The sequence below is a fragment of the Gluconacetobacter tumulicola genome (assembly GCF_014174215.1).
In the GTDB taxonomy this organism is placed as follows: Bacteria; Pseudomonadota; Alphaproteobacteria; order Acetobacterales; family Acetobacteraceae; genus Gluconacetobacter; species Gluconacetobacter tumulicola.
Genome location: NZ_JABEQL010000006.1, coordinates 115,343 through 173,013, shown reverse-complemented (window position 1 = coordinate 173,013; position 57,671 = coordinate 115,343). Strand labels below are relative to the sequence as shown.

Here is a 57,671-nt window from a genome sequence, read left to right as displayed (position 1 = left end):
CGTCGGGCAGGAAGTGCATCTCGATCTTCAGCACGCCGTCGCCCTGGCAGGCCTCGCACCGCCCGCCCTTGACGTTGAACGAGAACCGGCCGGGCTTGTAGCCCCGCGCCTTGCTCTCCGGCAGTTCGGCGAACCAGTCGCGGATCGGCGCGAACAGGTCGGTATAGGTCGCGGGGTTCGAACGCGGCGTGCGGCCGATCGGCGACTGGTCGATGTCGATGATCTTGTCCAGTTGCTCCAGCCCGGCGATCCGGCGATAGGGCGCCGGATTCTGCCCCGACCCCATCAATTGCCGCGACAGCGCCTTGTACAGCGTGTCGATCACCAGCGTCGACTTGCCCCCGCCCGACACACCGGTCACGCAGGTAAAGGTGCCCAGCGGAAAGCGCGCGGTCACATCGTGCAGATTATTGCCGCTGGCCCCTTCCAGTACCAGCATCCGCTTGGGGTCCACCGGGCGGCGCTTCTCCGGCACCGCGATCTGTTTGCGGCCCGACAGATAATCCCCCGTCAGGCTCGCCGGATCGGCCGCCACCTGCGCGGGCGTGCCGATGGCCACCACATGGCCGCCATTGACCCCCGCCCCCGGCCCCATATCGATCAGCCAGTCGGCCGAGCGGATCGCATCCTCGTCATGCTCCACGACGATCAGCGTATTCCCCAGCCGCTTCAGCCGCTGCAACGTGCCCAACAGCCGCTCATTGTCGCGCTGGTGCAGCCCGATCGAGGGCTCGTCCAGAACATACAGCACGCCCGTCAGGCCCGACCCGATCTGGCTGGCCAGCCGTATCCGCTGGCTTTCTCCCCCCGACAGGGTGGCCGACCCGCGCGACAGCGTCAGATAATCCAGGCCCACATCGTCCAGGAAGCGCAGCCGGTCCAGGATCTCGCGCAGGATGCGGCGCGCGATTTCGGCGCGCTGCGGCGTCAGCGTCGCCTCCACGGTGCCGAACCATTCCAGCGCCCGGCGGATCGGCAGGTCGGAAGCCTGGGCGATGGTGCGGTTCGCCACCCGCACCGACAGCGCCTCCGGCCGCAGCCGCGCGCCATGGCAGACATGGCACGGCTTGTCGGACTGGTAGCGCGACAGTTCCTCGCGCACCCACACGCTGTCGGTCTCGGCCATGCGGCGGCGCAGATTGGCCTCCACCCCCTCGAACCGCTTGGTCAGGCTGTAGCTCTTGCGGCCGTCGCGGTACTGGAAAGTCACCTCATCCGCCCCCCCTTCCATGATCACCGCGCGTACTCCTGCCGGCAGGTCACGCCACGGCGTGTCCATCTTCACGCCGTAATGGGCGGCCAGGCTTTCCAGAGTCTGCTGGTAATAGGGGGTCTGCGTATTGCGCCACGGCGCAATGGCCCCTGCCGCCAGCGACAGCGATTCGTCCGGCACGATCAGATGCGGGTCGAAGAAGGTCTCGGTCCCGATCCCGTCACAGGCCGGGCACGCCCCCTGCGGCGCATTGAACGAGAACAGCCGGGGCTCGATCTCCTCCAGCGTAAAGCCGCTGACCGGACAGGCAAACCGCGAGGAAAACACCACATGCGGCGGCGCCTCCGCCCCGTCGCGCACCACTTCCTCGGCATAGACCAGCCCGTCGGAGAGCCCCAGCGCGGTCTCGAAACTGTCGGCCAGCCGGGATTCCACGCCCGACCGCACCACCACGCGATCCACCACCGCCTCGACCGTATGGCGCAGCTTGCGGTTCAGGTCCGGCACATCGGCGATCTCATACAGTTCGCCGTCCACCTTCACCCGCGCAAAGCCCTTGCGCTGCAATTCCGCCAGTTCCTTGCGGCACTCGCCCTTGCGGTCCCGCACCACGGGCGCCAGCAGCATCAGCCGGGTCCCTTCGGGCATCGCCATCACCCGATCGACCATCTGGCTGACGGTCTGCGCCTCGATCGGCAGGCCGGTGGCCGGCGAATAGGGCACCCCCGCCCGCGCCCACAGCAGGCGCATGTAATCATGGATCTCGGTAATCGTGCCGACGGTCGAGCGCGGATTTTTCGAGGTCGTCTTCTGCTCGATGGAAATCGCGGGCGACAGGCCCTCGATCGCGTCCACGTCCGGCTTGCCCATCAGCTCCAGGAACTGCCGCGCATAGGCCGACAGGCTCTCGACATAGCGCCGCTGGCCCTCGGCATAGATGGTATCGAACGCCAGCGACGATTTGCCCGAGCCCGACAGGCCGGTCACCACCGTCAGCGCGTCGCGCGGAATCTCGACATCGACATTCTTCAGGTTATGCGCCCGCGCGCCGCGCACCCGGATGGCCGGCGCATCGCGCATCCCGATCGATTCTGTCGGCTCGGCCGCGACCGGGCCGGATCGATTCGCCATGATGTCCGCTCTCCGTTCTGCTCCGGCGCGCGCCGGGCTGATTCGTTCATACTCTGTTCTGCCGCGTTCCATCGCCGCCGCCAAGATCCGTCCATTTGAAAAAGCAGCCTCGACATACCCACGCGAAAAGGGCGCGGTACATGCCGGTATCATCGGGCGCCCATCTGGGTTAGGATCGCACCTGAGTCCCGTCCCCCACCGCACCGGTCCGGGTGGACGGTTTTTTTTGATGGGGCGGCGCCCGAATGCGCGGCCCCGGACCGGACAGCGGCAGGGCAGCACTATGGCGGGTAGCGTCAACAAGGTCATCCTCGTGGGCAATCTGGGGAAGGACCCGGAAGTCAGGAACAGCCAGAACGGCGCCAAGATCGTGTCGCTGACTCTGGCCACCAGCGACACCTGGAACGACAAGGCATCGGGCGAGCGGCGCGAGAAGACCGAATGGCACCGCGTCGTGATCTTCAACGAACGCATTGCCGACGTGGCCGAGCGTTTCCTGCGCAAGGGCCGCAAGGTCTATCTGGAAGGCTCGCTCCAGACCCGCAAATGGACCGACCAGTCCGGGCAGGAACGCTACACGACCGAAGTGGTGGTGGACCGTTTCCGTGGCGACCTGGTCCTGCTGGACAGCAACCGCGGCGGCGAATCCGGCGATGATGCCGGCGGCGGCTATAGCGGCGGTGGTTACGGTGGCGGTGGAGGTGGCGGCGGATACGGAGCCCCCTCCGCTCCCCGCCAGATCGGCGGCGCGCGCGGCGGCGCAGGCGGCCATAGCGCCCCTGCCGCACCGGCAGGCGGCGGCTGGGATGCGCCCCATGGCGGCGGCAGCGACCTGGACGACGAAATTCCGTTCTAAGGCGGCCTTCCTCCCGGCCCCGGCCCCTGTCGGCCCGGGCCGGGGCGCGGTTTTTTCCCGGCCGGCAGTCTATGCTAGGGTGGATGCCTCCACCGGCGCCGGACCCGGACCAGTTCCCGCCATTCGGCGCGCCCGGCGCGAGAGAGATGGCACTGACATGACGGATATGCCTTGACCGAGATTCCCGACTCGCCGCAGCCGCCGGCCCCCTCCGACATCGTTCCGGTAACCGTCGAGGAGGAAATGCGCTCCTCCTACCTCGCCTATGCGATGTCGGTCATCGTCAGCCGCGCCCTGCCGGACGTGCGGGACGGGCTGAAGCCGGTGCATCGGCGCATCCTCTATTCGATGCGCGAAAGCGGGTTCACGCACGACAAGCCCTATCGCAAATCGGCCCGCGCGGTCGGTGACGTGATGGGTAAATACCATCCCCACGGCGATTCCTCGATCTACGACGCCATGGTCCGCATGGCGCAATCCTGGTCGATGCGCGTGAAGCTGATCGACGGCCAGGGCAATTTCGGCTCGGTCGACGGCGATTCCCCAGCGGCGATGCGCTATACCGAAGCGCGCCTGGCCAAGGCCTCGTCCTTCCTGCTGGACGATATCGACCGCGACACCGTCGATTTCCAGCCGAACTACGATGAAAGCGAGCAGGAACCCAAGATCCTGCCCGCCGCCTTCCCCAACCTGCTGATCAACGGTGCCTCCGGCATCGCGGTCGGCATGGCGACCAATATCCCGACCCACAATCCGGGCGAGATCATCGACGCCACGCTGGCCCTGATCGCCCAGCCGGACCTGACGCTCGAAGACCTGATGAAGATCGTGCCGGGGCCGGATTTCCCGACCGGTGGCATCATCCTGGGCCGCGCGGGCATCCGCAGCGCGTTCGAGACCGGGCGCGGCTCCGTCATCATCCGCGCCCGCGCCGAGATCGAGGACCTGCACCGCGACCGCCACGCGATCATCATCACCGAGATCCCGTACCAGGTGAACAAATCGACCCTGCAGGAGCGCATCGCCGACCTGGTGCGCGCCAAGCAGATCGAAGGCATTTCCGACATCCGCGACGAAAGCGACCGGTCGGGCATGCGCATCGTCATTGAGGTCAAGCGCGACGCCACGCCGGAAGTGGTGCTGAACCAGCTCTACCGCTTCACCCAGCTCCAGACCTCGTTCGGGGTCAACATGCTGGCGCTGGATAACGGCCAGCCCCGTCTGATGGGGCTGAAGGACGTGCTGGACGCCTTCATCACCTTCCGCGAGGAGGTGATCCTGCGCCGCGCGCGCTACGACCTGATGAAGGCGCGCGACCGCGCCCATCTGCTGGTGGGCCTGGTGATCGCGGTGGCGAATATCGACGCCGTGATCGCGCTGATCCGTGCCGCCCCCGACGCCGCCAGCGCCCGCGAAGCGCTGATGACCACGGCATGGGACGCCGCCGATGTCGAACCGCTGCTGGCGCTGATCCTCGACGAAGGCAACGTCATCGTCGACGGCAAGGTCCACCTGACCGAGGCCCAGGCCCGCGGCATCCTGGAACTGCGCCTGCAACGCCTGACCGGGCTGGAGCGCGAGAAGATCCAGCAGGAACTCTCCGAGGTCGCGGAGAAGATCAACGAACTCCTGGCCATCATCGCCAGCCGCCCCCGCCGCATGGAAGTGATGCGCGAGGAACTGGTGGCGATCCGCGCCGAACTGGCCACCCCGCGCCTGACCGAGATCGCCGATTATGCCGGCGACCAGACGGACGAAAGCCTGATCGAACCCGGCCAGATGGTGGTAACGATCACGCGCGAGGGCTTCATCAAGCGCACGCCGCTGGAAATCTTCCGCGCGCAGAATCGCGGCGGGCGCGGCCGCACCGCCGCCGGCCGACGCGGCGACGACATCGTGGTGCGCTCGTTCAACGCCCACACCCATCAATGGGTGCTGTTCTTCTCGTCGGGCGGCAAGGCCTATCGCGAGAAGGTCTGGCGCCTGCCCGAGGCCAGCCCGACGGCCAAGGGAAGGGCGCTGATCAATCTGCTGCCCGACCTGGGCGGCGATTCGATCACCGCCGTCCTGCCCCTGCCGCAGGACGAGACATTGTGGGAGAACCTGCACTTGGTCTTCGCCACCGCGTCCGGCACGGTGCGCCGCAACCGGCTGAGCGATTTCCGCAATATCCGCGCCTCCGGCCTGATCGCGATGAAGCTGGACGAGGGCGACCGGCTGATCGGCGTCGCGACCTGCCGCGAAGGGCAGGATGTGTTCCTGGCCACGCGCAAGGCCCGCTGCATCCGCTTCCAGATCACCGACGACACGCTGCGCGTCTTTGCCGGGCGTGACAGTTCGGGCGTGCGCGGCATCCGCCTGGGCGAAGGGGACGAGGTCAACAGCCTGTGCGTCCTGAACCATGTCGAGGCGACGGTCGAGGAACGCGCATCGTATCTGCGCATGGCCAATGCCCGCCGCCGGGCCGAACTCGCAGCCAGCCAGGGCGGCGACGAGGCCGAGGATGTCGCGGCCGACGCCTCTGCCGACTCCTCCGATGAAGAGGCGCTGCCCGCCGACTCGGTGATCGACCCGGAACGGTTCGCCGAACTGGAACTGGCCGAGGAAATCCTGCTGATCGTCAGCAACGCGGGCTTCGGACGCCGCTCGTCGGCTTACGATTACCGCGTGACCGGTCGCGGCGGCCAGGGCATCTCCAACATGAACTTCACATCCGGCAAGCGCGGGAACGAGGTCGTCGCCACCCTGCCGGTCATCGGCGGGACCGACGTGATGCTGGTCACCGATGCCGGCCGCCTGATCCGCGTGCCGGTCGACCAGATCCGCGTCATGTCGCGGCAGGCCAGCGGCGTGACGCTGTTCAGGCTGGATGCGACCGAACACGTCATCAGCGTCTTCCCCGTCATGGAAGACGATGACGACGAGGGCAATGACGGGGACAACGCCACGGACGAAGACGCCGCTCCGCAGGAGGCCCCCGATGCCTGATGGCGGGCCGCGCACGGGATTCTACCCCGGCACGTTCGACCCGGTGACCACCGGTCACCTGGATATCGTCGAGCGTGCGGCGCGGCTGGTGGACCGGCTGATCATCGGGGTGGCGGAAAATTCCGGCAAGCAGCCATTGATGCCGCTGGACGAACGCATCACCTGCGCCGTCGAGGAAACCCGATCCATCGCCGAACGGACCGGAGCCCTGATCCAGGTCATCGGCTTCAGCAACCTGCTGGTCGAGGAGGCGCGCCGTCATGGCGCCACCGTGATCGTGCGGGGGCTGCGCGTGGTCACCGATTTCGATTACGAGGTCCAGATGTTCGGCATGAACCATCATCTGGCCCCGGATATCGAGACGGTGTTCCTGATGGCTACCGAACGCAGCCAATATATTTCTTCGCGGCTGGTGAAGGAGGTCGCACGCCTGGGCGGCGACATCACCAGCTTCGTCCCCCCCTTCACCCGCCAGCGCATCATGGCGCGGCTGGGGGGATAACGCCGGTCGCACGGCATCCATGCCGCGCGACACGCAAGCAAACTGGAATACGAACGATGTCTGACACCGCACCGAAGGCCGACCTGATCGACGTGGAACTGAAGACCGGCCATGTGATCATCCAGCTCCGCCCCGACCTGGCGCCGCTGGCTGCCGAGCGGATTCGCACGCTGGCCGCCGAAGGCTTCTACGACAACACGCCCTTCCACCGCGTCATCCACGGCTTCATGGCGCAGGGCGGCGACCCGACGGGCACCGGCACCAGCGGCAGTCACCTGCCCGACCTGAAGGCCGAATTCACGCGCGCCGCGAAGTTCGAGCGCGGGACCGTCGGCATGGCCCGCACCATGAATCCCGACAGCGCGAACAGCCAGTTCTTCATCATGTTCGAGCCCTCGCCGCATCTGGACGGCCAGTACACCATCGTCGGCCAGGTGGTCGAAGGCATGGAACATATCGACCAGATCAAGCGCGGCGCCGGCCAGAGCGGCGTGGTGCAGGACCCGGATCGCATCATTTCCATGCGCCCCGTCGCGGCCTGATCGACAAACCGCGCCACGTCACCGCCTTTGACGGTTGACTTGACCGGCTGAAGCCGGTACCCGGGGCCGCACCGCTACGCGGTCCCGGTGAGCCGGTAGCTCAGTCGGTAGAGCATTCGACTTTTAATCGAATGGTCGTGGGTTCGAGTCCCACCCGGCTCACCAATTCCAGGGGCCAGCTCGGCTTCTCAGCCGATTTCCTCATAAGTCGTCACGAAAAAGTTGGACAGTCCCGCCGGACCGAAGGTCGTCGTCAGCGCCACATCCGTCGCATCCCGACCCCTGGCCATCACAATCCGGCCGATCCGGGGCATATTATGCCGCGCGTCGAAGGTGAACCACTGGCCTTCCAGCCAGACTTCGAACCACGCCGAGAAATCCATCGGATAATCGACCGGCGGAATCCCGATATCGCCCAGATAGCCGGTGCAGTAGCGCGCGGGGATATTCATGCAGCGGCAGAGCGTCACCGCCAGATGGGCATAGTCGCGGCACACGCCCACCCCCTCCTGATAGGCCTCATAGGCCGTGCGGGTCGGGCGCGCCTGCTGGTAATCGAAGCGGATATGCTGGTGCACGAACGAGACGATGGCCTGCACCCGCCCCCACCCCGGCGTCAGATGGCCGAACATCGACCAGGCGATGGAGGACAGAAGATCGGTCTCGCAATACCGGCTGCCCATCAGGAACACCAGGCAATCCGCCGGCAGGTCCGCCACGGGCACCTCCGGCGCCCCGGGCATCCACCGATCGGGCAGGCCGCTATCGGCAATGACGAAGGACAGGCTGGTCCGCAAGGTACCGATGGGCGCCACCAGCCGGGTGCAGCGATTGCCGAATCCGTCCAGATAGCGCTGCGTCGGCACGGGTGGATCGAAGACCGGGGTCTGGGGCGTCATCAGGTCCGGCTCGCGATCCGGATGGACCTCAAGCATCAGCACCATGGGGGTCGGGGCCTGGACCGTCAGGGCGATGTCATAACCGGCACGAATCAGCACGCCGTTTTCCCTTCCTCGCCGTCCCCATCACCCCGCCCGTACCGGTTCACGCTGTCAAGTCAGTGCGGCTCGACCGCATGCGCCCGCTTGTAGATCACGATCGGCAGCTGGCGCGCCAGGATCGTGACGACAGCCGGCACCGACAGGCCCGTCTGTTCCGCGAAAAGCTCCAGATCGCGTTGCGCAATCAATGTGCGCAGCATGTCTTCGGTCATCGGGCCGGCCGTGTCATCGGCCTTCCAGCGCGCAACGATATCGCCATAGCCCGCGGCTGCCGCGCGCTCGGCAAAGCCGTTCGGCCCGTATTCGCGCTTCACGCCATCCAGATATTCATGAACCGCACTGACCAGCCCCGAATGATCGTAACGGGCACCGGTCAGGAAATCGCCAAGCGTCGTGGCGGAGTCGGTAATGGACATAGGGCCTCTCCATTCTCGAAACGTTGTGGCCTGACATCAGCAACGCTTCAAAAACCGTAATGTTTCGCCCTCCCGAATGATTGAGGCCGGAACCCGATCCTCAAACGGAAAAACCGGGGCCTTTCGGCCCCGGTTTCCCGCGGATGAGACGACACAGAGGAAATGGCCTTAGTGGCCGAGTTCTGAATAACACTCATTCATGTTTGATATCAATCCATCTCACGGCAAAGTGAGACAAGGGCGACAATCCAGTCGCGGACATGAAAAAGGCGGCCGTTTCAGGCCGCCTTTCCATCATCGCCGAAGCTGGCTCGCCTCAGAAATTGTCGTCGCCGCCGCCACCCCAGTCGCCGCCGAAACCGCCATCGCCGCCGCCACCGGCATCGAAGCCCGGATCGACATCGGTCCCAGCACCACCAAAGGGATCACCCCCCGGCGCAGCCCCGTAATTATTGTTGATGACCGTCTCGCCACCCATTCCGCCCCCACCGAAGCCCCCGCCGTCGTGATGGCCGCTGAACAGGTCGGTCAGGGCGTTGCCCACCATCATGCCACCCGCGACACCAGCCGCCGTCGTCAGGGCCGACCCAAGGAAACCGCTTCCACGCGCCGGAAACATCCCCGGCTGCATGCCCATCGGATAGCCCTGCTGCGGCTGGGGCGGCGGCGGAGCCGCCTGCTGCCCCCAACCCGGCGGAGGCGCCGCCTGCGCCCGCTGTCCACCACCGAACAGCCCGCCAAACAGACCCCCGCCGCCACCCGCGGGACGCTGCTGCTGCGCCTCCAGGGCCTGCTGCGCCTGCTGAAGCTGCCACTGCAATTGCTGGATACGATTCTGCGCCGCCACCAGCGCCGCTTCCTGCACCACCGCCATCTGGGTCACGCGATAGCGGGCCTCGGGATATTGCTGGAACATCTGGCCGATATACTGGTCGGCCTCCGGGTCGATCGGCGGCAGGTTGGGCGTCGTCGCAGGTACGCTGCCGAAGCCCCCCTGCGGTGCGCCCCCCACACGGGCGACGAACTTCGTGATCAGGTCGCGTTCTTCGGTATTCATCTTTCCGTCCTGTCTCCGACAAGAGTGCCAAACCTAGATGTGGCCCGCGTGCATGGATTTCGCAACCCCGGCCCGTCACGCCACGCGCCGCCTTTCGATCCGCGCGTCATACCTGTATGGTGCGCCCCCTGTGCGTGCCGGATGGCATGCGTTTTCCATCGCTTACCCGGAGCATCCCTGTCCATGGTCCCGGCCTCCGCGCCTCGCCCCCGTGCCCCTGCCGCGCGTCCCCTGTCCTTCCAGGACCTGATCCTGACACTGCATCGATTTTGGTCCGCACAGGGCTGCGCCATCCTGCAACCGTACGATACCGAAGTCGGGGCCGGCACGCTCTCGCCGCACACCACCCTGCGCGCGCTGGGCAAACGGCCGTGGAAAGCAGCCTACGTCCAGCCCTGCCGCCGGCCCTCCGATGGGCGTTACGGGGAAAATCCGAACCGGCTGCAACATTACTACCAGTACCAGGTCCTGCTGAAGCCGACGCCCGAGGAAAGCCAGAAACTACTGCTGGACAGCTACCGCGCCATCGGCATCGACCCGCTGGAACATGATATCCGCTTCGTCGAGGACGATTGGGAAAACCCCACGATCGGCGCCTGGGGGCTGGGCTGGGAAGTCTGGTGCGACGGCATGGAGGTGACTCAGTTCACCTATTTCCAGCAGGTCGGCGGCATTCCCACCGTGCTTCCCTCCACCGAACTGACCTACGGGCTGGAGCGGCTGGCGATGTACGTCCAGGGGGTCGAAAATGTCTACGACCTCGACTTCAACGGCCAGGGCCTGACCTATGGCGACGTCTTCCTGCGCGCCGAGCAGGATTATTCGCGCCATAATTTCGAATTGGCCGACACCGAAATGCTGCATCGCCATTTCATCGATGCCGAACGCGAGGCCACTTCCCTGGCCGAAGCCGGTATCGCCCAGCCCGCCTACGATCAGTGCCTGAAGGCCAGCCACCTGTTCAACCTGCTGGATGCGCGCGGCGTGATCAGCGTCAGCGAACGCGCATCCTATATCGGCCGCGTGCGGGCCCTGGCCCGTCGCTGCTGCGACGCATGGCTGGCCGGCGAGGAATAAGTCATGCCCGAACTTCTGCTCGAACTGTTTTCCGAGGAAATTCCCGCCCGCATGCAGGCCCGCGGGGCGGACGACCTGCTGCGCCTGGTCACCGAGGCCCTGGCGCCGCTGAACCCGCGCAACGCCACCGCCTTCGCCGGCCCCCGCCGCATCGCCCTGACCCTGACGCTGGACGGCACCGTACCCGGCACCACCATCGCCGAACGCGGCCCGCGCGAAGGCGCGCCCGAAAAGGCGCTGGCCGGCTTCACCCGCAAGCATGGCGTCACCCAGGACGATCTGGTGCTGGAGAATGGCTTCTGGGTGCTGAACCGCACCGTCCCGCCGGTCGAGGCGGCGACCCGCATCGCCGAGATCCTGCCGCCCCTGCTGCGCCGCTTCCCCTGGCCCAAATCCATGCGCTGGGGCGACGGCAGCGCCTTCACCTGGGTCCGGCCGCTTCGCCGCATCCTGTGCCTGTTGGATGGCGAGGTGGTCTATGTCACCCTGGCCAAGGACGAGGATGACGGTCACGGCCTGCACGCCGACCGGCTGACCGAGGGCCACCGCTTCACCGCGCCCGGCGCCTTCGCCGTGACCGGCGCGGCCGACTGGCGCGAAGGCCTGCGCGCCCGGCAGGTTCTGGTAGACGCAGCCGAGCGCCGCGCCCTGATCGAGGACGGCACCGCCCGCCTCGCTGCCGAGGAAGGGCTGCGCATCGTCGCCGACCCGGGCCTGGTGGACGAGGTCGCGGGCCTGACCGAGTGGCCCGTGCCGTTCCTCGGCCGGATCGACGAAACCTTCATGGATCTGCCGCCGGAGGTCATGCAGGTATCGATGCGCGTCAACCAGCGCTATTTCGCCCTGGTCCGCGATGACGGCTCGGCCGCGCCGCGCTTCGCCTTCGTCGCCAATCTGCAACCCGAGGATGGCGGCGCGCTGACCATCGCGGGCAATGAACGCGTGCTGCGCGCCCGCTTCGCCGACGCCCGTCATTTCTGGGACCTGGACCGCGCCCGCCCCCTCGCCAGCCGGATCGGGGCGCTGGATGCCATCATCTTTCACGCCGCCCTCGGCAGCCAGGGCGAACGCGTGCAGCGCATCGTCCGTCTGGCCGGCCTGTTGGCGCCGATGGTCGGCGCCCCGATCGCCGAGGCCGAACGCGCTGCCTTGCTGGCCAAGGCCGACCTGACCACCGGCATGGTGGGCGAGTTCCCCGAGCTTCAGGGCGTGATGGGATCGTATTACGCCCGCCATGATGGCGAGCCCGCCAGCGTCGCCACGGCCATCGCCGAACATTACATGCCACGCGGCCAGACCGACGGCGTGCCGACGGCCCCGGTCTCGATCGCGGTGGCACTGGCCGATAAGATCGACAGCCTGACCGCCTTCTTCGCGGCGGGCGAAAAACCCGGCGGATCGGGCGATCCCTACGCGCTGCGCCGTGCCGCCCTGGGCATCATCCGCATCATCCGCGAAAACGCGCTACGGCTGGATCTTGTCCGGCTGTTCGTGCTGGCGGCCGAGACCCTGCCCGAGACCCTGCGCGACGCGCCGGACCTGGCACTGCTGCCCGGCTTCGTGGCCGAGCGGCTCCGGGTCCAGTTGCGCGCCGAAGGTGCCCGCCATGATATCCTGGCCGCGATTTCCAGCGGAAACGAGGACAGCGACATCACCCGCCTGCTGACCCGCACCGACGTACTGGCCGCCATGCTGGCTACTGATGACGGGCAAAACCTGCTGGCGGCGACCAAGCGCGCCGCCAACATCCTGCGGATCGAAGACCGCAAGGACGGCCCGCATGACGGCACGCCCGACCCGACGCTGTACGAGCAGCCCGAGGAACGCGACCTGGCCAACATGCTGCTGGAGGTCACCCCCGCAGTCGAGGCCGCAATCTCCAATGAGCGCTATACCGACGCCATGCGCGAAGCCGCCCGCCTGCGGCCGGCCCTGGACCGATTCTTCGAAGCGGTCACGGTCAACGCTGACCGCGCCGATCTGCGCCTGAACCGGCTGCGCCTGCTGGCCGAACTCCGGCGCATGATGGTGCTGATCGCGGATTTCAGCCAGATCGAAGGCTGAGTCCATCCCCACCCGGCCGCCGCGCCGGGTGCGGCGCTTCAAGAAACACCAGCCGTGCCGGCCTCCCCTCCCGCACCAGCAGAACGGCATTCTGCCTAAAGCGCCGAGCGATCACCCGTCCGCGTGCCAGCGGCAGACGCACGGCGAACAGCGGCTCAGCCCACTGTCCCAGCCGCCCCTCACCTTCCCGGATTTCGCATCCCGCCAGACATGCGGCCAGTGCCCGCATTCGCCGCAGGTTCCAGCCATCCGGCCGGCGGCGACCACCCGGATTGGCGGCGCTGACGAATACCACGTCACCGCGCCGCCACCATGCGGGCAGCGTCGGATCGTCCCGCACCGGGCGCTGTCCGACCCGCACAGATATCCCGCCCGCACGATACAGGCTCCGCCGATATGCAAGCGCGGTCGCGGCATCGACCGGCCGCAGACCGGTCACGACCTGTCCCCGGCCTCGCCAAAATGGTCGTTGCGGTGCACCCAGGCCGACATCAGCAGGCCGAAACCGAACATCACCGTCAACATGGCCGACCCACCATAGGAAATCAGCGGCAACGGCACGCCACCAACGGGGATCGTCCCCATCACCATCGACAGGTTGACCGCACAATACAGGAAGAAATTGGTCGCGATCCCCAACCCCAGCAACCGTCCGAACTGGTTGCGGCTGCGCATGGCAATCAGCATGCCGCCGATCACCATCAGCATCAGCAGCCCGATCACCGCAATCCCGCCGACATAGCCCCATTCCTCGGCGATCATGGTGAAGATGAAGTCGGTCTGCTTTTCAGGCAGGAAGTTCAGCTGGCCCTGCGTGCCGTGCAGATAGCCCTGCCCCCACATACCCCCCGAACCGAGCGCAATCTTCGACTGGATGATATTATAACCCGCCCCAAGCGGATCGCTTTCCGGATTCAGGAAGGTAGTAATGCGCGCCTTCTGGTAATCATGCAGATGGCTGTAGGCAAACTTGCCCAGAAAGGGCAGCGGCAACAGCAGCAGCGCGATCTGCCACAGCCGCATCCCCGCGCCGAAGAAGATGGTGGCACCCACCACGCCAATGATGACGGCCGTGCCCAGATTGGGCTCCTTCAGCACCAGCCCCACCGGCAGCAGCACCATGGCGGCGGGCGGCAGCAGATAGAGCGGATTGACCATGCGCCGGTAGCTGACACGATGGAACCAGGTCGCCAGCACCAGCACCAGCGCGATCTTGGCCAGTTCGGACGGCTGAAGCTGCACGCCACCGACGATCAGCCATCGCTCCGCCCCCTTGCCGACATGCCCCATGCGCAGCACGGCGACCAACAGCACCAGCGACAGGCCATAAAGCGGCCACGCCAGACGCGTCAGCACACGCGGACTCATCAGCGCCACGCAGACCATCATCACCAGACCGATGGCGAAGCGGATGGTCTGCGGCCCCGCAAACGGATGGGATGACCCGCCGGCGGCGGAATAAAGCGCGCCATACCCCACCATGGCCAACGCGCAGATCAGCAGCACATACAGCCAATTGACCTGCCACAGCTTGGCCAGGATACGGAAATTGGGCTCGGCGCGCAGAAGGCGTTTCTGGAAATTCATGCTCTCGGTCCCGCGTCATCGCCCGCAACGCCACACGGACGGCGGCCACAGATGCGCGTCCCACCCGCCCTTGTCCAGAGTCTGACTGAACATGTGCGCGCGGTGCGATCCGAACGCGCTCCCGTAGGGACAGCTATTCGAAGTCCTCGACCTCCGCCACCACCTGGCCCGGCGGCTCCTTGCGGTTCGCCGGGTCGCGGGTCAGCGTATCGGTCATGATATCGCGGGCCAGCGGGGCGGCAACCGCAGCCCCCGCATTGCCATGTTCCACCACCACCGCCGCTGCATAGCGCGGTGCGTCATAGGGCGCGAAGCAGATGAACAGCGCATGGGGCCGGTATTCCCACGGCAGCGAAGACGAATCGAAATGCCCGCTCTCGCGCAACGCGCGCGAAACATGCCGCACCTGGGCCGAACCGGTCTTGCCGGCCATCTGCACTCCCGGAATATCCAGCTTGGCCTTGGGCGCGGTACCATGTTCCTCGTTGACCACGGCATACATCCCGGCCCGCAACTGAGCCAGGAAGGGCTCCGGCATGTCCAATGCCGGCCAGTGGCCACCATCGGTGCCGTCGGTCTGCCGGCCCGAAATCGCCCGAACCAGATGCGGCTGCACTGCCCGCCCACTGGCGATCCGCGAGACATAGGTGGCAAGCTGCAGCGGCGTCACCTGCACGAACCCCTGACCGATGCCGCTGACGATCGTGTCTCCGCCATTCCAGTGCTGGCCATGCGCCCGCCGCCATTCCGGCGTAGGGATCAGGCCCGCCCGGGTATGCTGCAGTTCAATATCCAGGTTCGTGCCCAGCCCGAAACTGTGGGAGGCGGCCGCAATGGCATCCATGCCGGTCCGCCGCGCCACTTCGTAGAAGAACACGTCGCAGGAGAATTTCAGCCCTTCCTTGAGGGTCAGCGCGCCATGACCATAGCGGGACCAGCAGTGGAACCGCGTCCCGCCCACATCCAGATAACCTGGACAGAAAATCCGATCGGTCGGCGACAGGGTGCCGGCCTTCAGCGCCGCCATCGCCACCGCCGGCTTGAAGGTCGAGCCCGGCGGATAGACACCAGCCACCGCCTTGTTGATCAGGGGCGTGCGCGGATCGGTGGCCCATTCCTGCCACTGCGCCTGACTGACCCCGCTGTCGAATAGCGACGGGTCGAAGGACGGGTTGCTGACCATGGCCAGCACCTCGCCATTACGGCAATCCATCACCACCGCGCTGGCCGACTGGTCGGCAATCCGCCCCAGCACCGCCTGCTGCAGGCCCGAATCGATGGTCAGGGTGATTTCGTCGCCCGGCTGCCCCTCGTCGCGCGACAATTCGGACATCAGGCGACCGACCGCGTTGACCTCGACCTCCACCGCGCCGACCTGGCCGCGCAGTAGCCCATCCTGGGTCTGCTCGATACCGGCGCGTCCCACCCGCATTCCGGGCAGTGCCAGCGTCTGATCCTGCGCCACATCCTTGTCGCCGGGCGGTGCGACATAGCCCACCACGTGCGCCATCAGCGGCCCGAACGGATAATTCCGCGTGGTCCCGACATCGATCAGCACCCCGGGCAGCGAGGGCGCATTGAGTTCGATCCGCGCCATGTCGTCCCAGGACAGGAAATCATGCAGCATGACGGGAATAAAACGCCGCTTGTGCCGGATCTCGCGCTCGATACGCGCCCGATCCCGCGCCTCGATCGGCACCAGCGCGGAAAAACGATCCAGGGTGCCCGGTATGTCGCTGGTTTCCTCGGGCAGCAGCAGGGCACGCCAGTTCACCTTGTTCGAGGCCACGGCGATCCCAAACCGGTCGACCACCCGCCCGCGTGGCGAGGCGATCAGGCGGCGGCTGACGCGATTATTCTCAGCCATACGGGCGAAGTGATCGCCCTCCACCACCTGCAACCCGTACAGCCGATGGCCCAGCAGGCCGAATGCCGCCATCTGGGCTCCCAGCACAACCAGCGCACGCCGGGTAAAGACCCCACGCGAGGGCGTATCGGCATCGGGCCGCGACATCAGGCGCTGCAAGGTTTTGCGACGCCGAACCATCAATCCATCCAGGCCGGGACGAAATCGAAAACCGCCATCAGGCTCGATCCGGATTGGCGATAGAACGCCCCAGAGTGCTGAAGACTACGCACAGAAGCGGAAACACACCGACCCCGAGCACCCACTGGAACGCGAAGGCAATCATGGGCACAAGGTGCAGCGACAGCGCGGAAATCAGTCCCCATTGCAGCGCCGTCGCGGCCAGCGACACGCCGTCGAACACCAGCCACAGAACGAGAATGTGAGCCCGCGAGAAGCCGTAGCGGCCAGAAAGTGCCACCCCATGGACGAGCAGTACCACCAGAAGCATCACACCCGGCGGCCCGAACCCGAGCAGATCGACCAGCATCCCAAGCAGGAACACGATCGGCGACGACATCGATGCCGGCCGGAACACCGACCAGAAGAAAACGGACGACAGCAGAATGCCCGGCAACAACTCTGCCTGCCCGGGCAGGCCGAACGGCGCGGAAAGCAGCAGGACAGCCATACCGGTCAGCGCGGCGGGCAGGCCACGCCGCGATAGCATGTCCAGCCGCCGCCACAGACTGGGCCGAGGCTGAATGCCCGGTTGGAACTCTGGAGCCTGGTCGGGCGTCATCCATGCACACTCTCATCCATGGCCCAGTGGGGAGGAAAATGGGAGCGAGAAGGAATCGGCCGGGCGCCGCACCGGAATCCGCCCCGGCGCATCGGGAGGGACGACAGCGGAGCGCCCATAATCGAAGACCCGTACGATGTCGAGATGCCCCAGTGACGCAAAGGGGATGACGACCGGCTGACCGGGGCGAACATAATGGATCTGCCCGACAGGCAGGCCCGCGGGCATTGTATCGATCTCGCCATTGGTGACGACGCGCTCTCCCTCGACCGGGGGATTGTCCTGGGAATAGTAGATAAGGCGAGGTGTACCCGAATTATCGCCGGCCATTATAGCGGCCCCGTGGCTGACTTCCAGTCTGACCGGTATGCGGCTCGACGCATCGGTGAGCAGCAGGACACGCACCGACCGGCTACCGATCTCGGTCACGCGTCCGACCAGGCCCGAACCGTCGAGCACGATCTCATCCTTATGGATTCCCGCATCGACATTGGCCGCCACAAGCACGCTGCGGGCATACAGACCACTAGTATCACGGACGACCCGGCCCGTGACGAAAGACGGCGAGGGATCGGGCATCCAGTGCAAATTAGCCTTGAGGGCCGCGTTTTCATCCGCCAGCGCGGCCGCGACATCATACCAATGGCGCAGATTGGCGTTTTCCGCGCGCAGGCGCTGGTTTTCGATCTCGATCCGACCCATGTCGCGCATGCGGCCCAGCAGGTCGCGCGCCTGTTCCTGCGGCCAGACAACCAGCCCGTACGCGGGCGCCAGAATATCGGCCAACCCCATCCGCACCCGTTCCGTCAGACTGCGATCCGCCTGTCCAAGCAGGATGATCCCCAGCGCGGCAACGATCAGAATCGGAAGGACCAGCCGCTCCAGCGCCTGACGCAAGGTGATGGAAAGCGGAATCATGACGGGTTCGCCGGGTATCGTGCATACCCACGCCAGTCACACCCGCCATTATGCCGGACGTCCATCGCCTCGGCCCCCCGCGTTCCGCTCGTCGTCAGTACATACTGGTCAGCACATTCTTCAAACGTTTCATCTCTTCCAGGGCGCGTCCAGTCCCCAGCGCCACGCAGGACAGCGCATCCTCACCGACCGTGACCGGCAGGCCGGTGGCCCGGCGCAGCACGTCGTCGAGACGATAGAGCAGCGCACCACCACCGGTCAGGACGATGCCTTTGTCCACGATGTCCGCCGACAGTTCGGGCGGTGTGTTTTCCAGCGCCGTCGTCACCGCATCGACAATCTGGCTGACAGGCTCTGCCAGGCTCTCGGCGATCTGCGCCTGCGACACCACAACCTCGCGCGGAACGCCATTGATCAGGTCGCGCCCCTTGACCTCGCGCCAGCCACCGTCATCGTCAGGATCGTCAGGAGGCAGGGCCGAACCCAGTTCGATCTTGATGCGCTCGGCCGAGCTTTCGCCGATCAGCAGGTTATGGTTGCGCCGGATGTAAGAAATAATGGCCTCATCCATCTTGTCGCCGCCGACACGGGCCGATCGGGCGTAGACGATTCCACCCAGCGAGATCACGGCAACTTCGGTCGTGCCGCCGCCGATATCGACGATCATGCTGCCCGAGGGTTCGGTCACCGGCAGCCCGGCACCGATCGCCGCGGCCATCGGTTCCTCGATCAGGAACACCTTGCGCGCGCCCGCGCTCTCCGCGCTCTCCTGAATCGCCCGGCGCTCGACGGCCGTGGAGCCGGAGGGGACGCAGACGATGATCAACGGGCTGGCGAACATCCGCCGGTTATGCACCTTGCGGATGAAATGCTTGATCATTTCCTCCGCCACCTCGAAATCGGCGATCACGCCGTCGCGCAGGGGCCGGATCGCCGTGATGTTGCCGGGCGTGCGCCCGACCATCTGCTTGGCTTCCTCGCCGACCGCCAGCACCTGCTTCTTGCCGCGCACATCGGCGATGGCAACCACCGATGGTTCGTTCAGGACAACGCCGCGTCCCTTGACATAGACAAGGGTATTGGCCGTGCCGAGGTCGATGGCCATATCGGCCGACAATAGACCCAGCAGACGAGCAAACATCCAGAACTCCCGACAAACAAGCACGACACGATTCGGAACATGGGACGCACGACCTGCCGAACGGCAGCCCGTCGCGACGCATCCCAGTCTGCCGGATCAGGCCGAGGGCTTACCGGGGCTACAGGACACGGGCAAGGCCCGGCCACATTAATTCGTGCTTTTCAGGCCGTCACCCTCTTCCGGACATGAAAAAGGCACAGACCCTTCCCATATGCCCTCAGGCCGCTATTCGGCCCAGCGCGAATGGGCCGCCGGAAAAAAAATCCGGCCGCCTTTTTTTCGCCATCGGAACGCCCCGCCACGCACACGACCTGCAGGGAAACTCGCAGCACCGGAAGACGATACCCCGTAGCTGGCGAACGGCGCCCTTTCGACAAGGAAGATTATCATGACGATCCGCACCCAAACCTCTTTCTTCACCCGGACGGCCTTGCTCGGCGCCGGACTTCTGGCCCTGGCGGGTTGCGGCAATCCGTACGACCCGGGCGCCCGCGCAGGAACCGGCGCGCTGATCGGCGCCGGCGGCGGCGCCGCGATCGGTGGTTTGGCCGGCGGCGGGAGCGGCGCCCTGATCGGCGCATTAGGCGGCGGCGCGGTCGGCGCTGCCGCGGGGGCCGCCACCACGCCCAATCCGCCACGCCGGAGTGGATATTACAACCGGGGCTACTGATCCGCCGATGACATCGCCCCGATTTCGCTTTCCGCTGACGAGGGCGAAAAAGCGCGATACGGTGCATCATACGATGCCCACCGCCCTACACCGGCCTGAAACCACGAGAATTCCATGAGCCCTCTTCGCACTCCCGCCTCTCCACCCCGCCACCTCGTCCGCAAGGCCGGGCTCCTGACACTGGGCGCTCTTGCCCTGTCGCTGGCGGCCTGTAGCAATCCGTATGATCCGGGCCAGCGCGCGCTCGGCGGCGGCCTGATCGGCGCGGGAGGTGGCGCCGCGATCGGCGCATTGGCCGGTGGCGGTCGCGGCGCCGCGATCGGCGCCCTGGCCGGCGGCGCGGTTGGAGCGGCGACCGGCGCCGCCACCACGCCGAACCGGCCGCAGCAATATTATCCGCCGCCGGGCGGTTATGCGCCTCCCGCCTACGGGCCATACGGGCAGCCATCCTATCCGCCGCCCGGCTATCCGCCGCCGCCCCCGCCACCGCCCGGCTATTACAATTACTGACCGGCCGCACCCGGAAAGCCGGATATGAAAAAGCGGGGCCTCCCGGGGGAGGCCCCGCCGATTCGTCCTGTCCGCGGCGTCAGGCGGTCACACTCAGGGCCTCGGGCTCTGTCCGGGCGCGCTTGACCAGCAACTTATTCAAAGCGTGCACGTAGGCCCTGACCGCCGAGACCAGCGTGTCGCTGTCCGCACCCTGGCCATCGACCAGCTTGCCGTCCTCTTCCAGCCGCACGGTCGTGCGGGCCTGAGCATCACTCCCCTCAGTCACCGCGCCGACCGAATAGAGCTGCAGAGTCGCCTCGTGGGGGAAGATCGCGCGTACAGCGTTAAAGGCCGCGTCAACCGGTCCCTGCCCGTTCGCCTCGCCGCTACGAGCCTCTCCATCGACCTCCAGCGTCAGTTCCGCGCGCGCCGGGCGGCGCGACCCGGCCTCGATATCCAACGAGATGAAACGGATGCGGGCATGATCGCGCGCTTCGTCATCCACCAGAGCGACCAGATCCTCGTCGTAGACAACCTTCTTGCGGTCGGCCAGGTCCTTGAAGCGCGCGAAGGCATCATTCAGATGCGCCTCGTCCATCTCGCCATAGCCCATGGCCTTCAGCTTGTCGCGGAAGGCCGCACGGCCCGAATGCTTGCCCAGCACCAGCGACGACCGGGTCCAGCCGACGCTCTCGGGGGTCATGATCTCATAGGTCGCGGCATTCTTCAGCACGCCGTCCTGATGGATGCCACTCTCATGCGCAAAGGCATTGCGCCCGACGATCGCCTTGTTGGGCTGCACGTCGAAGCCGGTGATGGTCGCCAGCATGCGCGAAGTCCGCAGCAGGTTTTGCGTCTGGATGCCTGTCTTGTAGGGCAGCACATCCTGGCGCGTCCGCAGCGCCATCACGATTTCTTCCAGCGCCGCATTGCCCGCGCGCTCGCCGATGCCATTGATCGTGCATTCGATCTGCCGGGCGCCCGCCGCCAGCGCGGCGATGGTATTGGCCACGGCCAGGCCCAGATCGTTATGATTATGCGCCGAGAAGATCACCCTGTCCGCGCCCGGAACGCGGGCCTTCAGGTCAGCGAAAATGCGGGCCATGTCTTCGGGCGTGGCATAGCCGACAGTGTCGGGGATGTTGATCGTGGTCGCCCCGGCCTTGATCGCGGCCTCGACGCAGCGGCACAGAAAATCCGGGTCGGTGCGCGAGCCATCCTCAGCCGACCATTCCACGTCGTCGGTGAACTGCCGCGCTGCCTTGTTGCCGGCCGTGATCAGTTCCAGCACCGTCTCGGGCTCCATCCGCAGCTTGTATTTCATATGCAGCGGCGAAGTAGAGATGAAATTGTGAATGCGCCCGCGCTCGGCAGGGCGAATGGCCTCGCCCGCACTGGCAATGTCGTTTTTGCCGCCGCTACGGGCCAGAGCGCAGATCACCGGGCCACGGATGGCGGATGCGATCTGGTGAACGCTCTCGAAATCACCCTTCGACGCCACCGGGAAGCCGGCCTCGATCACGTCGACGCCCAGTTCGGCCAGCGCCTCCGCCATCCGGAGCTTCTCGGCCAGATTCATCGAGAAACCAGGGGATTGTTCGCCGTCGCGCAGGGTCGTGTCGAAGATGATGACCCGGTCGTCGTCAATACGGCCGAAGGACGGATGGTCGATTGTCATGAAATACCTCGGACAGGTCCGGAATGTTCGCCTGCATACGCCGCGTGGGCGCTGCTTCCTCGCATGCGGGATTGCTCCCGCCGTCTCCCCTGGGCGCGCCGGCATCATGCCGACCCTGAACGCTCAGGGGCAGATAAGTCGGAGACGAAGGAGAAGGGCAGCCCGGTCGCGGGCATGCGACACCAACAGCGCCTTGGCGCCGGACAGCCCTGCCGTCATGGTGATCGCGTTAACCATGCCGCGCACCATACAGTCCGCCCCACCGATTGCAACAGAAAAGGCCGTGGGGAACACCCCGGCTTTTACCCTGTCAGACGGGTCACCCCGCCGGCCGAGGCGAAATAGCGGTCGACCGCCTGTTTCATCGCGCCCGCCACCATCATCCGATGCCCCGCCTGGCGGAGCGCGGCCTCATCCATCCGGTTAGACATGAACCCCATTTCCACCAGAACCGAGGGGATGTCGGCCGATTTCAACACGACAAACGCCGCATGGCGCGCCGGATGGGACAGCAGGCCGATCCGTGGCCGAAAGGCGTCCACCACACTACTGGCCATATGGGCCGCCCCACGCCGCGTTTCCTCGCTTACCAGGCTGGACAGGATGGCCGCGACCTCGGGCGAATTGGCATGCACCTGGGGGCCGCCGAACCGGTCGGCGCTGTTCTCGGTCCGGGCCAGCGCCGCGCTCTGGGCGTCAGACGCCTGCCCGGAGAGCGTGTACACGCTGGCCCCACGCACCGAGCGATCGGTCAATGCGTCGGCATGCATGGAAATGAACAGCGACGCACTATGCGCATGCGCGATCTCCACCCGCCCTTCCAGCGGGATGAAGCGGTCGTCCGTCCTGGTCATCGCGACGCGATAGGCGCCGCTGGCCAGCAATTGCCGCTGCAGTTCGGCGGCAGCCGCCTCGGCAATATGTTTCTCATACGTGCCGGAAACCCCGATCGCGCCGGGGTCCTTCCCGCCATGGCCGGGATCGAGCATGACCAGCGGCAAGGGCGCCGCCGCCCGCCCCACAATCGCCGGGGCACGCAGGGGGGGCCGGGCATGCGCGACGGCGCTGTGCGCGGCCATTCGATGCACCGCAGCGCCCGCGTCGCCGGCCCGTGCCGCAAGCCCCGCGCCCAGCGTGGCCAGCAGGACCGCGCGCCGCCCCCGGCCGGCCGGCGCCCTTTCGGAATGATCAGCATCCATGAAACCGCCCCTCGTGGCCATTTCCGCGACGGATCATAGCAGGCTCCACTCCCTTCGTCTGCATTTCAACGGCTTGCACGAGATCATTGATACAGATCGTCAACCTGTCATTCCGGGATGCGACAGCGCTTGCAGCGCGGCCTCAGTTAGGTCATGCTTGCACCGTGATGGGTCCGCGTCGGTTGGCGCCGGAAAACGGCCAGGTCGACAGGACCGGATCCATCCGGCAGGTCGCCCCCGTATCGACGGGCCACGGATGCCGCTCCGCCCGGCCGCAAGGCCGGCGCAGGATGACGATGCCCTTTATTCCGACGCCGCACCGCGCATGCGCAGGTGCGCGTCACCGCCTGATGAGGATGGATGAACGCCACGCGACCCGCGTTCGCAGACAGCCCGGTACAGCGCACGTCACATGGGACGCGCGTGGGCAGGATCTGCGCGGATATCGCCGCAACGGCTTCCGGATCCGTCGTATTGTCTCCCATTTCTATCGTTGCCCCTCCCCACCGTCGCGATTGCGCATCCCCCATGAGGACGCCGGACAGACAGCGGAAGCGGGCATACCGGAGTTCCGTTTTTAATGACCAAGCGCATGCTGATCGACACGACACACGCGGAAGAAACCCGCGTGGTCGTGATGGATGGTAACAGGCTCGAGGATTACGACGTCGAGGCTTCGGCCAAGAAGCAGCTCAAGGGCAATATCTACCTGGCCAAGGTCATCCGGGTAGAACCGAGCCTGCAGGCCGCCTTCGTCGAATATGGCGGCAACCGCCACGGCTTCCTCGCCTTCAGCGAAATCCATCCGGACTATTACCAGATTCCGGTCGCGGATCGCGAGAAACTGCTGGCTCTTCAGGAAGAGGAAGCCCGCGCCGAAGAGACCCAGGCTGAAGATGACGCTGACGCAGCGGCCGCTCCTGCCGAAGCCACGGCCGAGGATGCGTCCGAAGGCGAGGTGGAGCCCCTGCCCGAGACCGTGGGCGGCGAGACCGATACCGGCGACGAGAGCATGGTGCAGCGCCGCATCGCCCGTTTCCTGCGCAACTACAAGATCCAGGAAGTGATCCGGCGCCGCCAGGTCCTGCTGGTTCAGGTGGTCAAGGAAGAGCGCGGCAACAAGGGCGCGGCGCTGACCACCTATATTTCGCTGGCCGGCCGCTATTGCGTGCTGATGCCCAATTCGCTGCGCGGTGGCGGTGTGTCGCGCAAGATCACCTCGGTCGCCGACCGCCGGCGCCTGAAGGACGTGATCGCGGAACTGCAGATCCCGCGCGGCATGGCGATGATCGTGCGCACGGCCGGCGCCCAGCGCCCCCGCCCCGAGATCATGCGCGACTGCGAATATCTGCTGCGGCTGTGGGACGACATCCGCGACCTGACGATGAATTCGGTGGCTCCTGCGCTGATCTATGAGGAAGCCAGCCTGATCAAGCGCGCGATCCGCGACATCTATACCCGCGACGTCACCGAAATCCTGGTGGATGGCGAGCCCGGCTGGAAATCGGCGCGCGACTTCATGCGCATGCTGATGCCGCAAAGCGCGCCGAAGGTGAAATGCTGGCGCGACGGCGGCCAGCCGCTGTTCTCTCATTTCAATGTCGAGGGCCTGCTGGACTCGATGCTGTCGCCGACGGTGCAACTGCGCTCTGGCGGCTATCTGGTCATCAACCAGGCCGAGGCCCTGGTGGCGATCGACGTCAATTCGGGCCGGTCGACGCGCGAGCGCAATATCGAGGAAACCGCGCTGCGCACCAATCTGGAAGCAGCCGAGGAAGTGGCCCGCCAGTTGCGCCTGCGCGACCTGGCCGGCCTGATCGTCATCGATTTCATCGATATGGAAAGCCGCAAACATAATGCGATGGTCGAGCGGCGGCTGAAGGACGCGCTGCGCACCGACCGCGCACGGATCCAGGTCGGCTCGATCTCGCATTTCGGACTGCTGGAAATGTCGCGGCAGCGTCTGCGGCCGTCGATTACGGAATCGTCCTTTACCCCCTGCCCGCACTGCCAGGGCACGGGCATCATCCGTGGTACCGAAAGCGCGGCCCTGCACGTGCTGCGCGCGGTCGAGGAAGAAGGCGCTCGCCGCCGCGCGGCCGAGATCACGGTCCATGTAGCCGCCGAGATCGCGCTGTATATCCTGAACAACAAGCGCGCGTGGCTCGACGAGATCGAGAAGCGGCACAAGATGCGCGTGGTCTTCTCCCCCGATGCCACGCTCCTGCCGCCCCAACTGCGCATCGAACGCGTGCGGCCGCAGACCGAGCGGTTCGAACCGGTTGTGCAGGCCGCCCTGGCCGAGCCGGTGGAGACCGAAGCCGAAGCGGCAGTCGAGGCGACCGCCCCCGTGGTGCGCGAGATCCCGATCCAGGCCGAAGCCCCGGCACCGGTCGAGGAGGCTCCGCGTGCCGCCGAAGGGTCCGAGGAGGGTACCGACCATCGCCGGCGGCGCCGCCGGCGCCGTCGGCGTCGGAATGGCGAACGGACGGCCGAGGGCGCGCAGCAGTCGGCCGTTATCGAAGCCGGTGGCGAGGATGAGGATGCGGATACGGATGCGGAAGACGCCGCCGAGCCCGTCGTCGCGGCGGTCGAACCCGCCGAAGCGCCAGTCCCCCGGAACCGCGAAGACGAAGGCCGCGATCGCTCGCGCCGTCGGCGCGACCGGAACGACCGGCGCGAACCCAGGGCCGCAGAAGCACCCTATCGCGGTCCGACGCCGGCCAACCCGTTCGGCAATGGCATCATCGACATCTTCGACGTGATCGAGCAATCGACCGAAGCTGGCCTGCCGGCGGCACCCGCCCCCCGACGTCCAGTCGCTCCCAAGGCCGAACAGGCGGAAATCGTCGATATCGCCGAAACATTGGCGGTGTCGGAACCCGAAGCCGTACCGGTGGAAGTGGCAATCGAAACGGTGGCGGAAGCGGTGCCCGAGAGCGCACCTGCGGCCGAAGACGCGCCGAAGCCGCGCCGCCGTCGCAGTCCCCGCACCCGCAAGGACGCGGAGGCCGAACCGGCGGCGGTTGAACCCGCCACGGTTCAGGCGACGGAAGAGCCCGTCGTGGCTGCTGCCCCGGCGGAGCCGGCCGAGAGCGTGGAACCTGCCGCAGCCCCCCGGACACGCCGCCGGCGCACGGCCAAGGCAGTTCCAGTCGCTGAGGTGACCGCAGAGGCACCGGCCGAAGCGCCTGAAGAGATCGTGGAAGCCGTGACGGAAACGCCGGAGAAGAAGAAGCCCGCACGCAAGGCTGCAACGCGCGCAACGGCCGCAACTCGGACCCGCAAGGCTACCAAGACCGACAAGGTCGAGCAGGCCGAACCGGTCAAGGCCGCGCCGGCCGAGACGGCCGACGCACCCGCCGAGCCGGCCTCCGCCAAGCCCCGGCGGGCCCGCAAGGCTCCGGCACGCACCAAAACCGCAAAGACCGAGACGGCGGACAGCGCACCCGCCGCCGCGGCCGACGGACCGGTGGTGCAGCCGATCGTCATCGACGATGCCACCCCCGCTCCGGCACGCCGGACTGGTTGGTGGCGTCGCTAATCGCTGCCGCAGCCAAGGCCCCGCATTCTCGCCGGACGCGGGGCCCCGATCGGTCGCATCGATGGGTAATCGAAGCCCGCGCACAAACGACACAGGCCCGCTCCCCGTATCGCGGGGGCGGGCCTGTCCGCATTCCGAGACACTGCGTCAAAAGCTCCGCCGTCAACGCCTGGCGGTGCCAGCCCGGACCGGCCGCTCTCAGCCGGTGACGAGTGAAGCGCGGCGCAGCGGCATCGTCATGCAGTGGATGCTGCCCCCCCCCTGCGAGAACTGGTTCAGTTCGGGGTCGATCACGGTCAGCCCCTCGGCCCGCAGCATCTCGTTGATCCGCATTGAATGGCGCGGGCTGACTACCCGGTCGCGACCCAGCGCCAGCACGTTGCAGCCCATGTCCCGCATCGCTTCCTTGTAGCTGACCGGCAGCAGCCGGATACCCTGCGCGCGGAACCAGTCGAGATCTTCATCATCCAGCACGTCCACGGCGGCAATGGCCAGATTTTCCGTCACCATCGTAAAAATAACGTCCAGATGCAGGAAATGTTCCGGGAAGCGGATCATCCTCGTCGCCCACCCGGCCTCTTCGAACCACCCCAGGAACTCGCGCGCCCCCGCTTCGTCCGTGCGGCCACCCGTCACGCCCACGGCAACCAGGCCCGGGCGGATGATATGGATATCCCCCCCCTCGATATGGCCCTTGGTAGCGCTCTTCCAGATATCGTCGGGCTGGTAGAATGTGCGGATTTCCCCCTCTTCCGCCGTACGCTCGGGGCGCATCAGCCGGGTTACGACGGTGCCCCACGGCGTGGTCTGCGAGCTGTCACGCGTATAGACCTGATAAGGCATCCCCGCGCGCGGCTGCAGGAAATGGCAGGCCGCGCCCGCCCCTTCCAGGGCCGAAACCAATTCGCGGAACTGCGCAGCCAAGGCACTCCTGTCGATCCGCACACCCTTCGCCATGGTCTGGATCGCGATGTCATTGCTGGGTATCCAGCTGTAATTATCGGGTGGGCACAAAAGAACATCCGACAATTCGCCGGTTTCACTGTCGATGAACCACCGGTTCGACGTCATGTACCCATACTCCTTCCGCTCGACGATAATGCGAGTCCAATCCTATTCTCCATCCAGCCTAGGCCGAGCACTCCAGAGTGCTCGATTTAAATCTCGTGGAGTTCTCTTTGGGTTTTGGTAAATCAACAACCAACCGAAATGGTGTATAAGGTTCCGATCCGGCTGGCGCCAGCCGGAACATTCCGCCTATGATTCCGGTCGCCGTTCCGCGTCATGCCGCCCCACCAAGGATGGACCCGCTTGCCGAGCTCCTGCCCGTCTACCCTCGCTTTTTCCGGATATCGGTCCCTGGCCCCTTCCGATCGCTCCCTGCGCCGCGCCGGTCCATGGCGCCGCATGCTCGCGGCAGCCCTGCTCGCCCTGGCCGTCCTCCTGCCGGCCGCGCGCGCGCTGGCCGATGATCTCCCCAGCTTCGTACATGACGGCCAGTTGACGCTCTGCACCAACCCTACCCTGCCGCCGATGACCTTCGTCAACGGGTCCGACACCAATGCCCTGGCTGGGATGGATATCGACCTCGCCCGCCGCCTGGCAGCCTACTGGCATGTCGCGCTCATCCCCCAGACGATGGATTTCGAGGGGCTGTTTCCCAGCCTCTCCGCCCAGCGCTGCGGCATGGTCATCAGCGGCGTGCTGCGGCAGGCGGGACGGCTGCGAAATTATGACGCAGTCGCCTATCTGGATTCCACCGTGGTGGCGGTCGCCCGCGTGGGCACACCGAAAATCCGCGAAATGGCGGATCTGTCCGGACAGACCGTCGCGGTGCAGTCCGGCACCAGCTACGCCGCGCAGATCGAACGCGAGAATGATCGCCTCCGCGCCTCCGGGCGGCCACCGATCATCCTGCAGCAATACCCGACCGAAGATCAGGTTGTGCAGCAGGTCCTGATCGGGCGGGTCCATGCGTTCATCAGCCAGGATGTCGAACTCTATTACCGGCAGAAGCAGTTGGGCGGAAAAGTCACGATCATCCTGACGCCCGATTATCCCGACTTTCATCAGTTCGCGGTCTATATCCGCAAGGATTCACGTGATAGCGCCCTGCTGCAGAAGGCGATCGACGAACTGTCCCAAAAGGGCGAAATCGCCGCCATGGCAAAGAAATGGGGCATTTCCGGCGACCATCAAAGCGTCTTCACCGAACGGAATGCCCCGTCACGCTTCGATTTCGCCACCTTCTTCGGCGCCCTGTTCTCCACAGCCTTTCTCAAGGGCGCCGCACTGACGCTGGTCATCGCCCTCCTGTCGCACCTGACGGCCATCGCCATCTCGATCCCGATGGCGATGAAGCTGAATGGCCGGGATTCAATCATCAGGCGGCTGCTCGGGCTTTATGTCGCCGTGTTCCGGGGCGCACCGACGCTGCTTCAGTTGCTGTTCATCTGGAACGCCCTGCCGCAATTCTTTCCCATCTTCCGCGAGCACTGGTTCACGCCGTTCCTGGCGACATGGCTCTCCCTCTCGATCAATGAATCCGCCTATCAGGTGGAGATCAACCGTGCCGCCCTGCGCGCCGTCGATCCGGGCCAGGTCCTGGCCGCCGACGCTCTGGGCATGACGACGGCGCAGACCTACCGCCATGTCATCTTTCCACAGGCGCTGCGCATCGCCCTGCCCCCCACCATCAACGAATTCATCAGCCTGCTGAAGACGACATCGCTCGCCTCGGTCATCTCGTTGCAGGAGCTTCTGGCCGTTACCCAGATCCAGGTGGCCCGCACATTCCAGTTCACCGAATATTATGCCGCCGCCCTGGTCTATTACCTGGCGATGGTCTTCTTCTTCCTGTTCCTGCAGAAGCGGATCGAGCGCCGCTTCATCTGGGCCGACCGCAACAAGGCATCCGCCGATGCAGCTTAGCACTTCCCCCGATCCGACCGCGCGCATCTCGATCCGTGGCCTGAGCAAATTCTACAAGGATTACCTGGCACTCGACCGGATCGATCTCGACATCAGCAAGGGCGAGAAAATCGTAGTGCTCGGACCGTCAGGGTCGGGCAAATCGACCTTCATCCGCTGCCTCAACCGTATCGAGCCGCATGATAGCGGCGTCCTGATGATCGACGGCCACGTCATCGACGACCGTACGGACCTTACGGCGCTGCGCGGCTCGGTCGGCATGGTATTCCAGAACTACAATCTGTTCCCCCATCTCAGCGTCCTGGATAATTGCACGCTGGCACCGCGCCTGGTACGCGGCATCACGAAATCCGATGCCGAAGCCACGGCCCGCCGCTATTTGTCGCAGGTCAATATCGCCGAACAGGCCGAAAAATTCCCGATCCAGCTTTCGGGCGGCCAGCAGCAGCGCGTCGCCATTGCCCGCGCCCTGTGCATGAATCCCGAGATCATCCTGTTCGATGAACCCACGGCCGCCCTCGATCCGGAATCCATCTCCGGAATCGTCGGCATCATGCGCGACCTGGCCGATCAGGGAATCACGACCGTCTGCGTGACCCATGAAATGGGATTCGCCCGCCATATTGCCGACCGCATCGTCTTCATGGACCGGGGCGCGGTGCTGGAGGTCACGCCACCCGAGGAATTCTTCACCGCGCCACGCACCGAAAGGGCCCGGACTTTCCTCGCGCAGATGATCCGCCACTGATCGGCGCGAACCACAGAGCACGTCCCAACACACGAACATGCCCCGCCTGCCGGCAATGCAGGACGGCGGCAAAGTAAACTTTGGAACCTTCTCAACGAAACCATTCCGCTTTTCGTTCTTGGATAAGAACAAGATCATTCCAGGACGGAAAAGCCCCCATGACAGCACGCTCCAGTTCCCCGTGTCGCAACGCCATCGCACAGAGGAACCGGCATGTCCTGTTCTCGGCGCTGCTTCTGGCTGGGGTCAGCAGTATCGCAGCACACGCCGCGCCGACCACGTCCCCGCCGGCGCACGCCACCCGTCACGCCCGCGCCCCCCAGCGCCCGACGCTGGAAGCCATCACCGTCACCAGCGCGCGGACGGCGCGGTTCCATACGATGGCCAACACGGTCAACACGCTCAGCGGCAAGGAACTCCAGTCGCTGCACATCGTCAGCCCCAAGGAGATCGCGGCCTTCATCCCCGGCGTGACCGCCGTCAACGCCACCTCGGGCAGCACGCCGATCTTCTCGATCCGAGGCATCGGGCTGGACGACTATATCGGCACCAACATGGGCGGGATCGGGATCTATATCGACGGCGTCTTCGCACCCTATCCAGTGCTGTATAACGGCCAGATGTTCGACGTGCAGACAGTCAGTGTCGAGAAAGGCCCGCAGGGCTTCGAATATGGCCGCAGCACGACCGGCGGCAGCATGAACATCGAATCCATCAAGCCGACGGGCCATTTCGGCGGCTACCTGAACTGGGGCTACAGCAGCTACGGCACCAACACGGCACGCGGCGCCATCAATACGCCGATCACCGACCGCATCTTCAACCGCTTCGCCTTCAGCTACATCAACGGCGACGGCTGGCAGCACGATATCCATACCGGCCGGCGCTACGGCGCGCAGGATATCCTGTCGCTGCGCAACCTGACCCAGTTCGTCATCGACGACCAGTCATCGCTGATGCTGAACATCCACTACACGCGCGACAAGGGCACCCCGGTCTCGCCGCAGGATGTGGATGGCGACGCGGTAAATGGCCTGCCGGACCGCACGATCAGCGTCGGCCAGAATGCGAAATACAATGCGGTGAATGTCGGCGACAACCGCGCCTCGCGCAACGAAAACGGCGGCGGCATCGGCATCAACTACACCAGGAACTTCGATTTCGGCACCTTCACCTCGGCCACCGGTATCGATTTCTACCGTCGCGACGATTATGACAATTACGATGGCGAATCGGTCAATGTCGGCGACTATCGCTGGAACGACACGACCATCGCCCAGTCGCACGACATGCATCTGAACATGAACCTGGCCAAGCGCCTGAACCTGACGGTCGGCGTCTATGAATCCTGGGACAAGATCAACGGCGCCTATACCAGCTACCGTTCCTTCATCCTGGATTCGCCGCACGCCAGCCTGACCGATCATTTCGTCCAGCAGAACCTGTCGACCGGCCTCTACATCAACACCGTCACGCATATCATCAAGGGGCTGGATTTCATCGCCGCCGGCCGCCTGTCCTATGACGAACGCGGCTTCGATGGCGGCACGCTGGACAATACTGGCGCCGTGACCGGCACGGCGGGTTCGCACCTGTCCTACGTCAACCAGAACCATGAATATGAGCGCCTGACCGGCCGCGTCGGCCTGCGCTATACGATCCTGCCCGGCACACTGGTCTATGGCACGATCTCCAACGGCTACAAGGCGGGCGCCTATTTCGCGGCGCCTGTCACCGCCCCCCAGGCCCTGGACTATGTCCACCCCGAAAACCTGATCGCCTACGAAATCGGCGCCAAGACCAGCCTGTTCAACAACAAGGTGCAGATCGAAGGTTCGCTGTTCGACTACGAATACCACAACCGCCAGACCCTGTTCGTGGCCGAGATGCCGCGCGACATCACCTCGCTCAGCCTCGGCCTCATTCCCCGGGCAAGGACGCGCGGCGGCGAACTGTCCAGCACGCTGCATGACCTGCTGCCCAACCTGGACCTGCGCGGGTCCTTCGCCTATCTCGACGCACAGACCGTCAGTTCGGTCAGCTCGATCGGCGGCCTGCCGCTGCTGGGTAATGTGGATTCCCACTCCGCCCTGCCCTTCGCGCCGCGTTTCTCGTGGAGCGCGGTCGCGCGCTACGGCATCGACGTGACACCGCGCTATCGCGTGACCCTGCAGGCCAGCTACACGTGGAAGGACAACATGCAGGTGGCGCTGGGCGACCCGAACGGCAAGACCAACAAGATCAGCTCGATGGGCCTGCGGATGGAAGTCGGGCCCAAGACCGGCAAATGGACGGCCGCTGTCTATGTCGACAACATGCTGAACCAGCACGGCAATACCTATTCCTTCACCGGCAGCGACAATAGCCGCGTGCAGTATCTCCAGACGCCTCGCTGGGTCGGCTGCGACCTGCGCTATAATTTCTAGGCCCAAGGGTAAGGCGGCCGCCATGCGCCTCGACCTCTTCAAGACCCTGTGGGGCGACACCCGCCCCTGGGCGCCCGTCATCGCGGAGATGCGCGCCGCCGCCTTCGACGGGATCGAGGCGCGCATCCCCGACAACGCGCAGGATGCAGCCGACAAGGGCCGCCTTCTGCGCCAGGAGGGCGTGCCTTATATCGCCATCGCCCTGACCGGCGGCGGCGTCATTCCCCGCCAGGGCGCCACCCTGGCCGACCATCTGGCCGACCTCCGCCACGCGTTGGAGCGCGCTGCCATCATGCAGCCCCGCTTCGTCAACGTGCTGGGCGGCAACGACCGCTGGAGCGTCACCCAGCAGGCGGATTTCATCAACCAGGCAAACGAGATCGGGTGCCAGGCGGGGTTGCGCTGCGTGTTCGAAACACACCGCTCGCGCATCCTCTCCTCCCCCTGGATCGCGCTGGATGTGCTGAACCAGTGTCCCGACGCACTGTTCACGCTGGATATCAGCCACTGGATCGTCACCTGCGAGCGGCTGCTGGACGATCCGCTGGACGATTTCAGCGCCTTCATCGCACGTGTCCATCATCTCCAGGCCCGGGTCGGCTACGATCAGGGCCCGCAGGTGCCGCATCCCGCCGCGCCGGAATACGCGGCGGCCCTCGCCTTCCATCAGCATGTCTGGGCACAGGTATGGGCCGCACAGGCACGGCGCGGCTATGCCGTCACGACGCTGACACCGGAATGCGGCCCGGACGGCTACCTGCACACCTTGCCTTTCACCAACGCGCCGGTCGCCGATCTGTGGGATCTGAACCGATGGATCGCGGACACCGAACGCCGGCATTTCGACGCATTCCAGCAGTGCCAGAACAGCCTGGCCTCAGGAGACATCTGACATGACGACAGACGCACTCACCCGGCGGGAAACCTTCTCCGCGATTCCGGTCGTCGATATTTCCGGCCTGTATTCCGCCAATCCCGCCGACAGGCAGAAAGTGGCGGACAGGCTGGGCGATGCCGCCCGCAATGTTGGCTTCCTCTACATCTCCGGCCACCGTGTACCCCAGGACCTGATCGACGGCGTGCGCGCGGCGGCGAAGGATTTCTTCGCCCTGCCGCTGGACCGCAAGATGGACTATTATATCGGCACCTCCGCGACCCATAAGGGCTTCGTGCCGGAGGGTGAGGAGGTCTACAACAAGGACCGGCCGGACCATAAGGAAGCGTTCGATATCGGGTTCGAGGTTCCAGCCGACAACCCGCTGGTGCTGTCCGGCACGCCGCTGCTGGGCCCCAACAACTGGCCGGGCCTGCCGTTGTTCCGCGAACGGGCCGAGGCCTATTACCGCGCTGTGTTCGCCCTCGGGCGCCTGCTGTTCCAGGGCTTCGCGCTGGCACTCGGCCTGCCGGAAAACGCCTTCGATGACATGGCACAATTCCCGCCTTCCAAACTGCGGATGATCCATTATCCTCATGACGGCGCGGCGCAGGACGCGCCGGGCATCGGCGCCCATACCGATTATGAATGTTTCACCATCCTGCTGGCCGACCAGCCGGGCCTGGAAGTCATGAACGGCAATGGGGAGTGGATCGACGCGCCGCCCATCCCCGGCGCATTCGTGGTCAATATCGGCGACATGCTGGAAGTCATGACGGCGGGCACGTTCGTCGCCACGGCGCACCGTGTGCGCAGCGTGAAGGAAGAACGCTATTCCTTCCCATTATTCTATGCCTGCGACTACCATACCCAGATCCGCCCCCTGCCGGCCTTCGACAAGGGCGGCGAGGCATACGAGGCCATCAAGATCGGCGATCACATGTGGTCGCAGGCCCTGCAGACCTACCAATATCTGGTCCGCAAGGTCGAACGTGGCGAACTGGCGCTGCCGTCCGGCGCACGCGGCACCGCCACATTCGGGCATTTCAAACAGAAGGCGCAGCACGCATGACGACGGACGCATTCACCGCCCCGCAGACTGAACAGGACGAACAGTCGCTGCGCGAGGACCTGGCAGCCGCCTACCGGTTGCTCGCGCTGTTCGACATGACGGACCTGGTCTACACCCATCTCTCGGTGCGCCTGCCCGGTCCCGGCCATACCTTCCTGGTCAACCCTTACGGATTGCTGTTCGAAGAGATCACGGCCAGTTCGCTGGTCGTGGTGGATGCCGAAGGCCTGCCGAAACAGGCGACGAGCTGGCCGGTAAACCCCGCCGGCTTCGTGATCCATTCCGCCGTCCACCGCAGCCGCCCCGACGCCGCCTGCGTCATGCACACCCACACGCTGGCAGGCATGACCGTGGCCGCGCAGCAGCATGGAATCCTGCCGCTCAACCAGATCAATGTCGAATTCCACGGCCGCGTCGGCTTCCATGCCTATGAAGGCATCGCGGCGGATGACAATCTGAGCGAACGCGAGCGGCTGGTCCGTGATCTGGGCGACAATATCGGCCTGATCCTGCAGAATCACGGCCTGCTGACGGTCGGCCAGAGCGTCGCCCAGGCATTCTATCGCACTTATTATCTGGAACAGGCCTGCCGCATCCAGATCGCAGCGCAATCGACCGGCGCGCCCCTGCACCTGCCTTCCGAAGACAAATTGCTGCGCACCCGCGCGCAGTTCGAGAACGATCCGGACCAGGGTCAACTGGTCTGGCGCGCCCTGCGCCGCAAGCTGGATCGTGAACAGCCTGATTATATCCGCTAGGGGCCTGCTCCCTCGACCAGCGCACCATCATTCGACATGGGAGGGTCCGGAACGGCCCCTCCCTTTTTTGTGGATTCTTTTATATATTCCGTGGCCTGCTTCCTGCGCCGGCCCATGAAAAACAGTCTCTTTCCCCCTCTTCCCCGCAAGCCACGCTTTCTGAAGGCGCTCGCCCACAGCCTGACGCCCTCTATCGTCACGCACTGGCTGGGCGCGCGCGCCATTGCCATCGCGCCGGAACAGATCGCCATCCGCGAGGGCCTACGGGCCGGCGTCGCCGTCAGCACCGTCATGCTGGTCGCCCGGCATCTCGACATGCCCCTCATGGCCTGGTCCGCCTTCGCCGCCTTCTGGACTTGCCTCGCAGACCCCGGCGGCCTTCTCCACCGCAGGATCAGGGCCCTGACATCCTTCGGCCTGGCCGGCGCGTTCATCACCGGCACCATATCCGCCCTGGCGGGATACAGCACCGCCGCCGCCTTCGTCGGCCTGGGTCTGTGCGTTTTCCTGTGCGGGCTTGCCCGCGCCCGAGGGGCGGCCGCCACCCAGGTCAGCGTCCTCGCTGCCATCGTCGCCGTGGTCGCCATCTGTTATCCCCAGACCCCGACGGGGGCCGTCACCCTCGCCGCCCTGTTCTCCCTCGGTGTCCTGTGGGCCATGCTCATCTGCCTGCTGGCCTGGCCCGTCGACCCCAGCACCCCGCAGAAACAGGCCTGCGCCGCCCTGTTTCGCGAACAGGCCAGTATGGCCTTCCGACTGCTCAACCTCCCGCACCTTCAGGCAGCCAGCCTTCTCACCCAGCAGAAGGAACTCAGCGCCTGGCGCCGCGACATCCGCCACCGCATCGAACAGGCCCGCTCGTCGGTCGAAAAACTCTCCAGTGATGCGCCACTCAGTCCGGCCCGCGCCACTCTTCTGCCCGCCGTCGAGGCCGCCGACCGCATCTTCGTCGCCCTCATCGCCTTCGAACATGCGGCGTTCTCCGCCCCGCTGCCACCCCAGACCACCCGTGTCATCCGCATCACCGCCGCCGCCCTCCGCCGCATCGCGCGGGACATCCCGCCCGGCCGCCATGCCCCGGGCAGCATCGGCCCCTATATCCGCGCGCTCGGCCGCCTCGGCACCCACCCTCAAACCCTGTCAACTCGCGCCGCCGCCTGGAATGCCGCTGCCCTGACCGACCTGCAGACCGCCTGGCTGGGCAAGGACCAGTCCCTGCACGGCACCGCGCCATCCGCCCTTGCCACGCCGTCGCAGCCACTCAGCCCGATCTTCATCCGTCACGCCGCACGCCTGTCCGTGGCGGTTCTGGCCGCCTTCGGCATGACGCTCGCCTTCCACCTGCCCTATGCCTACTGGGCGATGATGGCCGTCGTCGTCGTCACCCAACCGGGCAGGAGCACCACCCTCTCCCGCACCATCGAGCGCGTCGCCGGCAGCGTCGCCGGCGGCATCCTCGCCGCCATCGCAGGCACGCTGTGTCCGAAATGGCTGGTTCTGCTCCTTGTCTTCCCGTTATCGGCCACCACCATCGCGCTGCGCAGCGTCAACTACACGCTGTGCGTGACCTTCATGACCCAGCTTTTCATCCTGGTCACCGACCTCGTCGGCTCCGACACCGGCTGGTGGCTCGGCTTTGCCCGCGCCGAAAACAACATCATCGGCAGCCTGGTCGGCATGGCCGCCTGTCTTCTGCTGTGGCCGGAAAAATCCACGGCCTCGCTCCCCACCCTGGTCAGCCGCGCCTTCCTGGCCAATCTCCGCTATGCCGCGCTTGCCACCACCGGCAACGGCACCCGCGATGAAACCGAGCAGGCGCGCCGCGCGGCCGGAACCACGTCCAACAGAGCCGAGATCCTCTGCCAGCAGACCAGCCTCGAAGGCCTCCGCCGTTCGGAAAACCTGAAGATCTGCATGGAGATCCTCTTCCACCTGCGCCAGCAGGCCGGCATCGCCAGCACAAGCTGGCTCGAACGCACGACGGACCACACTCCAGCCCCGACCGCACAGACCTACCAGACGGCCCTGCGGCATTTTTCAGACCTGCTGTCCGCCCCATCGGCTGCCGGCGACCATCTGCGCGAAATGCTGCTGTTCCTCAGGCGACCGCACTGAACCTGCCGCGCCGGATACTTGATAAGGCGCTCAACAGGAAGACGCTGGATGACAAGATCAAGGACGAGGACGGGCTGACGCTCGGCGCCCGAGACCTATCCTGCGAGCCATTCCTGAATTTCGTTCACAAGCGTTGTGACGGCAGAGGCCATAGCCCCGCCCGAAGGCGCCCTGTACGTGCAGGAAACCGGGAGCCGTTTATGTGCGGTGCCCATCCGGCGGAACAGGGGAGAGAGGTGCATGGTCGAAATCGTCAGCCAGATGGACGTCGCGGTCAGCGCCGACACAGCCTGGGCCCTGCTCGGCGGCTTTGACAGCCTTCCGCTGTGGATACCGATGATCCGGACCAGCACGCTGGAAGAGGGCGGGCGCGTCCGGCGCCTGACCGTTGCAGAAGACATAACCATCGTGGAACGCCTGCTCCGCTTCGATGACCGCGAGCGCGTCTATTCCTACGCCTATATCAGCGGGCCAGACCCGGTCGAACACTATGTCGGCCAGGTCGCCGTCGCCGAACATGGTCCCGACCGCTGCATCATAAGCTGGGGTAGCCGCTTCGTGCCTGTGGGCCTGAGTGAAGCAGACGCGGCCGCACGATATCACGCCACCTATACGACGGCACTCGCACACGCAAAGAAGCTGCTGGAAGGCATGCCCTGACCGTCGCGGCATCCTCCAGTCCACTCCTCACGATCATCCGCTGCTGAAATCACCGACAGGATAACCGAGCATGAAAAACATCCTCCTTCTGAACGGCGGGAAGGTTTTCGCACATTCGCACGGCCGCCTGAACGATACGCTCCATGCGGTAGCGGTCGAGGCCCTGTCGAACGCCGGCTTCGCCATCCGCCAGACGAAAATCGATTCCGGCTACGACATCCAGGAGGAAGTCCGGAATTTCCTGTGGGCCGATCTGGTCATCTATCAGATGCCGGGCTGGTGGATGGGCGCGCCATGGATCGTCAAGAAATACATGGATGAGGTCTTCACCGCCGGCCATGGCGCGCTTTACGCAAACGATGGCCGCAGCCGGGCGCATCCGGAACGCAAATACGGCTCAGGCGGCCTGCTGCATGGCAAGCATTACATGCTCTCCCTGACCTGGAATGCGCCGGAGGAGGCCTTCCTCGACTCCGCGCAGTTCTTCGAAGGCAGGGGCGTCGATGCCGTCTATTTTCCTTTCCACAAGGCCAATCAATTCCTCGCCATGTCGCCCCTCCCGACCTTCCTGGCCTCGGACGTCATGAAGGCCCCCGCAATCGACACGACCACCCACCGCTATCGTCGGCATCTTGCGGAAACCCTGGCGTTCGGCGAGGCCTGAGCGCTCGGACGGGCGGCCCCGCGTTTCACGCAGGGTCGTTCCGCATGAAGATCTGCAGACGCGGAATCATGAAATCCAGGAACAGCCGAATGCGCTGCGGCATGCGCTGGCCGCCCGGATAGAGCGCATGGACCTCTTCCTCGTCGCCATGGCCGGCCTGGCCCAGCACTTCGATCAGCCGGCCGTGGCGGATATCCTCCCGCACATGGTAATCGCCCAGACGGGCCAGCCCCATTCCCGCCAGCGCCAGCCGCCTGACGGTTTCGCCATTATTGGCCAGCAGGTTTCCACCCACCATCCGATCGACGATCCGTCCGCCATCCTTCAGCGGCCAGATCGGGGCCGCACGCCGGAAATTGAACCCAAGGCAGTTATGCCGGTCGAGATCTCCGATCATGAGCGGTGTGCCATGGCGTTCAAGATAGGCCGGGGCGGCGACGATCTTCCGGCGTGCGACCCCGATCCTGCGCGCAAGCAGACTGCTGTCCGCGAGCGGACCCACGCGGAACGCGATATCGGCACGATCAAGATAAAGATCGACAATCTCGTCCGACAGCGACAGATCGACCACCATGTTCGGGTAGGTTTCCCAGAACGCAGGCAACAGCGGCTCGATTCCCAGCACACCGAATGCCACCGACGCATTGACGCGGATCGTGCCACCGGCCCCCTTGCCGCCCTGACCGACCTCGCGCTCGATATCGTCCAGTTCCGCCAGCAGGGCACCGCTCCGCTCATGGAAAAGACGCCCTTCGTCGGTCAATGACAGCCGCCGCGTCGACCGCTCGACCAACCGCACGCCAAGGCGATCTTCCATGCGCGCGATCAGCTTGCTGACCGTCGATGGCGTCATCAGAAGCTGCCGCGCCGCTTCGGAGAAGCTACCGGACTCCGCGACCCGGACAAAGACCAGCATCTCTCCCGCCCGGTTATCCATCATCGCTCCGATCTGTGAATTCCTGTCGAAGATAACGGCATGACCGGGACAGGGCCAGCATCACGGCCTCTTCGATGCGATCCGCTGCAATCCGTCCTCAGGAACATTGAGGAAGAAAACTCAGACGCGCCGCCACAAGATGCATCATCGCAATATTTACCTCTGGCAATATTGCGAACTGCGGCAAGATCGTGACCGACAGCCTCATTGCCTGGCGGTCACGCGGTTCCGAAGAGAAGGAATACCCCCTATCGCTCGTCGCCGTCCTCGACGAACGCCCGAAGCCCTTCGATACGGGCATCCCACACTGCCGACAGCCGGTCGAGATGCTCGCGGATGATCGCGATCTGTTGCGCCCGTAACTGCCATTGCCGAACCCGGCCAACCCGCGCGCTTTCCACCAGCCCGGCATCTTCCAGCACGCGCAGATGCCTGTTGATGCCCTGACGCGTGATCCCCCCCGTGCCGTCCGTCAACTGGACGGTGGGCAGCGGCCCGTTTTCGCTCAGCCGTGCGACAATCGACAGACGGACCGGATCGCCCAGAGCCGCAAAAACCGGCACCGCGGATTGCAGATTGTCCGAACAATATCCGCTTTCCATCAGCGCGCTTTCTTTGGGGTCATTCGTAAGAACACCCTTGGCGGGCAAGCCTGTTTTTCAAACAGAGTGTCATTCGTCTCCCAGGGCGAGATATCTCTCCACCAACCTGGCCTGATGCGCCCAGCCACCATCATTCGCCTTGATCGCCTCCGCTCGCCGGGCAGACGGCAACCGGTCGAAACCCGTCTCCGTAATGGTAAGCCGGATGCCCTCCTCCACCTCCGCCAGTGCAAACGTAACCAGCGTCATCGGCTCGGCGGCATAATCATGGGCCGGATCGATGGCATATGGATGCCAACAGAACGAAAACAGCCGCATAGGCTCGATCCGCTCGACGTGAACACGCCAGGGGGTACCGCGATACGGTTCCTGCATGCGGGCGACATCCGGGTCGACCTGGGTGGGAACGATCCGCCCGATCGCCTCCTGCCCCGCGATAAAGGGGCCGTCGACCTCCACGCCAAACCACTGGCCGAAACGGGTGGAATCCGTGATCGCGCGCCATACACGGTCGTGCGCCGCCTTCAGCATGACCGTCTTTTCGATCCTGTCCGTCTCCATGAGCAACCTCCCAGTTGCTCGAACCCTATTGTCGCAGGCGTCGAAGCGCAACCATATTGTTGCGCTTCGACATACGATCAGCACAGACTGCCAAGCTGCTCCCGAAAATCCGTTTCCAGGGCGACCGTCCAGACGCGCGCGACGAAAGGCGAAGGCGGCCGTTCGCTCAACCTCACCAACCCGATCGCGCCCGGCGAAAAACCGGCCAGCCGGCGCATCTGCAGGCGACCGGCCGGCGGCACCCGCAGCGGAAAAGAGGATAGAGGCAGGATGGTCGCCATGGCGCCACGCATGATTTCGGCATGAATCAATTCCAGTGACGCGGTCTCCAGACGAATGATCGGTTCCACCCCGGCGGTCTGAAACCCGATATCCACCAATTGGCGACAGCGCATGCCGCGACTGAGCAAGGCGAGCGGAAATGTCGCGGCCTCCTCCCAACTGATTTCCCCCTGGTCGGGAAAGACATACGCCGTGGTACCGGCCAGAACCTGCTCTTCCGCATAAAGCGCCCGGACCGTAAAAGCCTGCGCCTGCGGGCACTGGTCATAATACATGATCCCGATATCAAGCTGCTTGCTGGCAAGCCTCTCGATAATGTCCGAATTCGGAAGAACGGCAACATCGCTCGAAAAATCGCCGATCTTCTCCTTGATTGCTTCCAGGAGGATCGGAACGATATGCACGGCGGTCGGGATGACGCCAATCTTGACCGATCCCACCAGTTCCTGCCGCGACAGCGAAACCTCATTCCGCATCTCCGACACGCTGCGCAGAATATCATGCGCCCATTTCAGTATGCGCGTACCCTCAGCCGTCAGACCGAAGACTTTCCTCTTGCGATCGACAATAACGACCCCAAGCTCGTCTTCCAATTGCCTGATGGCGCGTGAAAGCGCGGGCTGCGAGACGTTGCACGCATCCGCGGCCTTCGAAAAACTCCGCAGCCTGTCGATTTCCCGAAGATAATGAAGCTGCCTCAGAAACATTTATCGTCTTCTCATTCACAACCGACGCCGCCGTGCGCGAACCTTCCGCCCGGCGCCCACTTATTGCACAAGCCGCTCCCCGCCGCAGAACAGAACCTGCCCGTCACGTCGCGCAATGGCGATCAATGTCTGTTTCATCGTTTCAGCAAGCCGGCAGGCCCGGTAGGTCGGGGCCGAGACCGCAACGACGATCGCGATCCCGCTCCGCAACGTCTTGAGGGCCATTTCAAACGAATAGCGGCTGGTCAGGAGACAAAACCCCTCACCCGCTTCTTCGGCGCCACGCGCCCGCGCGCCAATCAGCTTATCGAGCGCATTATGCCGCCCCACATCCTCGCGAATCATCAGGATATGGCCGTCGCGATCGGCCCAGGCGGCCGCATGCACCATCCGCGTCGCCGCATTCAGCGTCTGCCATTCGCCAAGCGCGTTCAATGCCCGCTGCACCGCCTCGGTCGAAACCACCGGGCCCGGATCCAATACCGGCGCCCCGATGGCATCACAGGACGGCACCGCATCACTGCCACAGATCCCGCAGCTCGAATGCCCGGTCTGGGCCCGCGGCCCGCGCCTGATCAGCGACGTCAACGCGTCTCCGGCAATCGAGACATCCACTGTCAGACCGTCACCCGTTTCCGCCACGACGACCGACCGGATCTGCGCCAAGGTGCCGACAATCTGTTCCGTCAGGCAGTAACCGACTGCAAAATCCTCCAGATCCTCGGGCGTCATCATCATGACGCCATAGGAAAAGATCCCGTTGAAGATCAGCCGGACCGGCACCTCATCGGCCACATTCAGGTCGAACGCCCTGTCCGGTTGGCCCAGGGATGTAACGCGCAATCGGTGAAAGAGAGAGGGCATCCCGCCAACCTTGCCATAACCGGCCGCACCGGCCGTTCAGCCTCCGATATAATGCATTTCGATTTTCTCCGCCGCCCGGGCCTTTCCCTTCACGGCGCTGCACCCGCGTGGAATCGCGCGCTCCTCACTGTAGCGATCCATACGGCCGCGCCAGATGCCTGACAACGTAGCGCGCAGCTTCATATCGCCCTGCACGGTGTCATCCTCACGCAGGATCGCCCGCAAATCCGTCCCCTCGGTCGCAAAGAGGCAGGTATAGAGCTTTCCGTCGGAAGAAAGCCGCGCGCGCGAACAATCCCCGCAGAAAGGCGCGCTGACCGAGGAAACGAACCCCACCTCGCCTTCCCCATCGACATAGCGATAACGCCGCGCCACCTCGCCGCGATAGTTCGGCGACAGAGGAATCAACGGCCAGCGCGCATCGATTTGCCCCAGTATTTCGCGTGAGGGCACGACATCGGCGCGCTCCCAGCCATTACGGGTTCCCACATCCATATATTCGATAAAGCGCAGCACAATATCCGTGCCGCGAAACCGCGCCGCCAGATCCAGAATACCGGAATCGTTCACACCCCGCTGGATGACATTGTTGATCTTCAGCCCGCCCGGAAACCCAGCCGCCCGCGCGGCCTCGATCCCGTCAAGCACAGTCGACAGTTCCGCGCGCCCACCATTCATCCGGGCGAACACAGCCGCATCGAGACTATCGAGGCTCACCGTCACGCGATGCAGGCCCGCCGCACGAAGGGCAGCGGCCGACCGTGCCAGCAGCACACCATTGGTGGTCAGCGCGACATCCTCGATGCCCGGCACCCGCACCAGCCGCGCGACCAGATCCGGCAGGCCGGGGCGCAGCAGCGGCTCGCCTCCCGTCAGGCGCAGCTTGGTCACGCCCAGCCCCGCCGCAACCCGCGCGACACGCTCGATCTCGTCGAAATCCAGCCGCTCACGCGGCGTCAGAAAGCGGAATCCCTCATGATAGGTCGCTTCCGGCATGCAGTACGGACACCGGAAATTGCACCGATCCATTACCGAAATCCGCAGATCCCGCATCGGGCGCCCGATCCGGTCCACAAGCGGCGCATCCATGTCCATCAGGAAACTCTCATCCACCCACAGGCCGGCGATCGACGGTTATCCGGCAATCCTGATCGGCACCGCCGATGCGAAACTCTCCACCACCTTGACGGGAATGGACTTGGCAGCCGGCGTTCCGCTGATCTCGTCGAAATAATCGAGCGGCAGCAGCGGGTTGAGTTCCGGATAATAACCCGCGATGGCACCACGCGACATCGGATAGTCGATCACGGTCAACCCATCGACATAACGCCGGAACCCGTCATCACTATAGGTTTCCAGCCCGATCACCGCGCCGTTTTCCAGCCCGCGATCCTTCATGTCCTCCTTGTTCATGAAGATCACCAGCCGGTTGTTGTAGACACCGCGATAGCGGTCGCTATTGCTGTAGATGGTGGTGTTGTACTGGTCATGCGACCGGATCGTCGCCAGACGCAGCATCGCGCTATCCTCGACCGGAACATTCACCTCCAGCCCCGGCAGCACGAGAAAATTCGCCTTGCCGTTCGGCGTCTGCCACACCAGACGACGCGGCGGAATGTCGAGGTGAATGCCTTTCGGATTCTTGATCTTCTCCGAGAAATCCGAATAGATCTCCGGATAGACTTCGGCGATCTTGTCACGGATCGGCGTGTAATCGACCATATAGCGCGCCCAAGGCGTCTTCGAATGCGGCAACGTGGCCATGGCCATCCGGCATACGATCTCCGTCTCCGGCCGCACATGCTCGGTGACGGGCTCGAACACACCACGCGAAGCCGTCACATTCGCCATCGCATCCTCGATGGTCACGAACTGCTCGCCTGCTTCCGTACGAATGATCTCCGACCGCGCCACCACCGGCAGGACCAGGGCATCCCTGCCGTGAACCAGATGCCCGCGATTGAGCTTGGTCGCGATCCCGACGGTCAGATTGAGCTTCCGCATCGCTTCATAGGAGCGATCGGTATCCGGAACCGCCCGGATGAAATTCCCGCCCATGCCGATAAAGACCTTGGCGGTCCCGGCTTCCATGGCCTCCAGCGCCTCAAGCACATGGTGACCATGCGCGCGCGGCGGCTCGAAGCCGAACGCATCGCGGACCCGATCCAGGTAACGCTGCGTCGGCTTCTCGTCGATGCCGACGGTGCGGTCGCCCTGCACGTTCGAATGCCCGCGGATCGGCGCAATGCCTGCACCGGGCTTGCCGAAATTGCCACGCAACAGCAGCAGATTCGCCACCTGCTGCAACAGGCGCGACCCTTCCTGGTGCTGCGTCAAACCCATCCCATAGCAGATGATCGTCGCCCTGGACTGTTTGTAGATCCCGGCAATCCGCCGGATCTGCTCCTCCGACACGCCCGAGATCCGGGTGATATCCGCCCACGAACACCCCATCACATCGTCACGCAACGCATCCAGACCAGCCGTGTGCTGCTGGATGAACGCCATGTCGAGCACCCGCTCGCCCTGCTCCTCGGCCTCGAAGAGCGCCCGCATCATCCCCTTGAAGATGGCCAGATCCCCGCCGATCCGCACATGGACGAATTCGCTGGAAATCGGGGTGGAACCGAACGTCGCCATCTGCAGCACATCCTGCGGCTCCGTAAAGCGGATCAGTGCGCGTTCCGGCATCGGGTTGATCAGCACGATCGGCACACCGCGCTTTCTCGCCTCCACCAGGTTGGTCATCATGCGCGGCGAGTTGGTGCCCGTATTCTGCCCGATGACGAAGATCGCCTCGGCATGGTCGAAATCCGACATGACGATCGTACCCTTGCCGATCCCGATCGACGCCGGCAGCCCACGGCTGGTCGGCTCGTGGCACATGTTCGAGCAGTCGGGGAAATTATTGGTGCCGAACTCGCGCACGAAGATCGAATAGAGGAACGCGGTCTCGTTGGCCGTGCGCCCCGATGTATAGAATTCCGCCTGATGCGGGCTGTCGAGCGCCTGCAGATGCCGCCCGATCATCGCAAAGGCGTCGTCCCAGGCAACGGGCACATATTTGTCGGTGGCGGCATCATAGCGCATCGGCTCGGTCAGGCGCCCCTGCATCTCCAGCCAGTAGTCGCTCTTCTCCATCAGTTCGGTGACGGTGTATTTCGCGAAGAATTCACGCGTCACGCGCGCCTTCGTCGCTTCGTGCGCCAGCGCCTTGGCGCCGTTCTCGCAGAATTCCAGTGTCTTCCGATGATCCGGATCAGGAAACGCGCAACTCGGGCATTTGAAGCCGCCCGGCTGGTTCATGGCCAGCAGCCCGCGCGACCCTTTGACGAGCACGCTCTGCTCCATCAGCACTTTCGCGGTCGCGCCCGCCGCTCCCCAGCCGCCGGCCGGATGATGATAGGGCTTGAACTCGGACGGTTTTTCTTTGCTCATGACATCAACCTCCCAAGGCCGCTTCCGGGAATACGCTCGTCCGTCACAGGACGCCGAACTCTCTCAGGGCCGGCACGAAATTCTCATTCTCATGCTGCGAGCGCGCGAGCTTGATCAGCGCAAAACGCTGCAGCGGTGTCAACATGGACCATTGCTCCGGCGTCGGGGGCGTCACGCCATCCGCCTCGGCCTGCATCCGCACGGCCTCCGGCATCCGGTCGGCCTCCCGCCAGTCGTCAAAGCCATCCGTGACAAGCGGGCGTGGCGGTTCATCGGTCCGCATCGCAACCAGATGCAGGACCAGCGCCCGATACGCCCCCTGTTCCGCTTCTGTCTCGCACGGCAGGTCGGCAAGCTGCCCCCGCTCTTCGCGGGAGAAGCGGCTCCATTGCCGCAGGCTCAGTTTTATGCCGGCGATATCGAGCTTCTGCCGTGCGATCATCGGGATACAGCGCAGCGAGCCCGCGAAGTCACTCTCAAAGTCAAAAATCATCGAACCAGGTCCGGAACTTCTTCTGTCAGTCGAAAACGCGAAGAGTCGCCCTGTTATTTGGGAACAAGCAGGTGCAGCAGAGACGCCATCACGAAAAACACCACCGTGCTGAGCGCCCAGATGGCAACGAACCACCCGATCCGCACACCGAAACGCTTCGGTGCATCGTCTCCATTGCCCTTGACGATCTCAGTGATAGCCATCGGCTTCCGTCACTTTCCCGCGGAACACGCGATAGGAATAGATCGTGTAGGTCAGGATGATCGGCAGCAGGATGGCGGTACCGACAAGCTGGAAGAACTGGCTCGACGGCGGCGACGATACATCCCAAAGCGTCAGGCTGGGCGGCACGGCATACGGCCACACCGTGATCCCGAGACCCGACAGACACAGGAAGAACCAGCCAAGAGCGCACAGGAACGGCCCCCCTGAATGGCCGCGCCGCAACCCGATGGCAAGCAGGAGCCCCAGCACGACGACCAGAACAGGTACCGGCGCGACGAAGAGGATATTCGGCCAGGCAGTCCAGCGCCGGAGATAAGGCGCATGCAGCAGCGGCGTCCACAGGCTGACCGCCACAATACACAGGAACAGCCCGACAGCCAGCCACGCTCCCCATTTGCGGCATGACGCCTCCAGCACACCGGTCGTCCGCCAGACAAGCCAGGTCGCACCCAGCAGGGCATACCCGCACATGACCGCCAGCCCGCAGAGGACACTGAAGGGCGTCAGCCAGTCGAACGCACCACCGCTGAAGGCGCCGTCGGTCACCGCAATACCCTGGATCACCCCGCCCAGGATCGCCCCCTGGCTGAACGCGGCGATGCCGGACCCGGCCATGAAGCCGGCCTCCCACAGTCCCTCACGGGCGGTACCCCGCGTCATGATGCGGAACTCGAACGCCACGCCGCGAAAGATCAGGGCCAGCAGCATCAGCACGATCGGCAGGTAGAAAGCCGGCAGAAGCGTGGCATACGCCCCCGGAAAGACCCCGTAGAGCACGGCGCCCCCCAGGACCATCCACGTCTCGTTGCCGTCCCACACGGGCGCGATCGTATTGACCATCACATCCCGCCGCCCCTGGTCGCGTTCCAGCGCGAACAGCATCCCGATCCCCAGGTCGAACCCGTCGAGAATGACGTAGATCGTAATCGCGGCGACCAGGATGACGGCCCACACGATGGGGAGCCAATACGCGAAATCCATCATGGCTCAGGCTCCTTCATCGGGAATGGGGCCGGCAATCCCCGGATGCGTGTGCGTCGCCAGCACGTCGGCAGGATGTGCGGGGCTGGGATTATGCTCCCCTTCCTCCGGCGCACGCCCCAGCAGGCGGAGCAGGATGACCAGACCAGACCCGAACACGATCACATAGACCACCACGAAAGCCGCCAGCGTCATCGCCATGCTGGACAGGACGATCGGCGAAACGCTCTCGGCCGTCCGCAGAAGACCATAGACCGTCCAGGGCTGCCGCCCGACCTCGGTGGTGATCCAGCCGCACAGCAGCGCGGTGAAGCCGGCAGGCGCCATGCACAACGCCACGCGATGAAAGACCGGGCTGGTGAACAGGGCGCTGGTCCGGCGCAGCCACAGCGACCAGAATCCCACCAGCGCCATCAGAAAGGCCAGGGCGACCATGATGCGGAACGAGAAGAAGATGATCGGCGACGGCGGCCGCTGGTCGCGGGGGAAATCCTTCATCCCCGGCACCTTGCCGTCGAGACTGTGCGTCAGGATCAGCGAGCCCAGCAGCGGCACCTTCACGGCATAATCCGTCCGCTCCGTCTTCATGTTCGGAATGCCGAACAGAAGTTCCGATGCCCGTCCCTCGGTCTCCCAGTCGCCTTCCATCGCGGCGATCTTCACCGGCTGGTATTTCAGCGTATTCAGCCCATGCGCGTCACCGGCCAGGATCTGCAGCGGCGCCACGATCGCGGCCATCCACATGGCCATGGAAAACATCACCCGGACCGGTTCGCTCGCGATCGCCCCCGCCCGCCGCGCCTTCAGCATATGCCACGCGCCGGTCGCTCCCACGGCGAACGCGACGGAGAGAAACGCCGCCAGCCCCATATGGACCAGCCGGAACGGAAAGGACGGATTGAAGATGATGGCCAGCCAGTCGTCGGGCATGAAGCGCCCGGTGGCCGGATCGATCGTATAGCCGCGCGGGGTCTGCATCCATGAATTCGATGCCAGGATCCAGGTCATCGAAATCAGCGTCCCCACCGAAACGCAGCAGGTGGCGGCGAAATGCAGCCCGCGCCCGACCTTGCTCATGCCGAACAGCATGACGCCGAGGAAACCCGCTTCCAGAAAGAAGGCGGTCATGACCTCGTAGGACAGAAGAACACCCGTAATCGGCCCGGCCTTCCTCGAAAAGACCGACCAGTTGGTCCCGAATTCGTAGGACATGACCAGTCCGGACACGACGCCCATGCTGAAGACGATCGAAAAGGCCTTGATCCAGTAGCGATACAGATCGAGAAACACTTGGCGCCCGGTTTTCAGCCACAACCCTTCCAGAACGGCCAGATAGGCCGCCAGCCCGATGGAGAAGGCCGGGAAGATGATATGAACGCCCACGGTAAAGGCGAACTGAAAACGCGCCAGGACCAGCGCAAGGGCAGCGGTCTGCATCTATACCTTCCTAAAAGCCTGACATCGGCGTCTGCGTCAGGCAACGGATTCCGGGGACGAAGCGTGATGATGTCTTCCGGCCACGGGCGACCGCCATGCCTGTCATTCTGTCCTGCAGGACCAGCCATGACGTTCCAGCTTCCCAGCTAGATCACGCGACCGGCGGGGCGTCCAAGACCTTTTGCTTATGGCATTATGCACCACAGGCATAACGATAAGCAATGTGTGAACACCCTGGTTATTTAGTCCATCCCGATATCTTGTCATGAACCGTCATCTGCCTATGCTGAACGTCCGCAATCGCTATACGAGCCCGTCCGCAGGGAGTTTCAGTCCGTTGGCCACACCGCAACCCGTTGGTACGAAGCTGACCCAGGCAGCCATTTTCCTTGTTGCGACATTAAGCGAGAGCCCTTCGATCCACACGCAGGTCCGCGATCTTCTGGGAGATCTCTCCTCTCTCGTGCGCGGTGTCGGATTCCGGGTCCCCGACGGGAGGTTAAGCTGCATCACCGGCATCGGTTCGAACGCCTGGGATCAACTCTTCGGCACCCCTCGCCCCCGGGACCTGCATCCGTTCCAGGAGATCCGGGGCGTGCATCACGCCCCCGCCACGCCGGGCGACCTGCTCTTCCATATCCGCGCGACCCGGATGGATCTCTGCTTCGAACTCGCTTCTTCCATCGTCTCCCGACTGGCGGGCGCCGGCAAGGTCGTGGATGAAGTCCACGGATTCAAATATTTCGACGAACGCGACCTGCTCGGCTTCGTGGACGGCACCGAAAACCCCTCCGGCCAGGTCGCGATCGACGCGGCCATCGTCGGCGACGAAGACCCCCCCTTTGCCGGTGGCAGCTATGTCATCATCCAGAAATACCTGCACGACCTCAGGAAATGGGATGCCATCCCGACCGAAGTGCAGGAACATATCATCGGCCGCCGAAAAGTATCGGACATCGAACTCGCCGATGCAGCCAAGCCCAGCTATGCCCATAACGTCCTCACCAATATCGAGGAGAACGGGCAGCAACTGCAGATCGTGCGCGACAACATGCCCTTCGGTGAAGTGGGCAAGGGTGAATTCGGCACCTATTTCATCGGCTATGCGCGCTCCCCCGCGCGCACCGAGCAGATGCTGCGGAACATGTTCGTCGGCAAGCCGCCCGGCAATTACGACAGGCTCCTCAATGTCAGCACGGCCGTGACCGGGGCCCTGTTCTTCATCCCCACCGCCGAGTTCCTGGATAACGCGCCGGACATGGCCGCCGAAGCTCCCGGGGCCTCCAGTCCGGACGACCAGCCCTCCCTCCCCGGCTCCTCCCCCGATCGGCATGGCGCGGGCCCGCATGACGGCTCGCTGGGTATCGGCTCCTTAAGGATGGACATCTGACATGAACAATCTCCATAGACATCTCGCCCCCATCTCCAGCGCCGCCTGGGCGCAGATCGAGGAAGAGGCGTCACGCACCATCCGTCGTCACCTGGCCGGCCGCCGCGTCGTCGACACCTCGGAACCGCGGGGGACCGCCTTCGCCGGCGTCGGCACCGGACGCGGCACGCTGATCGACGCGCCCGGCAACGGCATCCGCGCCCTGCGGCGCGAGGTCCTGCCGCTGGTGGAACTGCGCGTTCCCTTCACGCTGTTGCGCACGGAAATCGATGCCGTCGAGCGCGGATCGCTCGATTCCGACTGGCAGCCCGTCAAGGACGCGGCGAAGCAGATCGCCTTCGCCGAGGATCGCGCGATCTTCGGCGGCTACGCGGCGGCCGGCATCCCCGGCATCCGCAACGGCACGTCCAACGCCCATCTCACGCTCCCCGCCCAGGCCCGGGACTATCCTCATGCCATCGCCGACGCCCTGAACGCGCTGCGCCTGGCCGGCGTGAACGGCCCGTATTCGGTGGTCCTCGGCGCCCAGGCCTTCGCCAATGTCAGCGGCGGTGACGATGACGGCTATCCGGTCTGCAAGCATATCGAGAGCATGATCGACGGAAAGATCATCTGGGCCCCGGCCATCGAGGGCGCATTCGTCGTCTCGACGCGCGGCGGCGACCTGGCGCTGGATATCGGACAGGATTTTTCGATCGGCTACCTGTCCCACTCGGCGGATACGGTCGAATTGTACCTGCAGGAAAGCTTCGTCTTCCGCGTCCTGACCAGCGAGGCAACCGTCGCCCTCGATCAGCCCGGACAGGCCCCCGCCTGATCGCCGCACCCGCGCCCGAACGGCGCGGGCAACGGACATGGGCATGAAGCGTTTCATATCACAGGAACCCGCCGCCCCGTCACAGCCCCTTGCGAGGATAATTGGAATGGAAAACCCCCTGGAATCCTCTCCCGAAAGAGACGCGCGCATTCTCGCCAAGGCGAAGGAGATGTGGATCGCCGACGGAAAGCCCGCCTCCGGCCCCGAGGCCTACAAGGAAGCCGCCGCCGACCTGATCGGGATGGAACTCAATGCCGACGCCGGGCAGATCCCGGTGGAACCGCCCGTTCCCCTCGACGCCAACGGCCAGCCCATCGAGGAAGCCTGGCTGGAAGAGAATCTGGGCAACCCGGGCGGCTACATGAACGAACTGGACGACAAGCGGGAAACCCCCTTCGCAACCCGGCAGGACGAGGAAAAGGCCCTGAAGGACGAAACCTGACGCCCCCTCGGCCGCCGGGCCCCCGGCAGATCGTCCATGAAGGAGAATCCCGGATGATCGCGATCTATCTTGACGACAGGACCGCCCCCGTCGCGCCCCGCGAAAACGGATGGTACATCATGGATGGCACCACCATCCTTCTGGCCGGCCCCTTCTCCAGCAGGGAACAGGCCCTCCTGTCGATCGACGAGCAGGAACCGGACCCGGAACCGGGCGTCCCCGCCTTCTGACGCCATTCGTCCATCGCAGTCAGCGAACGGGCGGATCGGGATGAACGGGGTCCCCAGCTTCACCGTCCGGTTCGCCACTCCCCGGGTCGGCGCCCGGCACGGCGGGATGGTCGATCAGGCGCATCAGGTCGTCCGGAATGGGTTCGTCGATCACGCTCCCGAACAGGCGGCGCAACCCGCGCTCCAGCCACAGCGCAAATGCCTGCTGGCCGGGATCGGCCCGGCCACAGCCGGCCTCCGATGGGTCTCGCCCGCTCGATGGCCCGCTCAATGGACGGTATCGCTTTTCCGGCGCGCCGTCCTCAGCAAGGCATCGGCCCTGTTCCTGACCCGAAGCCAGAATACGGCCTCATCGGTCAGGTCATCCTCCACGCATCGCCTGATCTGACGCCGGATCACCCCAGGAGCCTCCCCGCCATAAATCCTGATCAGGCTCGCCGCGACGGTGGAAGCGGTTATCCCCGCTTCGTCAAGCTCTTCCATCCCCGCGCCCCGATCGTCTCCGATGGACGTTCGACGCCAGCGCGCTGGATCGGGGAAAGAAGGGTACACGTCTCCCCCGCCGTCCCTGGCGTCGGGCGGTTAGCAACGTGTTTCAACTAGGCAAAAGCACGCCCTGCCTATTCCCAGACGACACGCGGCCGAAACCACGCACCGCTGGACCATAGGTCCGGGTGTTATATTCGGCAGGCCACCCGACAGAGGAGGCCGCCTAGTTGAAAGGCGTTGCTAAGCGCCACTTTGAGGGTAACACAGGGTGATCGCTCCCGCCAACACCCGTACCGGCACGCGTGGCGAGCCGCCCCTTGCCGGACCAGCCCGTCCTACGCCGCGCAGGTGCCACGCCGCCCCACTCTCCTAATGAAAATCCCTCGATTTCACGACGATCTTTTCCGTTTTCCCTCCCTCGCCCGCCCCATTCTCCAGGCCCGCTCCCCGGTTTCCCACATCGGCCAGCAGGTCTGAAAGATCCGTGATCTCGCGTGCCACCAGATGCACGACCTCCCCTTCCTTCTGCACGCTGCCCATCACGGCAAGCATCTGCCCCGACATGACCCGGCTGCGATATGTCTCGAACAGGTCGCGCCATATGATGACGTTCAGCGCACTGGTTTCATCTTCCAGCGTCAGGAACACCACGCCCTCGGCCGAGCCGGGGCGCTGGCGCACCAGCACCAGGCCGGCCGCCGTCAAACGCCTGCCATCCCTGGCCTCTATGACGTGCCGGCACGGCACGATCCCCATCCCGCGCAGATCGTCGCGCAGAAAGGCAACGGGGTGGTCGCGCAGGCTCAGGCCGATCCGGTTGTAATCCCGCGTCACCTCGGCCCCCTCGCGCATGGGCTGAAGCAGCACAGCGGGTTCCTCCGCCTCCCGCGCAACAGAGGCGGCCGCGAACAGCGGCAGAGGCTCGTCACGCAGCGCCTTGATCGCCCACAGCGCCTCACGCCGCGGCAGGCCAAGACTGGGCCGGAACGCATCCGCTTCGGCCAGATGCGTCAGCGCCGCCACCCTCACCCCAGCCCTGCGCCAAAGATCGTCGACGGAAGCGAAGGGCCGATCCCCCCGGGCCCCCACGATGCAGGCCGTGTCCCTGTCGGTCAGTCCCCTGACCAGGCTCATGCCCAGCCGAACGGCAAGATACCCTTTTTCCGTCGCCGGCCCTTCCAGCGTGCTGTCCCAGCGCGAGGCGTTGATGCAGACGGGCCGCACCTCCACCCCATGCTCGCGCGCGTCCCGCACCAACTGGGCCGGCGCATAGAACCCCATCGGCTGGGAATTGAGCAACGCGGCCAGGAACACATCGGGATGCCTGCATTTCATCCAGGATGACGAATAGGCAAGGATCGCGAAACTCGCCGCATGGCTCTCCGGGAATCCATACGACCCGAATCCCTCCAACTGCTGGTAGATCCGCTCGGCGAATTCGGGCGCATAGCCGTTCGCCTTCATGCCTTCGACCAGCTTGGCCTGGAACCTGCCGATCGTGCCGGTATTCTTGAAGGTGGCCATCGCACGCCGGAGTTGATCGGCCTCGCCGGCGGTGAAATCGGCGCAGACCATCGCCACCTGCATCGCCTGCTCCTGAAACAGGGGGATGCCCAGGGTCTTTTTCAGCACCTTCTCCAGTTCCGGGGTTGGATAGTCTTCCGTCTCGATCCCTTCCCGCCGCCGCAGATAAGGATGGACCATATCCCCCTGGATCGGGCCGGGCCGCACGATGGCAACCTCGATCACCAGATCGTAGAATTCGCGCGGCTTCAGGCGCGGCAGCATGGACATCTGCGCCCGGGATTCGATCTGGAACACCCCGATCGTATCCGCCTTGCGGATCATGGCGTACGTGTCGGGGTCCTCGGCCGGAATGGTGGCAAGCGTCAAATGCTGCCCTTTACAGTCGGCCAGCAGATCGAGCCCCTTCTTCATGCAGGTCAGCATGCCCAATGCCAGGCAATCGACCTTCATGAATTTCAGGACGTCGATATCGTCCTTGTCCCATTCGATGATCTGCCTGTCATCCATCGCCGCAGGCTCGACCGGCACCAGCTCGTCCAGCCGGTCATGGGTCAGCACGAAGCCGCCCGGATGCTGCGACAGATGGCGCGGCACGCCGATCAGGCAGCACGCCAGGTCCAGCGTCAGCCGGATACGCCGGTCGGACAGGTCGATGCCGGTATCCCGGAACTGCTCGGGGTCCGCATTCTTCGACCAGCCCCAGATCTGGCCCGAAAGCGTGCGGATCAGATCCTCGGGCAGACCCATGACCTTGCCGACATCCCGCAACGCCCCCTTGGCGCGATAGCGGATCACCACGGCCGTCAGGGCCGCACGATCGCGGCCATAATGGCCATAGACCCACTGGATCACCTGCTCGCGCCGTGCATGCTCGAAATCGACGTCGATATCGGGCGGTTCCCCCCGTGCCTCGGAGACAAACCGCTCGAACAGCAGATTATTGCGCGCCGGGTCGATGGCGGTGATGCCCAGCACGTAGCAGACCGCGCTATTGGCCGCCGATCCCCGCCCCTGGCACAGAATATCCTCGGCGCGGGCATGGCGCACGATGCTGTTCACGGTCAGGAAATAGGGCGCGTAGTTCATGCGCGCGATCAGGGCCAGCTCATGCTTCAGGCTTTGCCTGACCGTATCGGGAATACCTTCGGGATAGAATTTCTCGGCTCCTTCCCACGTCAATTCCTCCAGCGCCTGCTGCGGCGTCCGGCCCGGTACCGACACCTCGTCGGGATATTGATAGGCAAGATCGTCGAGGCTGAACGTGCAGCGTTCCACGATCTCGATCGTGCGGCCCATCGCCTCCGGATAGCGGGCGAACAGGCGCGCCATCTCATGCGGCGGCTTGAGATAACGGTCGGCATGGCGCTCGCGTGCGAAGCCGGCCTCATCGATGGTGGTATTATGCCGGATGCAGGTCACGACATCCTGCAGGATGCGCCGGTCGTGGGTATGGAACAGCACATCATTGGTCACCACGGTCGCTACCCGGGCCTGATGCGCCAGGTCGGCCAGCGCATACAGCCGCATCTGGTCATTGGGCCGCCGCCGCAGCGTCAGCACCATATAGGCACGATCACGAAACGCTTCCTTCAGCATGCGCAGACGCTGCGCACACGCCTCATCGGCCCCATCCGGAACCAGAAGGACGATCAGCCCCTCCCCCCATGCGACCAGGTCTTCCCACAGCAGATGGCACCTGCCCTTCCCGGCCCGCGCCTTGCCGATGGTCAGCAGGCGGCACAGGCGGCCATAGGCGGCCCGATCGGTCGGATAGACCAGCACAGGCGAAAAATCGGCCAGATCCAGGCGACAGCCGACGACCAGCCGCACCCCGGCTTCCTTCGCCGCCACATGGGCCTGCACCATGCCCGCCAGCGTATTCCGGTCGCAGAGCCCAAGGGCCTCGATCCCCAGCGCCTTCGCCTGCTGGAACAGGTCGGCCGGCGCGGACACCCCGCGCAGGAAGGAAAAATAACTCGTCACCTGCAATTCGGCATAACGGGTCATCCGAAGATCCCATGCAGGAACCAGCCCTGCGACCCGGTCTCGCCATGTTCCCCGTCACCGGCACGATAGATCCAGAACCGCTCTCCGGATGTATCCTCCACCCGGAAATAGTCGCGCGCCGTGGTCAGTTCGGCATCCCCCTTCCACCATTCGCCAAACACCCGTTCCGGCCCATCGGCGCATTTCACCTTCCGCCGTACACCACGCCAGATGAAGAAGACCGGCGGCTGGTCGGGCAGTTCAGCCATGGCCTGCACGGGCTCGGGCCTGGGCAGCAGGCGCGTCGGGCGCGGCCAGTGATCCGGCCAGTCCCGCGCGTCGTCCGGCGCCAGGGCAGGCACCCGGCAGAAGGAACGTTCCGGAATATCGCTTTCGACCGGCGCGACGCGATACAGCGCCCGCATGCCGACACGATTGGACAGGATATCGATCAGGCCGGAAAGATCGGGTTCCTCCGCCTCGCCCAGCAGCGACAGGGCCTGGCGCGCCCCCACCCTCTCGGCCTGCGAGGCCGTCAGCACCATGCGCTCGATCCCGAAACCCGGATCGATGGTCTCGATCTTCTCGCAGAGCAGCCGGATCAATCGTCTGGCGTCCCGTACCGGCTGGGCAGTGGCGACCCGGATCGCTTCGGCACGATCGTCCACCCGGTGCAGCAGCAGGTCGAAACACCGGCCGCCCTGCCCACGCTCCTCCAGCAACAGGCAGAGCGCCGGCACCAGCGTACCGATCATGCGGGCGATCGTCTCGGCGGCCCCGATCGGCTCGGCAAAATTCCGGCTGACCTCGACCGGCGCGACGGGGCGCACAGGGACGATGGCCTCGGCCACACGCCCGAACGCCTGGTCCAGCCTGCGCGCGACCTCCGGGCCGAACCGCAGGGCCAGCGGCGCGCGCGGCATGGCGGCAAGCGGGCCGATGCGCGACACGCCCAGCGCATGCAGCCCGTCGACAATGCCTTCGGGCAGGCGCAGGGCCGCGACGGGCAGATCCGCGATCGCCCCCCCCACCCCGCCGGGCGGCACGACCAGCATCCGCGCCCGGCCATAACGCGCCAGCGCATGGGCGGCCCCCAGCGTATCGGCGACAACCGCCTTGACCGTGATCCCGGTGTCGCGCAGCCGCTGGACCATCGCCGCCAGCATGGCCGGCTCGCCACCATGCAGGTGATCGGCCCCACTGGTGTCCAGCACGATGCCATCCGGCGGGTCGGCGGTCACGATGGGGGCGATACGGCGCTGCAACCACAAGGCCAGCTTTTCCAGCCCCT

At 64.9% G+C, this 57,671-nt stretch carries 49 protein-coding genes and 1 tRNA gene (2 of these 50 running past the window's edge); 23 read left to right on the top strand and 27 right to left on the bottom strand.

Features of this window, described 5'->3' with window-relative positions; translation table 11 throughout:
• On the bottom strand, window positions 1–2,293 hold the 5' portion of the coding sequence (gene uvrA / locus HLH29_RS06745) for an excinuclease ABC subunit UvrA (RefSeq protein WP_182965219.1). Its footprint begins 587 nt before the window's first position; 2,293 of the gene's 2,880 nt are visible here — the first part of the coding sequence; its start codon is at window positions 2,291–2,293; the stop codon falls past the left edge of the window.
• Between the two features lie 334 nt (window positions 2,294–2,627).
• Here uvrA and ssb point away from each other — a divergent pair, with 334 nt between their 5' ends.
• The 5 genes from ssb (at window position 2,628) to HLH29_RS06720 (ending at window position 7,397) form a co-directional block, all read left to right on the top strand.
• A complete protein-coding gene (gene ssb, locus HLH29_RS06740; protein ID WP_182965176.1) occupies window positions 2,628–3,200 on the top strand; it encodes a single-stranded DNA-binding protein in 573 nt (190 codons plus the stop codon).
• Between the two features lie 171 nt (window positions 3,201–3,371).
• Window positions 3,372–6,188 (top strand): DNA gyrase subunit A, encoded by a 2,817-nt coding sequence (gene gyrA, locus HLH29_RS06735; protein WP_182965175.1) that lies wholly within the window; start codon window positions 3,372–3,374, stop codon window positions 6,186–6,188.
• Window positions 6,181–6,690: a pantetheine-phosphate adenylyltransferase gene (coaD, locus tag HLH29_RS06730; protein WP_182965174.1), complete on the top strand. Its 510-nt coding sequence runs from the start codon at window positions 6,181–6,183 to the stop codon at window positions 6,688–6,690. Before gyrA ends, coaD begins: the two co-directional genes overlap by 8 nt.
• A gap of 56 nt (window positions 6,691–6,746) precedes the next feature.
• Window positions 6,747–7,232, top strand: a complete 486-nt coding sequence (locus HLH29_RS06725) for a peptidylprolyl isomerase (RefSeq protein WP_182965173.1) — start codon at window positions 6,747–6,749, stop codon at window positions 7,230–7,232.
• 89 nt (window positions 7,233–7,321) lie between these two features.
• Window positions 7,322–7,397: transfer RNA gene (locus tag HLH29_RS06720), tRNA-Lys, on the top strand.
• Window positions 7,398–7,420: 23 nt separating this feature from the next.
• On the opposite strand, the gene HLH29_RS06715 is transcribed toward HLH29_RS06720, so the two are convergent.
• From HLH29_RS06715 to HLH29_RS06705, 3 genes are all read right to left on the bottom strand, one after another.
• On the bottom strand, window positions 7,421–8,230 hold the full coding sequence (locus tag HLH29_RS06715) for a transglutaminase domain-containing protein (protein ID WP_182965172.1): 810 nt from the start codon (window positions 8,228–8,230) through the stop codon (window positions 7,421–7,423).
• A gap of 59 nt (window positions 8,231–8,289) precedes the next feature.
• On the bottom strand, window positions 8,290–8,649 hold the full coding sequence (locus tag HLH29_RS06710; RefSeq protein ID WP_182965171.1) for a YidB family protein: 360 nt from the start codon (window positions 8,647–8,649) through the stop codon (window positions 8,290–8,292).
• Between the two features lie 316 nt (window positions 8,650–8,965).
• The gene (locus HLH29_RS06705; RefSeq protein ID WP_182965170.1) at window positions 8,966–9,706 is read right to left on the bottom strand and encodes a DUF2076 domain-containing protein; all 741 of its coding nucleotides are present in this window, start codon (window positions 9,704–9,706) and stop codon (window positions 8,966–8,968) included.
• 183 nt (window positions 9,707–9,889) lie between these two features.
• Here HLH29_RS06705 and HLH29_RS06700 point away from each other — a divergent pair, with 183 nt between their 5' ends.
• Both HLH29_RS06700 and glyS read left to right on the top strand, forming a co-directional pair.
• Window positions 9,890–10,783 carry a glycine--tRNA ligase subunit alpha gene (locus HLH29_RS06700; protein WP_182965169.1) on the top strand — a complete coding sequence of 298 codons (894 nt, stop codon included), beginning with the start codon at window positions 9,890–9,892 and terminating at the stop codon, window positions 10,781–10,783.
• A gap of 3 nt (window positions 10,784–10,786) precedes the next feature.
• Window positions 10,787–12,847 (top strand): glycine--tRNA ligase subunit beta, encoded by a 2,061-nt coding sequence (glyS, locus tag HLH29_RS06695; RefSeq protein ID WP_182965168.1) that lies wholly within the window; start codon window positions 10,787–10,789, stop codon window positions 12,845–12,847.
• Here glyS and HLH29_RS06690 read toward each other — a convergent pair.
• The 6 genes from HLH29_RS06690 to HLH29_RS06665 all read right to left on the bottom strand — a co-directional run bounded on the left by HLH29_RS06690 (window position 12,828) and on the right by HLH29_RS06665 (window position 19,141).
• Window positions 12,828–13,286, bottom strand: a complete 459-nt coding sequence (locus HLH29_RS06690; protein ID WP_182965167.1) for a DUF3293 domain-containing protein — start codon at window positions 13,284–13,286, stop codon at window positions 12,828–12,830. The two genes, glyS and HLH29_RS06690, sit on opposite strands and share 20 nt — an antisense overlap.
• The gene (gene rodA, locus HLH29_RS06685; protein ID WP_182965166.1) at window positions 13,283–14,434 is read right to left on the bottom strand and encodes a rod shape-determining protein RodA; all 1,152 of its coding nucleotides are present in this window, start codon (window positions 14,432–14,434) and stop codon (window positions 13,283–13,285) included. The genes HLH29_RS06690 and rodA overlap by 4 nt, the downstream gene beginning before the upstream one ends.
• A 133-nt stretch (window positions 14,435–14,567) precedes the next feature.
• The gene (mrdA, locus tag HLH29_RS06680) at window positions 14,568–16,481 is read right to left on the bottom strand and encodes a penicillin-binding protein 2 (RefSeq protein ID WP_182965165.1); all 1,914 of its coding nucleotides are present in this window, start codon (window positions 16,479–16,481) and stop codon (window positions 14,568–14,570) included.
• Between the two features lie 37 nt (window positions 16,482–16,518).
• Entirely contained in the window at window positions 16,519–17,082 is a 564-nt protein-coding gene (locus HLH29_RS06675) for a hypothetical protein (RefSeq protein ID WP_182965164.1), read from the bottom strand.
• Window positions 17,083–17,094: 12 nt separating this feature from the next.
• A complete protein-coding gene (gene mreC, locus HLH29_RS06670) occupies window positions 17,095–18,000 on the bottom strand; it encodes a rod shape-determining protein MreC (RefSeq protein WP_182965163.1) in 906 nt (301 codons plus the stop codon).
• A 94-nt stretch (window positions 18,001–18,094) separates the two neighbouring features.
• Window positions 18,095–19,141 (bottom strand): rod shape-determining protein, encoded by a 1,047-nt coding sequence (locus tag HLH29_RS06665; protein WP_182948744.1) that lies wholly within the window; start codon window positions 19,139–19,141, stop codon window positions 18,095–18,097.
• A 388-nt stretch (window positions 19,142–19,529) separates the two neighbouring features.
• Between HLH29_RS06665 and HLH29_RS06660 the strand changes: the two genes are divergently transcribed.
• Both HLH29_RS06660 and HLH29_RS06655 read left to right on the top strand, forming a co-directional pair.
• Window positions 19,530–19,811 (top strand): cell envelope biogenesis protein OmpA, encoded by a 282-nt coding sequence (locus tag HLH29_RS06660; protein WP_182965162.1) that lies wholly within the window; start codon window positions 19,530–19,532, stop codon window positions 19,809–19,811.
• Between the two features lie 114 nt (window positions 19,812–19,925).
• The gene (locus HLH29_RS06655) at window positions 19,926–20,321 is read left to right on the top strand and encodes a cell envelope biogenesis protein OmpA (RefSeq protein ID WP_182965161.1); all 396 of its coding nucleotides are present in this window, start codon (window positions 19,926–19,928) and stop codon (window positions 20,319–20,321) included.
• A gap of 79 nt (window positions 20,322–20,400) precedes the next feature.
• Here the strand turns inward: HLH29_RS06655 and HLH29_RS06650 are convergent, their stop codons facing one another.
• The gene (locus HLH29_RS06650) at window positions 20,401–21,981 is read right to left on the bottom strand and encodes a 2-isopropylmalate synthase (RefSeq protein WP_182965160.1); all 1,581 of its coding nucleotides are present in this window, start codon (window positions 21,979–21,981) and stop codon (window positions 20,401–20,403) included.
• A gap of 302 nt (window positions 21,982–22,283) precedes the next feature.
• Window positions 22,284–23,180: an N-acetylmuramoyl-L-alanine amidase family protein gene (locus HLH29_RS06645; protein WP_182965159.1), complete on the bottom strand. Its 897-nt coding sequence runs from the start codon at window positions 23,178–23,180 to the stop codon at window positions 22,284–22,286.
• A gap of 580 nt (window positions 23,181–23,760) precedes the next feature.
• Here HLH29_RS06645 and HLH29_RS06640 point away from each other — a divergent pair.
• Window positions 23,761–26,724, top strand: a complete 2,964-nt coding sequence (locus HLH29_RS06640) for an Rne/Rng family ribonuclease (RefSeq protein WP_182965158.1) — start codon at window positions 23,761–23,763, stop codon at window positions 26,722–26,724.
• Window positions 26,725–26,922: 198 nt separating this feature from the next.
• On the opposite strand, the gene HLH29_RS06635 is transcribed toward HLH29_RS06640, so the two are convergent.
• Window positions 26,923–27,795 carry a dimethylarginine dimethylaminohydrolase family protein gene (locus HLH29_RS06635; RefSeq protein ID WP_182965157.1) on the bottom strand — a complete coding sequence of 291 codons (873 nt, stop codon included), beginning with the start codon at window positions 27,793–27,795 and terminating at the stop codon, window positions 26,923–26,925.
• A gap of 336 nt (window positions 27,796–28,131) precedes the next feature.
• Here HLH29_RS06635 and HLH29_RS06630 point away from each other — a divergent pair, with 336 nt between their 5' ends.
• The 9 genes from HLH29_RS06630 to HLH29_RS06590 all read left to right on the top strand — a co-directional run bounded on the left by HLH29_RS06630 (window position 28,132) and on the right by HLH29_RS06590 (window position 38,972).
• Complete coding sequence (locus HLH29_RS06630; protein WP_182965156.1) at window positions 28,132–29,655, top strand: ABC transporter substrate-binding protein/permease; 1,524 nt, start codon at window positions 28,132–28,134, stop codon at window positions 29,653–29,655.
• A complete protein-coding gene (locus HLH29_RS06625; protein ID WP_182965155.1) occupies window positions 29,645–30,403 on the top strand; it encodes an amino acid ABC transporter ATP-binding protein in 759 nt (252 codons plus the stop codon). The genes HLH29_RS06630 and HLH29_RS06625 overlap by 11 nt, the downstream gene beginning before the upstream one ends.
• Before the next feature lie 158 nt (window positions 30,404–30,561).
• The gene (locus HLH29_RS06620) at window positions 30,562–32,829 is read left to right on the top strand and encodes a TonB-dependent receptor (protein ID WP_182965154.1); all 2,268 of its coding nucleotides are present in this window, start codon (window positions 30,562–30,564) and stop codon (window positions 32,827–32,829) included.
• Window positions 32,830–32,851: 22 nt separating this feature from the next.
• Window positions 32,852–33,721, top strand: a complete 870-nt coding sequence (locus tag HLH29_RS06615; RefSeq protein ID WP_182965153.1) for a sugar phosphate isomerase/epimerase family protein — start codon at window positions 32,852–32,854, stop codon at window positions 33,719–33,721.
• A 1-nt stretch (window position 33,722) separates the two neighbouring features.
• Complete coding sequence (locus HLH29_RS06610) at window positions 33,723–34,775, top strand: isopenicillin N synthase family dioxygenase (protein ID WP_182965152.1); 1,053 nt, start codon at window positions 33,723–33,725, stop codon at window positions 34,773–34,775.
• Complete coding sequence (locus tag HLH29_RS06605) at window positions 34,772–35,533, top strand: class II aldolase/adducin family protein (protein WP_182965151.1); 762 nt, start codon at window positions 34,772–34,774, stop codon at window positions 35,531–35,533. The genes HLH29_RS06610 and HLH29_RS06605 overlap by 4 nt, the downstream gene beginning before the upstream one ends.
• 114 nt (window positions 35,534–35,647) lie before the next feature.
• Window positions 35,648–37,648, top strand: a complete 2,001-nt coding sequence (locus HLH29_RS06600; RefSeq protein ID WP_182965150.1) for an FUSC family protein — start codon at window positions 35,648–35,650, stop codon at window positions 37,646–37,648.
• 240 nt (window positions 37,649–37,888) lie between these two features.
• Window positions 37,889–38,308, top strand: a complete 420-nt coding sequence (locus HLH29_RS06595) for an SRPBCC family protein (RefSeq protein ID WP_182965149.1) — start codon at window positions 37,889–37,891, stop codon at window positions 38,306–38,308.
• Window positions 38,309–38,378: 70 nt separating this feature from the next.
• Complete coding sequence (locus HLH29_RS06590; protein ID WP_182965148.1) at window positions 38,379–38,972, top strand: NAD(P)H-dependent oxidoreductase; 594 nt, start codon at window positions 38,379–38,381, stop codon at window positions 38,970–38,972.
• A 25-nt stretch (window positions 38,973–38,997) separates the two neighbouring features.
• Here the strand turns inward: HLH29_RS06590 and HLH29_RS06585 are convergent, their stop codons facing one another.
• The 11 genes from HLH29_RS06585 to HLH29_RS06535 all read right to left on the bottom strand — a co-directional run bounded on the left by HLH29_RS06585 (window position 38,998) and on the right by HLH29_RS06535 (window position 49,499).
• On the bottom strand, window positions 38,998–39,909 hold the full coding sequence (locus tag HLH29_RS06585) for a LysR family transcriptional regulator (RefSeq protein ID WP_182965218.1): 912 nt from the start codon (window positions 39,907–39,909) through the stop codon (window positions 38,998–39,000).
• A gap of 248 nt (window positions 39,910–40,157) precedes the next feature.
• Window positions 40,158–40,511, bottom strand: a complete 354-nt coding sequence (locus HLH29_RS06580) for an ArsR/SmtB family transcription factor (RefSeq protein WP_182965147.1) — start codon at window positions 40,509–40,511, stop codon at window positions 40,158–40,160.
• A 69-nt stretch (window positions 40,512–40,580) separates the two neighbouring features.
• Window positions 40,581–41,042, bottom strand: coding sequence for an SRPBCC family protein (locus tag HLH29_RS06575; protein WP_246373874.1), 462 nt, complete (start codon window positions 41,040–41,042; stop codon window positions 40,581–40,583).
• A 107-nt stretch (window positions 41,043–41,149) separates the two neighbouring features.
• The gene (locus HLH29_RS06570; RefSeq protein WP_182965146.1) at window positions 41,150–42,061 is read right to left on the bottom strand and encodes a LysR family transcriptional regulator; all 912 of its coding nucleotides are present in this window, start codon (window positions 42,059–42,061) and stop codon (window positions 41,150–41,152) included.
• A gap of 60 nt (window positions 42,062–42,121) precedes the next feature.
• Window positions 42,122–42,925, bottom strand: coding sequence for a formate dehydrogenase accessory sulfurtransferase FdhD (fdhD, locus tag HLH29_RS06565; protein ID WP_182965145.1), 804 nt, complete (start codon window positions 42,923–42,925; stop codon window positions 42,122–42,124).
• Between the two features lie 36 nt (window positions 42,926–42,961).
• On the bottom strand, window positions 42,962–44,020 hold the full coding sequence (gene moaA, locus HLH29_RS06560) for a GTP 3',8-cyclase MoaA (protein ID WP_275944162.1): 1,059 nt from the start codon (window positions 44,018–44,020) through the stop codon (window positions 42,962–42,964).
• A gap of 39 nt (window positions 44,021–44,059) precedes the next feature.
• Window positions 44,060–46,363, bottom strand: a complete 2,304-nt coding sequence (locus HLH29_RS06555; protein ID WP_182965144.1) for an FdhF/YdeP family oxidoreductase — start codon at window positions 46,361–46,363, stop codon at window positions 44,060–44,062.
• Between the two features lie 43 nt (window positions 46,364–46,406).
• Window positions 46,407–46,856, bottom strand: coding sequence for a nitrate reductase associated protein (locus HLH29_RS06550; protein ID WP_182965143.1), 450 nt, complete (start codon window positions 46,854–46,856; stop codon window positions 46,407–46,409).
• Window positions 46,857–46,909: 53 nt separating this feature from the next.
• Entirely contained in the window at window positions 46,910–47,059 is a 150-nt protein-coding gene (locus tag HLH29_RS06545) for a DUF2474 family protein (RefSeq protein ID WP_182965142.1), read from the bottom strand.
• Window positions 47,046–48,065 carry a cytochrome d ubiquinol oxidase subunit II gene (gene cydB, locus HLH29_RS06540; protein WP_182965141.1) on the bottom strand — a complete coding sequence of 340 codons (1,020 nt, stop codon included), beginning with the start codon at window positions 48,063–48,065 and terminating at the stop codon, window positions 47,046–47,048. Before cydB ends, HLH29_RS06545 begins: the two co-directional genes overlap by 14 nt.
• Before the next feature lie 3 nt (window positions 48,066–48,068).
• Window positions 48,069–49,499 (bottom strand): cytochrome ubiquinol oxidase subunit I, encoded by a 1,431-nt coding sequence (locus tag HLH29_RS06535; protein ID WP_182965140.1) that lies wholly within the window; start codon window positions 49,497–49,499, stop codon window positions 48,069–48,071.
• Window positions 49,500–49,836: 337 nt separating this feature from the next.
• On the opposite strand from HLH29_RS06535, the gene HLH29_RS06530 reads away from it, so the two are divergent.
• The 4 genes from HLH29_RS06530 to HLH29_RS06515 all read left to right on the top strand — a co-directional run bounded on the left by HLH29_RS06530 (window position 49,837) and on the right by HLH29_RS06515 (window position 52,378).
• The gene (locus HLH29_RS06530; protein ID WP_182965215.1) at window positions 49,837–50,889 is read left to right on the top strand and encodes a Dyp-type peroxidase; all 1,053 of its coding nucleotides are present in this window, start codon (window positions 49,837–49,839) and stop codon (window positions 50,887–50,889) included.
• 1 nt (window position 50,890) lies between these two features.
• Window positions 50,891–51,706, top strand: a complete 816-nt coding sequence (locus HLH29_RS06525) for a family 1 encapsulin nanocompartment shell protein (protein WP_182965139.1) — start codon at window positions 50,891–50,893, stop codon at window positions 51,704–51,706.
• 106 nt (window positions 51,707–51,812) lie between these two features.
• A complete protein-coding gene (locus HLH29_RS06520) occupies window positions 51,813–52,148 on the top strand; it encodes a hypothetical protein (RefSeq protein WP_182965138.1) in 336 nt (111 codons plus the stop codon).
• 53 nt (window positions 52,149–52,201) lie between these two features.
• Window positions 52,202–52,378, top strand: coding sequence for a hypothetical protein (locus HLH29_RS06515; protein WP_182965137.1), 177 nt, complete (start codon window positions 52,202–52,204; stop codon window positions 52,376–52,378).
• Between the two features lie 19 nt (window positions 52,379–52,397).
• Here the strand turns inward: HLH29_RS06515 and HLH29_RS06510 are convergent, their stop codons facing one another.
• From HLH29_RS06510 to HLH29_RS06500, 3 genes are all read right to left on the bottom strand, one after another.
• Window positions 52,398–52,649, bottom strand: coding sequence for a NepR family anti-sigma factor (locus tag HLH29_RS06510; protein ID WP_182965136.1), 252 nt, complete (start codon window positions 52,647–52,649; stop codon window positions 52,398–52,400).
• Between the two features lie 587 nt (window positions 52,650–53,236).
• On the bottom strand, window positions 53,237–56,401 hold the full coding sequence (locus tag HLH29_RS06505; RefSeq protein ID WP_182965135.1) for an error-prone DNA polymerase: 3,165 nt from the start codon (window positions 56,399–56,401) through the stop codon (window positions 53,237–53,239).
• Window positions 56,398–57,671, bottom strand: the 3' portion of a protein-coding gene (locus HLH29_RS06500) for a DUF6504 family protein (protein ID WP_456305428.1). The gene runs 190 nt beyond the window's last position; only the last 1,274 of its 1,464 coding nucleotides appear in the window; the start codon falls outside the window, past its right edge; it ends in the stop codon at window positions 56,398–56,400. The genes HLH29_RS06505 and HLH29_RS06500 overlap by 4 nt, the downstream gene beginning before the upstream one ends.

What these genes read in the sequence shown, in the direction of transcription:
- ssb (WP_182965176.1), top strand. Translation starts at nt 2,628, where the DNA reads ATGGCGGGTAGCGTCAACAAGGTCATCCTCGTGGGCAATCTGGGGAAG.
- coaD (WP_182965174.1), top strand. Translation starts at nt 6,181, where the DNA reads ATGCCTGATGGCGGGCCGCGCACGGGATTCTACCCCGGCACGTTCGAC.
- HLH29_RS06725 (WP_182965173.1), top strand. Translation starts at nt 6,747, where the DNA reads ATGTCTGACACCGCACCGAAGGCCGACCTGATCGACGTGGAACTGAAG.
- HLH29_RS06710 (WP_182965171.1), bottom strand. Translation starts at nt 8,649, where the DNA reads ATGTCCATTACCGACTCCGCCACGACGCTTGGCGATTTCCTGACCGGT.
- HLH29_RS06705 (WP_182965170.1), bottom strand. Translation starts at nt 9,706, where the DNA reads ATGAATACCGAAGAACGCGACCTGATCACGAAGTTCGTCGCCCGTGTG.
- HLH29_RS06700 (WP_182965169.1), top strand. Translation starts at nt 9,890, where the DNA reads ATGGTCCCGGCCTCCGCGCCTCGCCCCCGTGCCCCTGCCGCGCGTCCC.
- glyS (WP_182965168.1), top strand. Translation starts at nt 10,787, where the DNA reads ATGCCCGAACTTCTGCTCGAACTGTTTTCCGAGGAAATTCCCGCCCGC.
- rodA (WP_182965166.1), bottom strand. Translation starts at nt 14,434, where the DNA reads ATGAATTTCCAGAAACGCCTTCTGCGCGCCGAGCCCAATTTCCGTATC.
- mrdA (WP_182965165.1), bottom strand. Translation starts at nt 16,481, where the DNA reads ATGGTTCGGCGTCGCAAAACCTTGCAGCGCCTGATGTCGCGGCCCGAT.
- HLH29_RS06675 (WP_182965164.1), bottom strand. Translation starts at nt 17,082, where the DNA reads ATGACGCCCGACCAGGCTCCAGAGTTCCAACCGGGCATTCAGCCTCGG.
- mreC (WP_182965163.1), bottom strand. Translation starts at nt 18,000, where the DNA reads ATGATTCCGCTTTCCATCACCTTGCGTCAGGCGCTGGAGCGGCTGGTC.
- HLH29_RS06665 (WP_182948744.1), bottom strand. Translation starts at nt 19,141, where the DNA reads ATGTTTGCTCGTCTGCTGGGTCTATTGTCGGCCGATATGGCCATCGAC.
- HLH29_RS06660 (WP_182965162.1), top strand. Translation starts at nt 19,530, where the DNA reads ATGACGATCCGCACCCAAACCTCTTTCTTCACCCGGACGGCCTTGCTC.
- HLH29_RS06655 (WP_182965161.1), top strand. Translation starts at nt 19,926, where the DNA reads ATGAGCCCTCTTCGCACTCCCGCCTCTCCACCCCGCCACCTCGTCCGC.
- HLH29_RS06650 (WP_182965160.1), bottom strand. Translation starts at nt 21,981, where the DNA reads ATGACAATCGACCATCCGTCCTTCGGCCGTATTGACGACGACCGGGTC.
- HLH29_RS06645 (WP_182965159.1), bottom strand. Translation starts at nt 23,180, where the DNA reads ATGGATGCTGATCATTCCGAAAGGGCGCCGGCCGGCCGGGGGCGGCGC.
- HLH29_RS06640 (WP_182965158.1), top strand. Translation starts at nt 23,761, where the DNA reads ATGACCAAGCGCATGCTGATCGACACGACACACGCGGAAGAAACCCGC.
- HLH29_RS06635 (WP_182965157.1), bottom strand. Translation starts at nt 27,795, where the DNA reads ATGACGTCGAACCGGTGGTTCATCGACAGTGAAACCGGCGAATTGTCG.
- HLH29_RS06630 (WP_182965156.1), top strand. Translation starts at nt 28,132, where the DNA reads ATGCTCGCGGCAGCCCTGCTCGCCCTGGCCGTCCTCCTGCCGGCCGCG.
- HLH29_RS06625 (WP_182965155.1), top strand. Translation starts at nt 29,645, where the DNA reads ATGCAGCTTAGCACTTCCCCCGATCCGACCGCGCGCATCTCGATCCGT.
- HLH29_RS06620 (WP_182965154.1), top strand. Translation starts at nt 30,562, where the DNA reads ATGACAGCACGCTCCAGTTCCCCGTGTCGCAACGCCATCGCACAGAGG.
- HLH29_RS06615 (WP_182965153.1), top strand. Translation starts at nt 32,852, where the DNA reads ATGCGCCTCGACCTCTTCAAGACCCTGTGGGGCGACACCCGCCCCTGG.
- HLH29_RS06610 (WP_182965152.1), top strand. Translation starts at nt 33,723, where the DNA reads ATGACGACAGACGCACTCACCCGGCGGGAAACCTTCTCCGCGATTCCG.
- HLH29_RS06605 (WP_182965151.1), top strand. Translation starts at nt 34,772, where the DNA reads ATGACGACGGACGCATTCACCGCCCCGCAGACTGAACAGGACGAACAG.
- HLH29_RS06600 (WP_182965150.1), top strand. Translation starts at nt 35,648, where the DNA reads ATGAAAAACAGTCTCTTTCCCCCTCTTCCCCGCAAGCCACGCTTTCTG.
- HLH29_RS06595 (WP_182965149.1), top strand. Translation starts at nt 37,889, where the DNA reads ATGGTCGAAATCGTCAGCCAGATGGACGTCGCGGTCAGCGCCGACACA.
- HLH29_RS06590 (WP_182965148.1), top strand. Translation starts at nt 38,379, where the DNA reads ATGAAAAACATCCTCCTTCTGAACGGCGGGAAGGTTTTCGCACATTCG.
- HLH29_RS06585 (WP_182965218.1), bottom strand. Translation starts at nt 39,909, where the DNA reads ATGGATAACCGGGCGGGAGAGATGCTGGTCTTTGTCCGGGTCGCGGAG.
- HLH29_RS06580 (WP_182965147.1), bottom strand. Translation starts at nt 40,511, where the DNA reads ATGGAAAGCGGATATTGTTCGGACAATCTGCAATCCGCGGTGCCGGTT.
- HLH29_RS06575 (WP_246373874.1), bottom strand. Translation starts at nt 41,042, where the DNA reads ATGCTGAAGGCGGCGCACGACCGTGTATGGCGCGCGATCACGGATTCC.
- HLH29_RS06570 (WP_182965146.1), bottom strand. Translation starts at nt 42,061, where the DNA reads ATGTTTCTGAGGCAGCTTCATTATCTTCGGGAAATCGACAGGCTGCGG.
- fdhD (WP_182965145.1), bottom strand. Translation starts at nt 42,925, where the DNA reads ATGCCCTCTCTCTTTCACCGATTGCGCGTTACATCCCTGGGCCAACCG.
- moaA (WP_275944162.1), bottom strand. Translation starts at nt 44,020, where the DNA reads ATGGACATGGATGCGCCGCTTGTGGACCGGATCGGGCGCCCGATGCGG.
- HLH29_RS06555 (WP_182965144.1), bottom strand. Translation starts at nt 46,363, where the DNA reads ATGAGCAAAGAAAAACCGTCCGAGTTCAAGCCCTATCATCATCCGGCC.
- HLH29_RS06550 (WP_182965143.1), bottom strand. Translation starts at nt 46,856, where the DNA reads ATGATTTTTGACTTTGAGAGTGACTTCGCGGGCTCGCTGCGCTGTATC.
- HLH29_RS06545 (WP_182965142.1), bottom strand. Translation starts at nt 47,059, where the DNA reads ATGGCTATCACTGAGATCGTCAAGGGCAATGGAGACGATGCACCGAAG.
- cydB (WP_182965141.1), bottom strand. Translation starts at nt 48,065, where the DNA reads ATGATGGATTTCGCGTATTGGCTCCCCATCGTGTGGGCCGTCATCCTG.
- HLH29_RS06535 (WP_182965140.1), bottom strand. Translation starts at nt 49,499, where the DNA reads ATGCAGACCGCTGCCCTTGCGCTGGTCCTGGCGCGTTTTCAGTTCGCC.
- HLH29_RS06525 (WP_182965139.1), top strand. Translation starts at nt 50,891, where the DNA reads ATGAACAATCTCCATAGACATCTCGCCCCCATCTCCAGCGCCGCCTGG.
- HLH29_RS06520 (WP_182965138.1), top strand. Translation starts at nt 51,813, where the DNA reads ATGGAAAACCCCCTGGAATCCTCTCCCGAAAGAGACGCGCGCATTCTC.
- HLH29_RS06515 (WP_182965137.1), top strand. Translation starts at nt 52,202, where the DNA reads ATGATCGCGATCTATCTTGACGACAGGACCGCCCCCGTCGCGCCCCGC.
- HLH29_RS06505 (WP_182965135.1), bottom strand. Translation starts at nt 56,401, where the DNA reads ATGACCCGTTATGCCGAATTGCAGGTGACGAGTTATTTTTCCTTCCTG.